General features: G+C 33.2%; 59 protein-coding genes, 2 tRNA genes, 22 pseudogenes and 2 riboswitches (1 of these 85 running past the window's edge). Of the genes and pseudogenes, 17 read left to right on the forward strand and 66 right to left on the reverse strand.

Annotation, left to right across the window (positions count from 1 at the left end):
• Positions 1 to 89: 89 nt before the first annotated feature.
• The 14 genes and pseudogenes from PL321_RS00005 to trmL all read right to left on the reverse strand — a co-directional run bounded on the left by PL321_RS00005 (position 90) and on the right by trmL (position 14,472).
• The gene (locus PL321_RS00005) at positions 90 to 1,025 is read right to left on the reverse strand and encodes an ABC transporter permease (protein WP_273963031.1); all 936 of its coding nucleotides are present in this window, start codon (positions 1,023 to 1,025) and stop codon (positions 90 to 92) included.
• Positions 1,018 to 2,102: pseudogene (locus PL321_RS00010) on the reverse strand (ABC transporter permease). Before PL321_RS00010 ends, PL321_RS00005 begins: the two are co-directional and overlap by 8 nt.
• A 12-nt stretch (positions 2,103 to 2,114) precedes the next feature.
• Complete coding sequence (locus PL321_RS00015) at positions 2,115 to 3,635, reverse strand: ABC transporter ATP-binding protein (RefSeq protein WP_273963032.1); 1,521 nt, start codon at positions 3,633 to 3,635, stop codon at positions 2,115 to 2,117.
• Positions 3,636 to 3,697: 62 nt separating this feature from the next.
• Positions 3,698 to 4,758: pseudogene (locus tag PL321_RS00020) on the reverse strand (BMP family lipoprotein).
• A 376-nt stretch (positions 4,759 to 5,134) separates the two neighbouring features.
• Positions 5,135 to 6,303, reverse strand: a pseudogene (gene grdD / locus PL321_RS00025) (glycine/sarcosine/betaine reductase complex component C subunit alpha).
• Positions 6,296 to 7,827 (reverse strand): annotated as a pseudogene (grdC, locus tag PL321_RS00030) (glycine/sarcosine/betaine reductase complex component C subunit beta). The pseudogenes grdD and grdC overlap by 8 nt, the downstream one beginning before the upstream one ends.
• Before the next feature lie 73 nt (positions 7,828 to 7,900).
• A pseudogene (grdB, locus tag PL321_RS00035) lies at positions 7,901 to 9,198 on the reverse strand (glycine reductase complex selenoprotein B).
• Between the two features lie 20 nt (positions 9,199 to 9,218).
• Positions 9,219 to 9,692, reverse strand: coding sequence for a glycine/sarcosine/betaine reductase complex selenoprotein A (gene grdA, locus PL321_RS00040; RefSeq protein WP_084106493.1), 474 nt, complete (start codon positions 9,690 to 9,692; stop codon positions 9,219 to 9,221).
• 12 nt (positions 9,693 to 9,704) lie between these two features.
• Positions 9,705 to 10,988: pseudogene (locus PL321_RS00045) on the reverse strand (glycine/sarcosine/betaine reductase component B subunit).
• A 71-nt stretch (positions 10,989 to 11,059) separates the two neighbouring features.
• A complete protein-coding gene (gene trxA, locus PL321_RS00050; protein WP_273963033.1) occupies positions 11,060 to 11,389 on the reverse strand; it encodes a thioredoxin TrxA in 330 nt (109 codons plus the stop codon).
• 13 nt (positions 11,390 to 11,402) lie between these two features.
• Positions 11,403 to 12,328, reverse strand: a pseudogene (gene trxB / locus PL321_RS00055) (thioredoxin-disulfide reductase).
• Positions 12,329 to 12,377: 49 nt separating this feature from the next.
• Positions 12,378 to 12,722, reverse strand: coding sequence for a GrdX family protein (locus tag PL321_RS00060; RefSeq protein WP_273963034.1), 345 nt, complete (start codon positions 12,720 to 12,722; stop codon positions 12,378 to 12,380).
• A gap of 127 nt (positions 12,723 to 12,849) precedes the next feature.
• Positions 12,850 to 12,946, reverse strand: a riboswitch (glycine riboswitch).
• Between the two features lie 205 nt (positions 12,947 to 13,151).
• Positions 13,152 to 13,996: pseudogene (locus tag PL321_RS00065) on the reverse strand (DegV family protein).
• 9 nt (positions 13,997 to 14,005) lie between these two features.
• Positions 14,006 to 14,472, reverse strand: a pseudogene (gene trmL, locus PL321_RS00075) (tRNA (uridine(34)/cytosine(34)/5-carboxymethylaminomethyluridine(34)-2'-O)-methyltransferase TrmL).
• 359 nt (positions 14,473 to 14,831) lie between these two features.
• Between trmL and PL321_RS00080 the strand changes: the two are divergent.
• Positions 14,832 to 16,088, forward strand: coding sequence for a radical SAM protein (locus PL321_RS00080; RefSeq protein ID WP_273963036.1), 1,257 nt, complete (start codon positions 14,832 to 14,834; stop codon positions 16,086 to 16,088).
• 41 nt (positions 16,089 to 16,129) lie between these two features.
• On the opposite strand, the gene PL321_RS00085 is transcribed toward PL321_RS00080, so the two are convergent.
• Both PL321_RS00085 and PL321_RS00090 read right to left on the reverse strand, forming a co-directional pair.
• The gene (locus PL321_RS00085; protein ID WP_273963037.1) at positions 16,130 to 16,540 is read right to left on the reverse strand and encodes a 4Fe-4S binding protein; all 411 of its coding nucleotides are present in this window, start codon (positions 16,538 to 16,540) and stop codon (positions 16,130 to 16,132) included.
• Positions 16,541 to 16,584: 44 nt separating this feature from the next.
• On the reverse strand, positions 16,585 to 17,271 hold the full coding sequence (locus tag PL321_RS00090) for a DUF362 domain-containing protein (RefSeq protein WP_273963038.1): 687 nt from the start codon (positions 17,269 to 17,271) through the stop codon (positions 16,585 to 16,587).
• Between the two features lie 269 nt (positions 17,272 to 17,540).
• Between PL321_RS00090 and PL321_RS20585 the strand changes: the two are divergent.
• Positions 17,541 to 18,100 (forward strand): annotated as a pseudogene (locus PL321_RS20585) (radical SAM protein).
• Positions 18,097 to 18,354, forward strand: a complete 258-nt coding sequence (locus PL321_RS00100) for a spore photoproduct lyase family protein (protein WP_337961010.1) — start codon at positions 18,097 to 18,099, stop codon at positions 18,352 to 18,354. Before PL321_RS20585 ends, PL321_RS00100 begins: the two are co-directional and overlap by 4 nt.
• Positions 18,355 to 18,428: 74 nt before the next feature.
• Here PL321_RS00100 and PL321_RS00105 read toward each other — a convergent pair.
• Positions 18,429 to 18,519 (reverse strand) — tRNA-Ser (locus PL321_RS00105).
• A 9-nt stretch (positions 18,520 to 18,528) separates the two neighbouring features.
• A tRNA-Glu gene (locus PL321_RS00110) sits at positions 18,529 to 18,602 on the reverse strand.
• A 409-nt stretch (positions 18,603 to 19,011) separates the two neighbouring features.
• On the opposite strand from PL321_RS00110, the gene PL321_RS00115 reads away from it, so the two are divergent.
• Genes PL321_RS00115 through PL321_RS00130 form a run of 4 tightly spaced genes read left to right on the forward strand, consistent with a single transcriptional unit; the run spans position 19,012 to position 20,286 of the window.
• Positions 19,012 to 19,185, forward strand: a complete 174-nt coding sequence (locus PL321_RS00115; RefSeq protein ID WP_273964308.1) for a metallophosphoesterase — start codon at positions 19,012 to 19,014, stop codon at positions 19,183 to 19,185.
• A 53-nt stretch (positions 19,186 to 19,238) separates the two neighbouring features.
• Complete coding sequence (locus PL321_RS00120) at positions 19,239 to 19,448, forward strand: hypothetical protein (protein ID WP_273963041.1); 210 nt, start codon at positions 19,239 to 19,241, stop codon at positions 19,446 to 19,448.
• Positions 19,449 to 19,462: 14 nt separating this feature from the next.
• Positions 19,463 to 19,738, forward strand: a complete 276-nt coding sequence (locus PL321_RS00125; protein ID WP_273963042.1) for a hypothetical protein — start codon at positions 19,463 to 19,465, stop codon at positions 19,736 to 19,738.
• Positions 19,739 to 19,770: 32 nt separating this feature from the next.
• Positions 19,771 to 20,286, forward strand: a complete 516-nt coding sequence (locus tag PL321_RS00130) for a hypothetical protein (RefSeq protein WP_273963043.1) — start codon at positions 19,771 to 19,773, stop codon at positions 20,284 to 20,286.
• Between the two features lie 178 nt (positions 20,287 to 20,464).
• On the opposite strand, the gene PL321_RS00135 is transcribed toward PL321_RS00130, so the two are convergent.
• The 12 genes and pseudogenes from PL321_RS00135 to PL321_RS00190 form a co-directional block, all read right to left on the reverse strand.
• A complete protein-coding gene (locus PL321_RS00135) occupies positions 20,465 to 21,298 on the reverse strand; it encodes a Cof-type HAD-IIB family hydrolase (protein ID WP_273963044.1) in 834 nt (277 codons plus the stop codon).
• 358 nt (positions 21,299 to 21,656) lie between these two features.
• Entirely contained in the window at positions 21,657 to 22,295 is a 639-nt protein-coding gene (locus PL321_RS00140) for a DUF4430 domain-containing protein (protein ID WP_273964309.1), read from the reverse strand.
• Positions 22,204 to 23,103, reverse strand: a complete 900-nt coding sequence (locus PL321_RS00145) for an LPXTG cell wall anchor domain-containing protein (protein WP_273963045.1) — start codon at positions 23,101 to 23,103, stop codon at positions 22,204 to 22,206. Before PL321_RS00145 ends, PL321_RS00140 begins: the two co-directional genes overlap by 92 nt.
• Positions 23,104 to 23,671: 568 nt before the next feature.
• Complete coding sequence (locus PL321_RS00150; protein ID WP_273963046.1) at positions 23,672 to 24,835, reverse strand: DUF4430 domain-containing protein; 1,164 nt, start codon at positions 24,833 to 24,835, stop codon at positions 23,672 to 23,674.
• Positions 24,836 to 24,897: 62 nt separating this feature from the next.
• Positions 24,898 to 25,227 (reverse strand): ECF transporter S component, encoded by a 330-nt coding sequence (locus PL321_RS00155; RefSeq protein WP_273963047.1) that lies wholly within the window; start codon positions 25,225 to 25,227, stop codon positions 24,898 to 24,900.
• A 73-nt stretch (positions 25,228 to 25,300) separates the two neighbouring features.
• Entirely contained in the window at positions 25,301 to 25,507 is a 207-nt protein-coding gene (locus PL321_RS00160; protein WP_273963048.1) for a hypothetical protein, read from the reverse strand.
• Positions 25,508 to 25,546: 39 nt separating this feature from the next.
• A pseudogene (locus tag PL321_RS00165) lies at positions 25,547 to 25,645 on the reverse strand (ABC transporter ATP-binding protein); the annotation flags it as partial.
• Positions 25,646 to 25,704: 59 nt separating this feature from the next.
• Entirely contained in the window at positions 25,705 to 26,073 is a 369-nt protein-coding gene (locus PL321_RS00170; RefSeq protein ID WP_337961011.1) for an ATP-binding cassette domain-containing protein, read from the reverse strand.
• 46 nt (positions 26,074 to 26,119) lie between these two features.
• Positions 26,120 to 26,335: a hypothetical protein gene (locus PL321_RS00175; protein ID WP_273963049.1), complete on the reverse strand. Its 216-nt coding sequence runs from the start codon at positions 26,333 to 26,335 to the stop codon at positions 26,120 to 26,122.
• A gap of 11 nt (positions 26,336 to 26,346) precedes the next feature.
• Positions 26,347 to 26,544, reverse strand: a complete 198-nt coding sequence (locus PL321_RS00180) for an ATP-binding cassette domain-containing protein (protein ID WP_337961012.1) — start codon at positions 26,542 to 26,544, stop codon at positions 26,347 to 26,349.
• Positions 26,514 to 26,909 carry an ATP-binding cassette domain-containing protein gene (locus PL321_RS00185; RefSeq protein WP_273963050.1) on the reverse strand — a complete coding sequence of 132 codons (396 nt, stop codon included), beginning with the start codon at positions 26,907 to 26,909 and terminating at the stop codon, positions 26,514 to 26,516. The genes PL321_RS00180 and PL321_RS00185 overlap by 31 nt, the downstream gene beginning before the upstream one ends.
• A complete protein-coding gene (locus tag PL321_RS00190; protein ID WP_273963051.1) occupies positions 26,899 to 27,264 on the reverse strand; it encodes a hypothetical protein in 366 nt (121 codons plus the stop codon). The genes PL321_RS00185 and PL321_RS00190 overlap by 11 nt, the downstream gene beginning before the upstream one ends.
• Positions 27,265 to 27,871: 607 nt before the next feature.
• Positions 27,872 to 28,045: riboswitch (cobalamin riboswitch) on the reverse strand.
• 191 nt (positions 28,046 to 28,236) lie between these two features.
• Between PL321_RS00190 and PL321_RS20590 the strand changes: the two are divergent.
• Together PL321_RS20590 and PL321_RS00195 are read left to right on the forward strand one after the other, a co-directional pair.
• Positions 28,237 to 28,365: pseudogene (locus tag PL321_RS20590) on the forward strand (Csac_0668 family 2Fe-2S cluster-binding (seleno)protein); the annotation flags it as partial.
• A 72-nt stretch (positions 28,366 to 28,437) separates the two neighbouring features.
• Positions 28,438 to 28,638 carry a hypothetical protein gene (locus PL321_RS00195; RefSeq protein WP_273963052.1) on the forward strand — a complete coding sequence of 67 codons (201 nt, stop codon included), beginning with the start codon at positions 28,438 to 28,440 and terminating at the stop codon, positions 28,636 to 28,638.
• 160 nt (positions 28,639 to 28,798) lie between these two features.
• Here the strand turns inward: PL321_RS00195 and PL321_RS00200 are convergent, their stop codons facing one another.
• The 14 genes and pseudogenes from PL321_RS00200 to PL321_RS00255 form a co-directional block, all read right to left on the reverse strand.
• Positions 28,799 to 29,575: a putative manganese transporter gene (locus PL321_RS00200; RefSeq protein ID WP_273963053.1), complete on the reverse strand. Its 777-nt coding sequence runs from the start codon at positions 29,573 to 29,575 to the stop codon at positions 28,799 to 28,801.
• Positions 29,576 to 29,770: 195 nt separating this feature from the next.
• Positions 29,771 to 30,511, reverse strand: coding sequence for an SLC13 family permease (locus PL321_RS19270; RefSeq protein ID WP_337960900.1), 741 nt, complete (start codon positions 30,509 to 30,511; stop codon positions 29,771 to 29,773).
• 2 nt (positions 30,512 to 30,513) lie between these two features.
• Entirely contained in the window at positions 30,514 to 30,825 is a 312-nt protein-coding gene (locus tag PL321_RS19275; RefSeq protein ID WP_337960901.1) for an SLC13 family permease, read from the reverse strand.
• 8 nt (positions 30,826 to 30,833) lie between these two features.
• Positions 30,834 to 31,037: a hypothetical protein gene (locus tag PL321_RS19280; protein ID WP_337960902.1), complete on the reverse strand. Its 204-nt coding sequence runs from the start codon at positions 31,035 to 31,037 to the stop codon at positions 30,834 to 30,836.
• A gap of 12 nt (positions 31,038 to 31,049) precedes the next feature.
• On the reverse strand, positions 31,050 to 31,214 hold the full coding sequence (locus PL321_RS00210) for a hypothetical protein (RefSeq protein ID WP_273963054.1): 165 nt from the start codon (positions 31,212 to 31,214) through the stop codon (positions 31,050 to 31,052).
• 95 nt (positions 31,215 to 31,309) lie between these two features.
• On the reverse strand, positions 31,310 to 31,624 hold the full coding sequence (locus PL321_RS00215; protein WP_273963055.1) for a TRM11 family SAM-dependent methyltransferase: 315 nt from the start codon (positions 31,622 to 31,624) through the stop codon (positions 31,310 to 31,312).
• 86 nt (positions 31,625 to 31,710) lie between these two features.
• Entirely contained in the window at positions 31,711 to 31,974 is a 264-nt protein-coding gene (locus PL321_RS00220) for a hypothetical protein (protein WP_273963056.1), read from the reverse strand.
• Between the two features lie 43 nt (positions 31,975 to 32,017).
• A complete protein-coding gene (locus PL321_RS00225; protein WP_273963057.1) occupies positions 32,018 to 32,527 on the reverse strand; it encodes a GNAT family N-acetyltransferase in 510 nt (169 codons plus the stop codon).
• 157 nt (positions 32,528 to 32,684) lie between these two features.
• Positions 32,685 to 33,071, reverse strand: a complete 387-nt coding sequence (locus tag PL321_RS00230) for a hypothetical protein (RefSeq protein ID WP_273963058.1) — start codon at positions 33,069 to 33,071, stop codon at positions 32,685 to 32,687.
• A complete protein-coding gene (locus PL321_RS00235) occupies positions 33,020 to 33,898 on the reverse strand; it encodes a LysM peptidoglycan-binding domain-containing protein (RefSeq protein ID WP_273963059.1) in 879 nt (292 codons plus the stop codon). The genes PL321_RS00230 and PL321_RS00235 overlap by 52 nt, the downstream gene beginning before the upstream one ends.
• A gap of 41 nt (positions 33,899 to 33,939) precedes the next feature.
• On the reverse strand, positions 33,940 to 34,095 hold the full coding sequence (locus tag PL321_RS00240) for a hypothetical protein (protein WP_273963060.1): 156 nt from the start codon (positions 34,093 to 34,095) through the stop codon (positions 33,940 to 33,942).
• Positions 34,096 to 34,452: 357 nt separating this feature from the next.
• On the reverse strand, positions 34,453 to 35,151 hold the full coding sequence (gene deoD, locus PL321_RS00245; RefSeq protein ID WP_273963061.1) for a purine-nucleoside phosphorylase: 699 nt from the start codon (positions 35,149 to 35,151) through the stop codon (positions 34,453 to 34,455).
• 168 nt (positions 35,152 to 35,319) lie between these two features.
• Positions 35,320 to 35,550: a heavy-metal-associated domain-containing protein gene (locus tag PL321_RS00250; RefSeq protein WP_273963062.1), complete on the reverse strand. Its 231-nt coding sequence runs from the start codon at positions 35,548 to 35,550 to the stop codon at positions 35,320 to 35,322.
• 37 nt (positions 35,551 to 35,587) lie between these two features.
• Positions 35,588 to 36,269, reverse strand: a pseudogene (locus PL321_RS00255) (metallophosphoesterase).
• 316 nt (positions 36,270 to 36,585) lie between these two features.
• On the opposite strand from PL321_RS00255, the gene PL321_RS00260 reads away from it, so the two are divergent.
• The 5 genes and pseudogenes from PL321_RS00260 to PL321_RS00280 all read left to right on the forward strand — a co-directional run bounded on the left by PL321_RS00260 (position 36,586) and on the right by PL321_RS00280 (position 39,503).
• Positions 36,586 to 36,810: a hypothetical protein gene (locus PL321_RS00260; RefSeq protein ID WP_273963063.1), complete on the forward strand. Its 225-nt coding sequence runs from the start codon at positions 36,586 to 36,588 to the stop codon at positions 36,808 to 36,810.
• Positions 36,811 to 36,895: 85 nt separating this feature from the next.
• Positions 36,896 to 37,504, forward strand: coding sequence for a flagellar hook-length control protein FliK (gene fliK, locus PL321_RS00265; protein WP_273963064.1), 609 nt, complete (start codon positions 36,896 to 36,898; stop codon positions 37,502 to 37,504).
• On the forward strand, positions 37,501 to 37,767 hold the full coding sequence (locus tag PL321_RS00270) for an EscU/YscU/HrcU family type III secretion system export apparatus switch protein (RefSeq protein ID WP_273963065.1): 267 nt from the start codon (positions 37,501 to 37,503) through the stop codon (positions 37,765 to 37,767). Before fliK ends, PL321_RS00270 begins: the two co-directional genes overlap by 4 nt.
• A 142-nt stretch (positions 37,768 to 37,909) precedes the next feature.
• Positions 37,910 to 38,544 (forward strand): annotated as a pseudogene (locus PL321_RS00275) (DUF2225 domain-containing protein).
• A gap of 140 nt (positions 38,545 to 38,684) precedes the next feature.
• Positions 38,685 to 39,503 (forward strand): annotated as a pseudogene (locus PL321_RS00280) (RMD1 family protein).
• Positions 39,504 to 39,549: 46 nt separating this feature from the next.
• Here the strand turns inward: PL321_RS00280 and PL321_RS00285 are convergent.
• Positions 39,550 to 39,828, reverse strand: a complete 279-nt coding sequence (locus PL321_RS00285; protein WP_273963067.1) for a DUF4190 domain-containing protein — start codon at positions 39,826 to 39,828, stop codon at positions 39,550 to 39,552.
• A 129-nt stretch (positions 39,829 to 39,957) separates the two neighbouring features.
• Positions 39,958 to 42,409 (reverse strand): annotated as a pseudogene (locus PL321_RS00290) (FAD-dependent oxidoreductase).
• Positions 42,410 to 42,588: 179 nt separating this feature from the next.
• Here PL321_RS00290 and PL321_RS00295 point away from each other — a divergent pair.
• The 3 genes from PL321_RS00295 to PL321_RS19290 all read left to right on the forward strand — a co-directional run bounded on the left by PL321_RS00295 (position 42,589) and on the right by PL321_RS19290 (position 43,866).
• Positions 42,589 to 42,738 (forward strand): hypothetical protein, encoded by a 150-nt coding sequence (locus PL321_RS00295; RefSeq protein WP_273963068.1) that lies wholly within the window; start codon positions 42,589 to 42,591, stop codon positions 42,736 to 42,738.
• A 424-nt stretch (positions 42,739 to 43,162) separates the two neighbouring features.
• Positions 43,163 to 43,507, forward strand: coding sequence for an HAD family hydrolase (locus PL321_RS19285; RefSeq protein ID WP_337960903.1), 345 nt, complete (start codon positions 43,163 to 43,165; stop codon positions 43,505 to 43,507).
• Between the two features lie 23 nt (positions 43,508 to 43,530).
• Positions 43,531 to 43,866: an HAD family hydrolase gene (locus PL321_RS19290; RefSeq protein WP_337961013.1), complete on the forward strand. Its 336-nt coding sequence runs from the start codon at positions 43,531 to 43,533 to the stop codon at positions 43,864 to 43,866.
• A gap of 81 nt (positions 43,867 to 43,947) precedes the next feature.
• On the opposite strand, the pseudogene PL321_RS00310 reads toward PL321_RS19290, so the two are convergent.
• From PL321_RS00310 to PL321_RS00405, 20 genes and pseudogenes are all read right to left on the reverse strand, one after another.
• Positions 43,948 to 44,276 (reverse strand): annotated as a pseudogene (locus PL321_RS00310) (DUF1904 domain-containing protein).
• Positions 44,277 to 44,286: 10 nt separating this feature from the next.
• Positions 44,287 to 45,441, reverse strand: coding sequence for a class I SAM-dependent methyltransferase (locus tag PL321_RS00315; protein ID WP_273963070.1), 1,155 nt, complete (start codon positions 45,439 to 45,441; stop codon positions 44,287 to 44,289).
• 63 nt (positions 45,442 to 45,504) lie between these two features.
• The gene (locus tag PL321_RS00320; protein WP_273963071.1) at positions 45,505 to 45,855 is read right to left on the reverse strand and encodes a twitching motility protein PilT; all 351 of its coding nucleotides are present in this window, start codon (positions 45,853 to 45,855) and stop codon (positions 45,505 to 45,507) included.
• A gap of 247 nt (positions 45,856 to 46,102) precedes the next feature.
• Positions 46,103 to 46,489 (reverse strand): universal stress protein UspA, encoded by a 387-nt coding sequence (locus PL321_RS00325; RefSeq protein ID WP_273963072.1) that lies wholly within the window; start codon positions 46,487 to 46,489, stop codon positions 46,103 to 46,105.
• A 93-nt stretch (positions 46,490 to 46,582) separates the two neighbouring features.
• The gene (locus PL321_RS00330; RefSeq protein ID WP_273964313.1) at positions 46,583 to 46,786 is read right to left on the reverse strand and encodes a L,D-transpeptidase; all 204 of its coding nucleotides are present in this window, start codon (positions 46,784 to 46,786) and stop codon (positions 46,583 to 46,585) included.
• A gap of 26 nt (positions 46,787 to 46,812) precedes the next feature.
• Positions 46,813 to 46,968: a L,D-transpeptidase gene (locus PL321_RS00335; protein WP_273963073.1), complete on the reverse strand. Its 156-nt coding sequence runs from the start codon at positions 46,966 to 46,968 to the stop codon at positions 46,813 to 46,815.
• 113 nt (positions 46,969 to 47,081) lie between these two features.
• Positions 47,082 to 47,435: a hypothetical protein gene (locus tag PL321_RS00340; protein WP_273963074.1), complete on the reverse strand. Its 354-nt coding sequence runs from the start codon at positions 47,433 to 47,435 to the stop codon at positions 47,082 to 47,084.
• Positions 47,436 to 47,515: 80 nt separating this feature from the next.
• Complete coding sequence (locus PL321_RS00345; protein ID WP_273963075.1) at positions 47,516 to 47,746, reverse strand: hypothetical protein; 231 nt, start codon at positions 47,744 to 47,746, stop codon at positions 47,516 to 47,518.
• Positions 47,747 to 48,303: 557 nt separating this feature from the next.
• Entirely contained in the window at positions 48,304 to 48,678 is a 375-nt protein-coding gene (locus PL321_RS00350) for a thiolase C-terminal domain-containing protein (RefSeq protein ID WP_443110708.1), read from the reverse strand.
• Positions 48,679 to 48,680: 2 nt separating this feature from the next.
• Positions 48,681 to 49,493 (reverse strand): beta-ketoacyl synthase N-terminal-like domain-containing protein, encoded by an 813-nt coding sequence (locus PL321_RS00355; RefSeq protein ID WP_273963077.1) that lies wholly within the window; start codon positions 49,491 to 49,493, stop codon positions 48,681 to 48,683.
• A 90-nt stretch (positions 49,494 to 49,583) separates the two neighbouring features.
• Positions 49,584 to 50,324, reverse strand: coding sequence for a 3-oxoacyl-[acyl-carrier-protein] reductase (gene fabG / locus PL321_RS00360; RefSeq protein WP_273963078.1), 741 nt, complete (start codon positions 50,322 to 50,324; stop codon positions 49,584 to 49,586).
• Positions 50,325 to 50,388: 64 nt separating this feature from the next.
• Positions 50,389 to 51,767 (reverse strand): annotated as a pseudogene (locus PL321_RS00365) (GntP family permease).
• Between the two features lie 17 nt (positions 51,768 to 51,784).
• Positions 51,785 to 53,331 (reverse strand): annotated as a pseudogene (locus PL321_RS00370) (acyl CoA:acetate/3-ketoacid CoA transferase).
• Between the two features lie 229 nt (positions 53,332 to 53,560).
• Positions 53,561 to 53,740, reverse strand: a complete 180-nt coding sequence (locus tag PL321_RS00375; protein WP_273963079.1) for a helix-turn-helix domain-containing protein — start codon at positions 53,738 to 53,740, stop codon at positions 53,561 to 53,563.
• Positions 53,741 to 53,809: 69 nt separating this feature from the next.
• Positions 53,810 to 53,962, reverse strand: a pseudogene (locus PL321_RS20595) (two-component system response regulator); the annotation flags it as partial.
• A pseudogene (locus PL321_RS20600) lies at positions 53,935 to 54,458 on the reverse strand (sigma 54-interacting transcriptional regulator). The pseudogenes PL321_RS20595 and PL321_RS20600, both read right to left, overlap by 28 nt.
• A 65-nt stretch (positions 54,459 to 54,523) precedes the next feature.
• Positions 54,524 to 55,303 (reverse strand): CBS domain-containing protein, encoded by a 780-nt coding sequence (locus PL321_RS00390; protein ID WP_273963082.1) that lies wholly within the window; start codon positions 55,301 to 55,303, stop codon positions 54,524 to 54,526.
• A 170-nt stretch (positions 55,304 to 55,473) separates the two neighbouring features.
• Positions 55,474 to 55,890 (reverse strand): MaoC family dehydratase, encoded by a 417-nt coding sequence (locus PL321_RS00395; protein ID WP_273963083.1) that lies wholly within the window; start codon positions 55,888 to 55,890, stop codon positions 55,474 to 55,476.
• 52 nt (positions 55,891 to 55,942) lie between these two features.
• A pseudogene (locus PL321_RS00400) lies at positions 55,943 to 56,949 on the reverse strand (electron transfer flavoprotein subunit alpha/FixB family protein).
• A 12-nt stretch (positions 56,950 to 56,961) separates the two neighbouring features.
• Positions 56,962 to 57,671: the 3' portion of an electron transfer flavoprotein subunit beta/FixA family protein gene (locus tag PL321_RS00405; protein WP_273963084.1), read on the reverse strand. It continues 70 nt past the right edge of the window; the window shows 710 of its 780 coding nt (coding positions 71–780); its start codon lies off the right edge, out of view; its stop codon occupies positions 56,962 to 56,964.

A 57,671-nucleotide genomic window follows, 5' to 3' on the forward strand; every position in this document is an offset into this window, starting at 1 on the left:
CATTATATTAAGAATTATATAAATATTATAACACATTTTATTAGATAGATTAAATAATAAAAATAAAAAAGAGGCAGAACGCCTCCTTTTTATCTTTCTCCCTTGTTGTATGGAACTCCATCTGCTGCTGGTGGAGTTGTTTTTCCAACAAATCCTGCAAGTGCAAGCATAGTTAAGATGTATGGGAAAGCAAGGTATGCTTCTGTTGGAAGTGCCCAACCAAACTTCTGTGCAAGTATTTCAAAGGCTTGAGCAAAAGCAAATAAGAAAGAAGCCCCCATTGCACCAAATGGTTTCCAGTTACCAAATATCATAGCAGCAAGTGCTATGAAACCTCTACCACTTACCATACCTTCTCTGAATAAGTTCATAACACCTATTGATAATGTTGCACCACCAAGACCTGCAAATACACCTGACATAATAACACATAGATATCTTATTTTATAAACATTTATACCCAATGTGTCTGCTGCCTTTGGATGTTCTCCAACCGCTCTTATTCTAAGTCCAAGTGGTGTATAGTATAGTACATAATGTACAACAAATACAAGTATTATAGCCATAAACACAAACCAGTTAAGCTCTGATAGGAATGGTCCAATAACTGGTATTTTAGCCATCGCTTCCGTTGGATATGGAAGAGCTGCAACACCATCTGTTTGACCTTGTCTTCCAAATAATTTAAAGATTAAAAAGCTTGTCAATGCACCTGCAAATAGGTTAATTGCAACACCAGATACAGTTTGGTCTGCCTTAAGATTTATACTTAAAACTGCGTGGATAGCTGCAACAAGTGCACCTGATACTACTGCAAACAGTAGTCCTACCCAAGGATTTCCTGTTAAACTTGAACCATAAACTGCAAAGAATGCACCAACTATCATTATACCTTCAAGACCTATATTAACAACACCTGAGCGTTCTGAAATAACACCACCTAATGCTGCAAAGATAAGAGGCGTCGCAAGACGGAATGTAGCAGCAAGTAGTGCTACAACAACTGGTATGCTTCCATTAGCCATTTATCATCGCCTCCTTCTTTCTCTTTTCTCCAATCCATTTGTAGATGTAATCTGCTGCAACGAATATTATAATTATAGCTTGTATTAGGTACACTATATCCTTTGGAATATTTGCAAGCTGTAGATTTAGTGAACTACTATTAAGTGCACCAAATAGTGTAGCTGAAAGAAGTACGCCTACTGGATGACTCTTTCCAAGTAGTGCAACTGCTATACCATCAAAACCAAATCCAGTAAAGCCAAATAGCTGTATTGCTTGATATTGAATACCTGCAACGTGAACTGCACCACCCAGTCCTGCTATTGCACCTGAAATTGCCATTGCAAGAATTATATTCTTTTTAATATCTATACCACCATATTCTGCAGCGTGTGGATTTAATCCAACTGCTCTTAGTTCGTATCCAATTGTAGTCTTCCATAATAAAACATAAACTAATGCAACTAAAAGAATTCCTATAAATAACCCAATATTAATTCTATTTGTTTCCCTAAAAATCTCCATAGTTTTGCTGAATCTTGAATAAGTGGAGTAGTTGCCTTTCCTGGAGCATTTAAAGGTCCCATAATCATATAGTTTACAAAGAACATAGCAATAAAGTTCATCATAATTGTATTTATAACTTCGTTAGTTCCAACCTTTGCCTTTAGGAAACCAGGTATTGCTGCCCATAAAGCACCAGCAAGCATTCCACCGATTAAAACTAATGGAACGTGAATTATTGCTGGTAAACCTGGTATTAACCCTATCGCAGCTGCCGCAAATATTCCCATTATGAACTGTCCCTCAACACCTATATTGAAAAGACCTGTCTTAAAGGCAACTGCATTTGCAAGACCTGTAAATAATAATGGTGTTACGAAAACTAATGTCTCTACAATACTAAAGCTTGTTCCGAAGCTACCTTCCCATATTGCTTGGAAAAGTGTTGCTGTTGCTACAAAGAAATTTTCTCCTTCTGCCCACATTACAAAGAAAACTGCAATAAACATAGCTATTATTATTGATATTATTGGGAAAATAAGTGTACTCAAAGCTGCCTTTAGCTTGTTAGAGGTCGTATTCTTATTTGCCATTTTTATACCTCCTTACGCCTGCTTCTTAAGAGTGCCGCCTGCCATTAGTATTCCAAGCTCGTGTTCTGTTGCACTCTTAGCATCTAATATATCAACTATTTGTCCATCGTATATTACAGCTATTCTGTCGGATAATGCTAATATTTCATCAAGTTCAAGTGATACAAGTAGGATTGCTCTTCCCTTATCTCTTTCCTCTACAAGCCTCTTGTGTATATATTCAATCGCACCAACGTCGATGCCACGTGTTGGCTGAGCTGCAATAATAAGTTCTGGATCTTTGTTTATTTCTCTTGCAGCAATAAACTTTTGTTGGTTACCACCTGATAGAGCTGATGCAAAAACCTCTTCATTTGGAGTTCTAACATCAAACTCGTCAATTAATTTTCTTGCATATTCCTTTATTTTGTTGTAATTCATCATTATTCCCTTTGCAAAAGGAAGTTTATAATGATTTCCTAAAACTGCATTTTCATATAATGAGTACTTTAATACAAGACCACGTTTGTGTCTATCTTCAGGAATATGTCCAACTCCTGCTTCTATTACATCCCTTGGAGTCTTTCCTGTTACATCTTTGTCATTTATATAAACCCTGCCATCGGTTGGTTTTCTAAGACCAGTTATTACCTCAATAAGTTCAGTTTGACCATTTCCATCTACACCGGCTATACCTACTATTTCTCCAGCTCTAACCTCTAAATTAACCCCTTTAACTGCTGGAAGTCTTCTGTGATCAAGGGCTGAAACATTTTCAAGCTTTAATACTACCTTACCAGGTTTAGCTTCACTCTTTTCAACAACAAGATTAACTTTTCTACCTACCATCATTTCTGCAAGTTCATCTATGTTAGTATCCTTTGTATATACTGTATCTATAACCTTTCCCCTTCTTACGATTGTAACCCTATCGCTCATAGCCATAACTTCTTTTAATTTGTGTGTAATTAATATTATTGATTTACCCTCTTTAACCAAGTTCTTTAAAATAACCCCCAGCTCTTCTATTTCTTGAGGTGTTAAAACTGCTGTTGGCTCATCAAGTATAAGAATATCAGCACCTCTATATAAAGCTTTTAAAATTTCAACCTTTTGTTGTTGTCCAACTGTAATATCCTCTATAACTGCATTAGGATCTATTTTAAATCCATATCTCTTTGCTATCTCTTCAGTATCCTTTATTGCTTTTTGCATATCTATTTTTATACCCTTTTTAGGTTCTGCTCCAAGCACAATGTTTTCAGCAACTGTAAAGTTGTGTACAAGCATAAAGTGCTGATGCACCATTCCTATTCCAAGCTTTATAGCATCCCCTGGACTTTTTATATTTACCTTTTGTCCATTTACAAATATCTCTCCAGCATCTGGTTGATAAAGTCCGTATAGGATATTCATTAAAGTTGTCTTTCCAGCTCCATTTTCGCCAAGCAAAACGTGTATTTCTACCTTAAGTAGCTCAAAGTTTACATCATCATTTGCTCTAACACCTGGGAAAACCTTTGTAATCCCCTTCATTTCAACAACTTTTTGCATTTATTTTCCTCCCTTCTTTTGGTTAAAAAGCTAGATGCGGCGGCATCTAGCTTTATATTTAATTACTCAACTGCTGGAGCTGTAAAATTCTTAACGTCTTCTAATTTTTCTGGAACTGTTATCTTTCCATCCTTAATAGCTTGTGCATACTTGTCAACTAATGCTATAACGTCTGCTGGTGTGTTGTTCTTAGTTGTTGGTGCATATCCTACACCATCTTCCTTAAGTCCAAGAACCATATGTCCAGCCTTGAAGTTTCCTTCAATTAGGTTCTTTGAAGCAGTGTAAGTACCAACGTCAACTCTCTTTATCATTGATGAAAGAATTACATCCTTAAAGTCTGGTGCTGTTTCAGCTTGGTCTTGGTCAACACCAATTGCCCACTTCTTCATTTCCTTTGCTGCCTTAAATAGTCCAAGTCCAACTGCACCTGATGCGTGGTAAACAACGTCACATCCATCATTGTAAAGAGCCTTTGCTAATTCATATCCTTTATTTGAATCTGTAAAGCTACCAGCATACTTAACTGTAGTTCTGTTCATTAAGCCTTCTGCAGCTTGTGGATTTACCGCCTTAACTCCTGCTACAAAACCAGCTTCAAACTTTTGGATAAGTGGCATATCTATACCACCGATGAAACCAACCTTATTAGTCTTTGTCATCTTACCAGCAATTACACCCATTAGGAATGAACCTTCTTCTTCTTTAAATGTTATTGACATTACGTTTGGTAGATCAACAACTGCGTCAATTATAGCAAACTTCTTATCTGGCATTTTTGAGCAACATTCTTTAATGAACCTTCCATTAAGAAACCAATTGCAAATGTTAAATCATCTCTTTGTCCAAGTTGAGTTAAGTTTGGTTCATAGTTTTCTTGTTGTTTTGATTGAAGAACATCAGGCTTTACTCCAAAGTCCTTTTCAATTCTCTTAAGACCTTCATAAGTTGAGTCATTGAAGGACTTGTCACCAAGACCTCCTTGGTCTGTAACCATACCTATCTTTACATTTGACTTTGGTTGTGTTCCTTGTTCTCCTCCTTCCTTCTTTGCACAGCCAGCAAATACACCAGCTATTAATGATGCTGAAAGAACAAGGGCAAGTGCTTTTTTCATTTTCATATTTTTTCCCCTTCTTTTTTGGTGTTTATATTTTTAATATTCCTAAAAGGATACAATTTTATAACGAACCCATTATGTAAAAGATTAATTAAATTAAATATTTACCAATTATTTTTTTCAGAAAATTATTTTAAATTGTCACATTTTCTATCTCTTCCAATTCTAAGTCGTATTGTGCTATACTATTTAAAAGTTGCAAAAATATATTTTATCATAATTTTATTTAACTTTATCACATTACCCTGCATATAATAATATACGATAACTTTTGTATAATTTCAATATGTTATTTAAATTTTTTCAAAAAATAATAATTTAAAACTTTAACGAATGTCGCAAATTGTCGAATTTTAATATTTAAGGGGCAATTGCCCCTTTATATTAAGTTACATTTCTTTAAAATATAACACGCCCTATCTAAATCATCGTCTGCTACCATAACCACAGGCCCTGTACAACCCATACCACTTTCTGCATAAATTCCTTCTTTCCAGAGGCTTTTCACTGCATCTTCAAGTTGTAAAATATCTACTCCTGGTATGGTTGATGTTACCACCTTTTTAGCAGGACACTCTACATCTTCATAGTTTTTTTCATTCACCTTTTTAAATTTTGCAAAAATATCATTTAAATTTATAGATTTTAACCCTTTAAACTCTTCTTCTGCTATTTTAAAAATTTCATTTTTAGCACAGGTTGCACAATACCTTAAAGCCTCACAAATAACAGGTGCACCTGATGCTCTTGAGATTATATTTATCAATCTTTTATAGCCTTCACCCACTCCTGGTCCATAGCCATAGCCTAATGCTTCATATTCTCCACCTGTCGTATATGCTGAAAATATTTTCATTAGTACATTTCCTGTAAGAGAATCTGTTACAATAACATCTGCAGAACCAGCTAAAATATCATTACCTCTTAATATAAAGCCTCCATCACTTCGAATGGATGAACAAAAATCAATATTAAACCCCTATTTTTAAATTCAAGTAAAATCTTTTCTACCTGTTTTGCACCTTCAATATTTAGTATCCCAAGCTTTGGTCTTTTTATGCCACAGGCCTTTGCTGCTATTATTCCATAAATTGCATTTTTAACCATAGCTTCAACTCTATCAACAGCTGATGTACCAGTAGTTGTTGCAATAAATACTTCCTTGCCCTTAGATGGTGTTATTATTCTTCCTACAGTTGAAACACCAACTGGAAAATTGTAATGAAGTGTTACACATCCCTTTATAATTCCTTCATCTAAAAGTTTTTCCATTATTTTATGACTCTCATCTTCAGTATCTGCCCTAAAGCAGGTAAATCCTTCAACTTCATTTGGACCTATTAAAACTACTTCAAAGTCACTATATTTATTTTTAGCAAGCTGTGCTGCCTTAATAATTTCCTCTTCGCCAAGTTCACTTCCTAATGTAGTTAATCCTATTTTTATCTTATTTTCATAGGAGCCCTTTTCTAAAATATCTGCTATATCATTAAATACTTCAGCTACTATTTTTTTACATTTTGAGTCATATAACCACCCCTTATTCATCAAGTAAGTGGGAAGCAAAATCCTTAAGAGCCTCTGCTACCATCTTTTAACTTCATCCTTAGTGATTTCCTCCCTTTTATCCTCTTTATATCCTGGATTTTTTCAATTAAATATGATAATCCATCAAAGAGGTTTGTCATTCTGGCAAGGAATAAACTTCCCTTTCCAACCAGCATAACCCTATTCATTTCTCCCTTTAACATCTTCTCCCTTGCAAATCCAAGTATAGGAACTCCTGAAGGAACGTGTCCCTGTGTTGGTGCATATCCAACATATCCGTGTTTTTTAACAAAATCATTTATTTGACTTCTTTCAAGCTGTCCCTTTTAACAGCAAGTGCCGCAATCATTTTATAATTCTGAGTTGGAACATCTCCAGCACCAGCAGGTTCAGTAACTTCAGGATTTTGCATCTCAGGTGCATATTTATCAACATCAGTAAATTTTAAATTAAGTTTTTCAAGAGGCATAGCAACTATAGCCTCAATTACAGCCTGAGGTGAAGCACCAGCACCTATTGAGTGTTTTCCAACTGAATCTGTCCTGATCACTGGATTTATTCCATCATTTTCAGAAACTAAAATAGCAAAACCTCCTAAAACATCCTCCATTATAGGCATTCCCTTTTAACGTGGTCGCGTCCATTCATTCCAAGCTTTGCAGTAGCACCACCTGCAACAACAAGAACATTTTTAAACACCTTAGATTGAACAAGAGTTGAGGCATATAACAATGCGTGGGCAGGACCTGCACAAAAACCTCTCACATCACAACCTGTTGCATTTTTCAAACCTGCAATTTCCCCTATTGCCTTTGCAAAGTTTCCTCCGCCTCTTTGATTCATATCTCCACAGGCTTCCTCTGAACACTCGATTATATAATCTATTTCCTCTCTATTTATATTTGCCTTTTCCATAATATGAAGTGCTGCTAAAACACCTGAGGCCTTAACTGCTAAATTTTCTGTTATTACGTGGGCAGAAAGATTTATATCATATTCGTGGGCCCTTTTAACACAGCCTACCAATTTATCATTTAAATATAAACCTTCTGCAACTCCATCTTCAACTAATTTATCAATTTCATCCTTTTCATAGCCTTCTTTAAGTCTTTTAGACAGTTCAACTAAGTACTTATTATTTTCAAACTTTATCTTTAATTCTTGTGTAAAGTTCTTCTCTAATTTTACTAAATCAAAAACATCACAAACCTTCATAAGTCCATAAAACTCATCTTCAGGCATTATTTCTCCAAATCTTCCATATCTACTTGCCTCTTCAACTTTTTTATTAAACCAGGGTCTTTCAAGATTTGCTAATTCTTCTGGTTCTATATTTCCTATGTAGGTTTGATTAACTGGATATGCAACTACATCATCGTAGCTTCTTAAATGATTTCTAATAACCTTTAAATATTCCGAATCGGGGTTTGTCTCCCTTTCAAGTATTTGTGTAGTACCATTGTGTAAAACCATATCAGGAGTATGAACTAAAACATAACTAACTCCCCTTATAACAGGATACATAAAATTACCTCCCATAAATTAAATTGCTTTTTAATAAGTTCCGTTTAGGATAAACCTAAACGGAACTTATTTTTTATTCAAAAACTGTTTGTTCTTCAATTGGAGTTTGTAGTGCCTTCAATGCCTTTTCTACAAGTTTTCTCCTTAATGCCTTTTCATCTTCATAGGATAGATTTGGATTTCCAAGTGGGTGAGGTATTGCGACTGTTGGAACTATTCTATTTGCACCTACAGTTTTTGAAATTGGAACAATTGTACACATATGAACTACAGGCAATCCTGCCCTTTCAATTTCCTTTACCATCGTTGCACCGCAACGAGTACAAGTACCTCAAGTAGAGGTTAAAATTACAGCCTGCACACCATCCTTTATAAGCTCCTCTGCAATTTTTGACCAAACTTTTTAGCATTTGCAACAGCTGTTCCATTTCCTACTGTTGAATAATAATATCTGTGGAGCGAACCTATTTTTCCCTCTTTTTCTAATTCCCTTAATACATCTACAGGTAAAACCCTGTCTGCATCTTTATTAGCATATACTGGGTCATATCCTCCGTGAGCTGTTTCATAGGTTTCATTTGTTAAATCATATACACCTTCAATATCGTATTTTCCAAATTTTGATGCACTTGAAGATTCGATCTTATCAGGGTTTCCCTTTGGAACAATACCACCAGATGTTACAAGAGCTATCTTTGCATTTTCGATATCAACTATTGGAGGATTTGGAGCTACTCTATCAAAATCAGGCATTTTAAACTCTGTATCAAATTTCTCTCCCTTTATCTTTTTATGAGCATATCAACAGCTCTTTTTGAACCTCTCTCTGCTGCAAAATAGTTTATTCTGATTCCTCTTTCTATATATCCTTCCTTTTCAGGGCTTCCTATTTCTTCCTTATTTATAAGTTTTAATGCAAGAGAAGCCATCTTCGGTATGGCATCCCTCATACCTACTGCACTATCCTTTGTGGAAATTATATAAATATCCCTTTTATAAAGATCAACACCTGGGTTTTCTATATACATACCAGTTAAAACAGGTATGTTTAAATTTTCTTTAACATATTTACAGATGCTTCCACAAGCATTTCCATATCTTCCTGCATTAAAGGCTGGACCAGCTATGAATAAGTCTGGCTCATATTTTTTTATCATCTCAAGAATAGTATTTTTGCCTTTTCCTCATTTTCAGCATAGTAGGAATCACCACATATTATTGTTGCTACTATCTGTGCCTGTCCTTTAAAAGCCGCATTAAGTGCCATCCCTGGTCCTACAAATCCTTCCTTCACAAAGGGTTCAATATGGGCCTTATCTTCTCCACCTATCTGTCCAAAAACTGATTTAAATAGTGAACAACCTTAATCATCTACTCCCACCTCCCCAGTGTCAATCTTTATATTGACTGTACATTTCTCTCATAGAACGTACTTCATTAGAAATTGCCTCAACATCAAGAACCATTTCCATCATTCCACACTGTTCATCATAAACAGTTGGATCACATTCATTTTTAATCTCTTCCTCAAGAATGTGATATACTCTAAGTCCTAATGGTACACCAGCTAATGGTCCTGCATAGGTTGGGTCTCCTGCTGTAACTGTTTCTGCAGATAAGCCAGCTGCCTCAGCCTCTGCACCACCAAGTAGTACAACAACATTTTCAGCACCATATTTTTCAGTTAAATCCTTAACTCTTTGTTGGATCTCCAGATCCATTGCACCTGCAGCAGTTCAAACAAAGCATTCTGTAGAAGCAAAAACAACTTCTGCCCCTGCACTCTTTGCACATTCTTCAATTGCAGGTCCTGGAATACCATCTCTATCTCCTATTGCTATAACCTTTCTTCCCTTTAATATCATAGTATTACCCCTTTAAAATCCTTTTGCTGATAAATAACCAAATCCAACTTCACTGGTTGCACCAGTAATAACCTGAATTTCTGCCTCTATTGAACCATCTTCTTTTAGTGAGCCTGCATATCCACCAGCTATAATATTTGCAGCCTCTGGGTGTCCAATAATCTTTTCATAGGTGGAAGTAGAATAACTTCATTAGCATTTCCCGCAGTTACAACTGCATCTCCCTTTGGAGTTGAATCTGCAAGGGATTGTGAAGCTCCATCTCTTCCTGCATATTCATCAGTTACAAGTACCGTTTTAATTCCCTTTTCTTCAATCTTATTACAGTTCATTACAAGGTCTGCATCAGGATTTCCAAATCCTTCTTCTGAAATTATTGCTGCATCTGCACCTATGAATTCAACAAGTTTAGCTGTGTAATTGGATGACCTTTCCTTGTCTGCAAGATAAACATTTTCATTTGTTATTATGCAACCTATAAAATTAATATCTTTTCCGTGTCTTTCATATAAGTCTTCTATAATTGGGTTGTTCATATGAACATAGGTTGGATTTTGTCACAGGCAGAAACACAGTTTCCACTTACAATTGCACCATCAAATACCTCTGTAGGATAAATAAATGTTGGAATAATCTTCTTTGCATCAACCCCATATACATAGGTGTCGTGTAAAAGTCCCTGGCTTTGAAGCATATAAACATAAACAACCTTTGGTAGACTTGGATACATCTTTACTTGTTCAAGAAGAGGAAGCGTTTCATAAACCTTAATTTCATCTGGTTCTACATCTTTACCAGCCCTTCCAAGATAGCAGGCAGCCTTAAAACCTACCATCCTAACAGCCTCTTCATGTTCGTGCTGTGGAAGATTGTCAACTGGTTCACATACCAAAACAACATTATTTGTTTTAGAAAATGGAGTATATTTTGCACCTTCGCCTGTCATATCTATTATACCTTCTTGGAAACCAACTATTTTTCCAGTTGTTACTACTGCTGCTCCTTTTAATATGTGAGTTCTACCTGAGCCTACTGTATCAACCTTTGAAATAAATCCTGGGAAAATACCTCCTTTTCCCTCAACCTTTACTCTTGGTTCAATTACATCCTTTACAGGGATGATTCTTATCTCTTCACCAGGTCTTGCAATTTCTACATCTATGCTTTTAATCTCTCATCCCCTGATACTTCCTTAAGAAGTTCTTCTTTGTTGATGTACAAAACACCCTTTTCAACCTTTGTCACATCTGAAAACTGAACATCCTTGATAAATATTTTTCCAAGCTCAAGTCGCAATACCTTCACCCCCTATAGTTTGTACTTTAATGAATATTTTTCATTTTTTATTTAAATAAGGAGACCTTGTCTCACTTATTCACAGAACTTTTAATCATATTTTCAATATCTTCAACTGTGTTGATTTTATCTGGTGTTAGAGTTTCTGCCTTTTCCCCATTAACATACATAATCATTGTTGGAAGTCCTAATACCTTCTGAGCTATTGCAAGTCTTCTATTTTGACTTGTATTTAAGCTGCAGAACTTAATCTTATCTCCATATTTTTCTTCAAGCTTGTGAACATCTGGCATAAGTTCAATGCATTTTTGGCACTTATCTCCCCAGTAATCAACAAAAACTGGCTTTTCAGTGTAATTTAAAACTTCAACTTCAAAATTGTCCTTATTAACCTCTAACATACTTTCCCTCCTATTAATTAAATTTTTCATTGATATATTCCTCTGCAGCAACAGCAGCAACTGCTCCATCGGCTGCTGCAGTTATAACCTGTCTTAGTGATTTTTGAACTACATCACCTGCTGCAAATACACCTTCAACATTTGTCTTCATATTTCTATCTGTTAATATATAGCCTCTATCATCCATTTCAACTTTACCCTTAAAAAGCTCACTTTTGGGTTCAAGTCCAACAAAAACAAAAACTCCATTAACAGCAAGTTCACTAATCTCTCCTGTCTTTACATTTCTTAATACAAGGCTCTCTAATATTTCATCTCCCTTTGCTTCCTCTACTACTGTATCCCAAATAAACTTTATCTTTGGATTGTTAAAGGCCTTTTCCTGTAGTGATTTAGCAGCCCTTAAAGAATCTCTTCTATGAATAATAGTTACTGTTTCGGCAAACTTTGTTAAGTAAAGTGCCTCAGTTATTGCACTATCTCCACCACCTATAACTGCAACATCTAAACCTTCAAAGAAATCTGCATCACAGGTAGCACAGTAGGAAACCCCTCTACCTCTAAGTTCAATTTCATTTTTAAATCCTGCCAGCCTGTATTCGGCACCTGTTGCTATGATAACAGCCTTTGATCTGTATTCTTCCTTTCTTCCCTTTAATATTTTGATATCATCAAAAAATCCACCTCTACTATTTCATACTTTGCAAAGGTTGTACCAAACTCCTCTGCCTGTTTTCTCATCCTTTCAACTAAAGCTGGACCTGTACAATTTTCAATTGAACCTGGGTAGTTTTCAAGTTCTGCAGTTGTTGCAGCCTGACCACCAAACTTTTCTTTTTCAATTACTAATACGTCAAGTTTTGCTCTTGATGCATAAAGTCCTGCTGATAAGCCTGCTGGCCCTCCTCCTATTATTACAATGTCATAAATATGACTCATCCTATCACTCCCTTTCAATTTAATGCATTTTTTATTAAATCAAAATCAATTAGACTAAAATCCTCAAGAACTCTGTGATTATAAATAGGTGTTTTTTGCTTTTAATAAGCTGTTCTGCCTTTAAAATACTATCTTCTATTATGTTAAGGCTCATTAAATCTATCTCATCAAAGCACTGCCTTGATACTGCGACAGATTTATAGGGCGTCTGGTTTGGTTTTATACTTCCCATCAAAGGGTGGGTTAATAGTCTGTGGCCTTTGTGAACATAATCTCTTACTGTTATTAAAATATCTAACAAAGATGCATCTGGGTTAAATATTACTTCATATTTAGTTTCTAAACTTGCTTTAGTTAAGGGATTATTAGTTACTATAACTGGTTTTAGTTTCAAATCCTCCACCTCTTTTAATTCATAGGAATTGACTTTACGTAATGCTAAAGTGTTTATATAGATATAAAAGCTATTATAAAAATAAAAAAGGATGTAGTTGCCTACATCCTCTGCCTTCACAGAGTTCTGTCCACAAATAGTACTTTTGCCTGAGAGTATCATAAAACTTGGCAAGCTTTACTTACCCCTTCGGCGCCCTTTTGGGTCTCTCCTATTTGCTTCATCCAGAATATTTACTTCCTATTTTCATTATACCTAAATTATAGCAATTTTGCTATTTATTTTTGAATAGTTTGAATTATAAAAACAAATAACACCCCTATTGGGGTGTTATGGCTGTTGAAAAAGTCAATATAAGATAAGCCCCTTGAAGGATTTCCTTGGCATTCCTTCAAGGGGCAATTTCATAACCATAGCCGTGTTATCATATTATTTTTTATAAAACCATATTCCAATAACTCCTGGGCCTGAGTATGTTGCAACTACTGTTCCAACCTCTGCAAGAAGATACTCATCAACACCAAGCTCACTTCTAACCATATTTTCAAATTCAGCTAAATTTTCAAAGTCTCTTACAGTTCCTACTGCAAATAGTTCATCCTTTTCAAAGCCTTCCTCTTGAACATATTTTATCATTCTTGTTAAGGCCTTCTTCATTCCTCTTGTTTTATCTAATATTTCAAGTCTTCCTTCAGTAATATAAATTATAGGCTTAATGTTTAAAAGTGTACCAATAGCTGCTTGAGCACCTGATAGTCTTCCACCCTTTTTAAGGTATTCTAACTTATCCAATGCAAATGCTACCCTTGATTTTGGTGCAAGTTCATTTAGTGTATTGTAGATTTCTTCTATATCTTTTCCTTCTTCTACCATTTTTGCTGCCTTTAAAGCAAGCATACCTGTACCAAAGCTTACTGTTCTTGAATCCACAACATATACATCCTCTGTTTCAAGCATATCCTTTGCAATAAGGGCTGATTGATAAGTACCACTTAAGTTTGATGATATATGAATTGAAATTATTTTGTATCCTTCATCAAGAAGTTTTTGTATTCATCACTAAATCTTGCAGGATTAACTTGAGAAGTCTTTGGAAGTTCCTCTCCTTCGTCAAGCATCTTAAGTAGATCATCTATTTTTAGATCTACACCATCATAGTAGGTTCTGTCTTTATAAGATACCGTTAAAGGAATAACTCTGATATTATACTTTTTCACAAGCTCCTTTGGAATATCTGCAGTACTATCTACAACTATAGCTATTTTATTCATCATACCCCTCCATTATTTCATATTAGGAAATCCTATTTGTCGTAACGCTTCATACGCAACAATAGATACTGTATTAGATAAATTTAGTGATCTTTCTGTTGTTTCTACCATAGGTATTCTTATTAAAGTATCTTTAAACTTCTCTCTAACGCTATCTGGAACCCCGAAGACTCTCTACCAAACATTATAAAATCACCCTGTTTGTATTGAACCTCCGTATACAGCTTATCTGCTTTAGTTGTTGACAAAAATATTCTTGCACCCTTATTAACTTCTAAAAAATGTTCAAAACTTTCATAGTAAACAACATCGACAAGCTTCCAATAGTCCATTCCTGCTCTTTTTAAATGCTTATCATCAATTAAAAAACCAAGTGGCTTGATAAGATGTAGTCTTGAATTTGTTAAAACGCAAGTTCTTCCTATGTTTCCTGTATTATAGGGTATTTCTGGCTGATATAAAACTATATTAAGATTCAATGCTATCCCTCCAAAACTACATATATACTTTTTATTATACCAAGAGTCTAAAAAAAAGTAAATAAAATTTAACTTAAAACAGACTGTTTAAGAATATTTTTGAGTAAAATTAATTTTAGTGACCAGTCAGTATAATTTTTATGTTAATTTAACTGCTAAATTAAACCATTTATAATATTAAGTGATATAATAATGGTTATAGAAGTTATAATTCTTAATTTTATTTAATATATATTGAATAGTAAAAAGTGGGAGGGTTTAAATGAATTTAGCAAGAACAAGACTGGGTGAAGCTGCAATAAAAGAAGCTGTTAAGTACATTTTGAAGGAACCAGAAAAAATATACCAAAGATTATTAGGTGGGGAGAAAAAATAGCAATAAGAGAACAGGACAAAAATATATAGCTAACATTAAAAAGTATTTAGATGACCCCAACAGCAACTGGTATAAATACACCTATAAGCTATTAACAGAAATACACCCTAATGTTAGAGAAAAAGTTGGAATAAATTACTTTTTAAATGCAACAATGTTTGGTATTCCTGTTCAGCTTGAAAATGAAAAGAAATATGACTGCAATATACCTTGGGCAATACTTATAGATCCAACATCTGCCTGCAATCTTAAGTGTAAAGGATGCTGGGCTGGTGAGTACAAGCCCTGGAATCTTTCCTTTGAAGATTTAGATAGGGTGGTAACTGAAGGAAAAGAGCTTGGAATATATATGTATATCTTCTCAGGTGGAGAACCACTTATGAGAAAAGATGATATTATAAAACTTTGTGAAAAACACAACGAATGTGCCTTCTTATCCTTTACAAATGGAACATTAGTAGATGAAGACTTTGCAAAGGAAATGCAAAGGGTTGGAAACTTTGCACTTGCATTTAGCGTTGAAGGATTCAGAGAAGAAACTGATATGAGACGTGGTGAAGGTTGTTTTGATGCTGTTATGAGGGCTATGGACATTTTAAGAGACCACGGTTGTATATTTGGTTTTTCAACCTGCTATCATAGATATAACACAGAAGTTGTTGCTTCAAAGGAATATATAGATTTAATGGTACAGAAGGGATGTAGATTTGGCTGGTACTTTACCTACGTTCCTGTTGGAAGTGACAGCGATGTAAACTTTATGGCAACAATTGAACAAAGAGAATATATGTATAGAAGAATAAACGAGATTAGAGCAACTGAGCCTATATTCGTTCTTGACTTTTGGAATGATGGAGAATTTTCCAATGGATGTATTGCTGGAGGAAGAAGATATTTCCATATTAATGCAAATGGAGATTGTGAACCCTGTGCCTTCATACACTACTCTAATATGAATATAAAGGATCACAGCCTATTAGAAGTTTTACAATCACCATTGTTTATGGCGTACAGAAGAAATCAACCATTTAATGATAATCTTCTAAGACCTTGCCCAATGATAGATAACCCAGATGCATTAAGAAAAATGGTAAAAGAATCTGGTGCCTTCTCTACTCAGGTAAACGATGATGAAACAGTGGATGAACTTGCAGACAAGCTTCAAGAATATGCAAAGGCTTGGGGAGAAAAGGCAGATGAAATTATGATGGCAAAGAAAAATATGTCAAAGGGTGCATAACATAAATAAAAAGTGCTATGGATATAAATCCACAGCACTTTTTATTTAAATATCCTACTTAAAATCCAAGGTCTTTTTATATTTATTGCCTTCTTAGGACAAAGCTCGTGACAGCAGAAACACCTTATACACTTTTTATAATCAATAGTTGGAATACTATCTCCCATCTTTAAAGCCTTAGGTGGACAACTTTCAATGCACACACCACACTTTACACAAATATCCTTTGAAAATTCAGGTCTTGGTGATAAATAGAAGGTTAGAAAATCTTCTACTCTCTTTGGTACTCTTCCTCTAAAGAAGTTTACACTTCTAATCTTTGGTACTTTAAAATTAGAAACATATTTATTTATATCTTCGCCTATTATATCAATTGTTTCTATTCCACCCTTTATAATTCCTCTCTCTAAACTTCTTTTAATTGTTGGAACATCATCTACCTTAAGTCCCATAAGGTGAGCACCACACACATCTAATTCATAGGGATTTTCTGATGCTAAAAGAAGTCCAACATTCTTAGGAACACCTGCAGTAGGGCCATCCCCTCCATTGCAACAATACCGTCTATTATAGAAAAAGAAGGTTTTACTGTTTCACAAATATCAACAAGAAGATTTGAAAAATCATATATCTCAGGCATTTTAAAGTGGTATTCAACCTTTAAAACCCCAGGTATCATTCCAAACAACACCTTAACTGCACCTGTATAAACCGCCATACTGTGGGTCTTAAGTTTTGAAATAGTGATTATCTTATCACATTTAAAGGGTGGGTTAATCATCGTTAAAACTTTAGAAACACAGCCTTGTGGAGTCTTATAATCACTATATGTACAATCATAGTTTAATTCAGCCCCACTATTTTTAGCAGCCTCCTCTATACCACACACCTTATAAAAACCTCTAAGTACCTTTTCGTTGTAGGGTCCACCTGGGCTATCTCCAATTATTACTCTACAACCATTTTCAACAAGCCTTTTGCTAACCGCTTCTATAACCATAGGATGTGTTGTTGCTGCCTCATCTGGATGCTTTTTTATAACCAAATTAATTTTTAAAAATACTGTCTCACCCTTTTTTGCTATATTATCAATACCACCATATAACTTAATCATCTCATCAACTGCCCTATAAACATTTTCCCTCTGGTAATCATCACATTTTACCGCAAATACTCTACTCATTTAATTCACCTCTTTGATACATAATTTTATTATTTTTATTTATTCTAAATATAAAGGAGGTAATTTCAATGCTTTTTATCCTAAACGTGCCTTTTTGAGCCTAAAACCCTTGATTATCCTACTGGAAAATATATCTATAATAAACTTAAAGAACTCAATATACCTGTTTTTGTGGAAAATAAATCAGTAAGTTTTGAAAAGGATTTTAACGACATAAAGGAGTATTATGCCTATGCTAAAAGTTCCCTGGTAGTTTCAATTAAAAAAGTATGAAGCTTGATAGCTGTAGACCTTCTGCCGATTACCAATTCCCGCTTGTAACAGGATGCCCTGCAAGCTGTCAGTACTGCTATTTACAGTCTAACCCAAATATAAAACCCTTTGCAAGAGTATATGCAAATGTTGAAGAAATTTTACAAAACAACGAAAAATACATAAACCAAAACAAACCTAAAATTACATCCTTTGAACTTGCCAGCACCAGCGATCCCTTATCAGTTGAGCACTTAACTGGCTCAGTAAAGAAGGCAATTGAGTTTTTGCAAATCAAGAATATGGACGATTAAGGCTTGTAACAAAATTTGCCTATATAGATACTCTACTTAATATAGAACATAAAAAACATACAAAAATACGATTTAGCATTAACTCAAAATATGTAATAGATAAATTTGAATTTAATGTAAGCCCCTTAAAGGACAGGCTTGAGGCTGCACAAAAGATTTATGATGCAGGATATCCCTTAGGGTTTATAATAGCACCTATATACTATTATGAAAACTACAAAAAGGAATATGCTGAACTACTTGATATGCTTAGGGAAAAATAAAGAACCCAGACGATGCAGAAATAACATTTGAACTTATTCAACATAGGTTTACAACAAAGGCAATGGATACGATATTAGCACGTTTTCCAAACACAGAAATAGATTTTTCTATGGAAAACAGACAACAAAAATGGGGACCCTATGGAGTATATAAATATGTTTATAAAAAGGATATATCTACAGATATGAAGGAATTTATGATATCTGAGATAAAGCGAAGGTTTCCAAAGGCAGAAGTAGAATACTTTACATAACTAAAGTGCCACCCAGGTGAAAAGTGAATCTGGAAAAGAATGGTTCATTTCACATTTCACCTGGGTGGCACTTTTGGCGGAGAGGGTGGGATTCGAACCCACGGTGGAGTTACCCCCACGCCGGTTTTCAAGACCGGTGCCTTAAACCAACTCGACCACCTCTCCATATTAAATTGGTGACCCCTAGGGATTCGAACCCCTGTTACCACCGTGAAAGGGTGGTGTCTTAACCACTTGACCAAGGGGCCATATCTCTGGCACAAGAAATAATATATCATCATATTAGACAAAAGTCAACATATTTTTTAATTTTTTTGTTCACTTTTTGTGTAGTTTTTTAAATGTGATATTTTTATAAAAGCTTTTGTTGTGTTTATAAACATTAAACATAAAATCTTTAAATTTCTTAATTATTTTTAAGTTGAATTACTATTCTTAAGGTTATAAAATCTAATTATAATTTTATATAAGTTTTAGGATATCTAAAGCAGGTGTTAAAATGAAACAGTTCATAAATGTCCTGTATTTTTTATCAGGGAAAATTTATGTTCCAACCAATCTTTTAGATAGGAAAAATATTATCCTACATATTAGCGATACACCATCTAATATATATCCTTCAATTATTAAATTAGTTAAAAAATATCTCCAAAATATATAGTACATACTGGGGATATTGTGGATAATATAAAATTGGAGTTATATCCTAATAAATTAAATGAATATTCAAGGTATGCCTGTAATTTTGTTAATGAATTAACCAAGTATACAAATAAATCTCTATTTATAATTCCAGGAAATCACGACAACATAGAAACTCTAAAAATTTAAACCAAATTGAAATTATTAAAGAGGGGGAATCTCTTAATATTGATGGACTTTGTATGGGGTTATCCCACAAAATACAAAACCTACCTAAAAACAAATGTGATTTTTATTTATATGGACACGATAAAAGCAAAGGAACTGAAAATCATCTAAATGGAATCTACTCAATAAACATAATTGATATTGAGACACGCGATGTTTTCCATCTTAAATATCCATTTGGAACAGATAATTATAGATTACTTAGAACAAAGATAGGAATTTAATTGGGGGAAATTTTATGCTTTCACTTTTTAGATTAGGTCCAAAGATGGTAGTAGTAGGAAGTCAAAATCCTATTGAACTTTTAGATGAAATAACAAATAATTTTGATGCAGTAAAAACTGATGTTATAGATGCCCTTAATTCATCCTTTGAAAATTCAACCATTGTATTTATTACAGAACCAAATAAAAAAATTGCACATATTAAAGACATTTTAGCAACAATCTACGTAAACATACATTCTGATGAATTCTATAACAATGTAATAAACAAAGGAATATATAAAAAATAAGCGACATCAGAACAGCACCTGGAATTATAGTTATGAGAACTCAAGGAGATAAAGATAAGATAATAAGTTCTGTTGCTTATGAATATCAAGCAAAAATGCTCTCTATATTTGACAGTTTAGATATAGGAGAATCAAATCAAACCATAATCCTTTTTACAGATAAACCACTAAACAGTAAACTTACTCTAAATTCCTTTAATTCAACTACTCTACTTATTTCTGAAAATGTTAATACTGTATTTTCTAAACTCAGAACTCAAGCATTAAGGTTCTTAAATGAAGGTTTAATTGATAAACCTTGGTATGAATTAAGCATCCGTATTTATGACAGATACAGTAAATATGATTTACATTATAAAAGACTTGCAATTGCCCTTGATAACTTAGATATTGGATTTATATTAGGAGAAATGTGGACAAAAGATACTCCAAGGTTTCTTTTAACAGTATTGGTTTATCAAATTAAACTTTTTACCCTTTTACCGCCAACTGAAATAAAAAGATATTACTTGGGCTGGAATATACTGATGATGGTACAAGAATTGTAGATTTTGATTTGATCTATAAAAACAAAAGTAGATTGGACAGAGGTTTCTGTCAATAATTTAGAGCGAAAAAATCTCGGGCTTATGTTTAGGCAGGAAATCTTAAAGAGTTTGCCTGAAGAACAAAAGCAAAAACTAATAAATCTTGAAAATATAATTTTAAATACAAGGGAGTAGTTGCCTACTCCCTTAAAATTAACTCCTCTATTGCCTTTGCTACTCCATCATTATCATTTGTATCCGTCACATAGGCGGCTATTTCCTTCAGCTCCTCCTCTGCATTGCCCATTGCAATAGGAAGTCCTGCAAACTCAAACATTGTTCTATCATTTTCATTATCTCCAAAACACACTATCTCTTCTCTTTTTATATTAAAAAATTCAGCCAGTCTACTCAATGCCTTACCCTTTGATACTTCTTTATCCATTACCTCAAAATTATTCATATAGGATGAGAATATTGAAACCTCCATATTATCTCTTATATATTTCTTTAGCCTTTGCAGCTTTTCTATTTCATCCTCAAGAGCCATAACAACAACCTTTAAGAAATTCTCTCCCTCTTTTTCAACTACATCCTCAAGGCTATCAACAATCTGTATGTTTATTCTTTCATCCTCTGGAACTGTTTCATTCCATTTTGAATAGTTAAGTGATGAGTGTATAAGCTTTTCTGAATAAATAGTATCTGTTGTGTATATATGTGGATAAAATCCCCATTCTCTTGTTAGCTTTATTATATTCATCAATGTGTCTTTATTTATGTACTTTTCATATATAACTTCATTTCTATCCTTTTCACGTATATATGCTCCATTTGATGCTATAATAGGTGCCTTAGTACCTATTATTCTTGCATAGGATTTTGCAGAGGTGAAAATCCTACCTGTACAAATCACAAGTTTAATTCCCTTTTCTGAAGCCCTTCTTAATACATCCTTAGTATATTCACTAACCTGTTTTTGGCTATTTAAAAGTGTCCCATCCATATCCATTGCTATTAATTTGTATTTCAACCCAATCATCCTTTCTTAAATATTCCCTTTAAGATTATACTATAAAACGGTTAAATATAAAACAACCTCAGATTGCTGACAAACATAAAAGATACTCTAATTACAAATCTGCCCCTTGAAAGGATTTCAAATTGGCATATTTCATAAGCTTTAACAAGTGCAGTTTTAGACTTTGAAAAAGTCCTAAATTCAGCACACGATGTGCCGAACCGAGCAGCCCTCAAGGATTAGGCATCGCGAGGGTAGGGCTTTTTCAAACAAAGAAAAGCTTACACTTGGTTAGCGAAATGAAGGAATGCCAAGGAAATACTTCAAGGGGCCAAACATATTATAGCTTTTTCAACAATCTGAGGACGGGCTATTTTAGCCCGTCCTCAAGATACTTCCACTCTAAAACATCCCCATCCTTTAAGATATATGACCCTGCACCGACAGAAGGTTTTACACCATTTACATAATAGCACCATCCACTATTTGCACCATAATCCCTTTCCTTCAATCCAGCGATTGATGAAAAATATATGCTTCCACCTGTACCCTTTGCTCTATAGGATATCTTGTTATCAATCAATACCTTAAGCGTAACATCTCCTGCTGTTTTTGAGTTAATATCAACATAGCCCTTATATATAACCCTATTATTTACCGTATCGATTATATAAAAGTTTGGTTTTTGTGGGGTGGTTTTATTATTTTTTGAATCATTATTTGTATTTTGAGATTTACTCTCCTTATCTTCCCTTTTAGTAGATTCACTCTTTTTGTCAACTACATCTTTATTTTCACTTACCTTTTTCTCTTCTTTGTTATCTACTACATTGATTCCCTTTTCTTGTATATTTTCCTTTTTGTCACTTTCATCCTGCTTAATTTCATTCTTTTTCTCTTCTTTGATTTCATTTTTATCACTTACTATTGTATTTTCTAACTGAGATTGTTGAAGCCTGTTTTGTAAACTGCCTGCAAAGGTTATTGCTGTAACTGATAAAACAAGCATTACTACAATTAGCAGTAACTTTTTCCTCATAACGCTGCCTCCTAAGCTCTTTTTGCCTCTTAATCAATACTACACCAACTATTATCATTACCACTGCCAATGCTACAGCTACATTTGCATCAAACATAGCACCTGTCTTTGGAAGCAACTTATTTGCTTCTTCTTCACCTTCATAGTCATATGCCTTTAGCTTACTTGTATCTACATTATTTTCAAAGAAGTTATATCTTCCTGTCTTTTTAAATTCTCTTATTGCAATAAGTGCCCTTAAGGCTTGTTCTGTTGCCATATAATCTGCCTTCTTATTTAATTCGTGAGCAAACTGACCATCCTGAGCCCTAAAGCTTAAAAGGGCAGAATACAGGTCCCCATTTATTTTTGTAAACTTAACTCCCTCTGGATTTTCTCCAACTGCAGTAAGTCCTAATATTACAAATGAAATTGTTTCACTAAATGCACCAAAGCTATCTGGTATATATCCAGAATCAAGCTGCATTTTTGACAGACTGTCCACTGCCTTTTCTACCGCCTGCTTTACGTTATTATCTGACATATAAGGTGAAAGTGCCGCTAAAGCTACACCTGTAATATCTGGATTAATTCCCATTTCAGTATTTAATGTCCATCCATATAGTTCTTTTCCATTTTTATTTACCGTAACTGCCTTGTCTAATATAAACTCAACAAGCTTTTCCCTTGTTGTTTTATAATTTGCCTTATCTGCTGTATAATCTAATGCAAGCAGTGCAAATACCGCATCGTTTATAAGGAATTTATCAAGACTTCTTTTGTTATATAGTTCATCCATTAAATTGTATCCCGCAAAGTTGTATGGACTATAGCCTGCTGCTGTTAATGTAAGTATTAATTTTTCAATATCTGTATTTGTATATTCATCTATTCCATAGGATTTAAGTTCCTTTGCTGCTTCTTCAATTAACTTCTCATCTACCTTTTTCCCATCTTAGAAAGGCTTAAAAATGCCCACATATCTAATTGATTGTTTTCAATATAGCTTAAGGTTTTATTTAAATCCTTTTCTATATCCTTAATTATAAGTTTATTATCCTTTGAAACAACCTCAGAATATGCACTATCTCTATAATCTAAACTTGGGCTGTTAACTCCATCTATATTAAATACACCCTCATCCTTAACAACTGTTGGAGGTTTATTCGCATTATAGCCACTTATTCTATAGCTGTGTTCTCCCTTTTCTAATCCATCTACACTTATTTCACCCTTATCATCTGTGATGTAATTTTGACTATCTATCGTTACTATTGCACCAACAATTGGAGTTGTTACATCCTTATTTTGATAATAATCATAATATGTGTAGGCAAACTGAATCTTAAAAGGTTTATTAGGTTCTACTATCTCTGAGTAAATCTTATAGTATTTGCATAGGTTGTTGTAAAGTCTCCATAGAAAACAACTATCTCATCACCATTATCTGGAATATATGAGTCTATTCCCACCATTGGAGTTTCTATTTTATTTTTATTTTTTATATAATACATCCATCCGTCATATCCACCAAATTTTCCAGCCTTAAGCCCATTTATTTCTTCAACATATTTACCCCATTGACTTTCTGCAACCTTATATGAAATACCGTTATCATTAAGTACTTTTTCTAATCCTAAAAGTGCATTTAATTCTTCTACTTCTCCTCTTACTATTGTATCCAGCAATCCTTCAACCCTTACTGTAAACTTTGGCTTTTTTATTTCAAATTTAATTGTATCTGCAACTATATTAGGTATGCCGCTTCCCTCTTTAAAATCATAAAACTTAAGTTCGTGAACTCCTTCCTTAAGTCCCTGTGGAAGTTCTATTTTGTTTTCTACAACTTGTACGCTTTTACCATCTATCTCTGCATTAAATCCTTGGATTTTAGTTACTGAATTATCCCAGCCAATATTATTAAAGGTTATAACTAATGCCTTGTTAGGACTTAAAGTTGAAAACTTAATGTCGTTTGCCAAGTATGGCTTTGGATAACATCCAAAATAAACTAAAAGTCTATCTCCATTTTTAAGTTCTGTTGCGTCGATTGAAGTCCAAGGTATATCATACTGTCCATCCCTTTGGATTGCATACATCCAACCAGAAGAATCACCTAAATCTTTTTCCTTAAGACCATTAATTTCTGAAATATACTTGCCGTAGCTACTGTCTTTAACTACATAACTTATTCCCTTTGACTTTAGAATTTCATCTAAGGCCTCAAGGGCGTTAGTCTTATTTGTCTGTCCCTCTGCAATTATACCTTGATTGCTTTGAACTACTACATACGAACCATTAGTGTTTGCTAATGTCTTCTTAGGTAGTATTGATAGGAATTGTAATAAGATAAACACAGAAAGAATAACTTTTGAAACTATCTTTTCATAGGTCGCCCCCACTTCTTTAATATATGTTACCTCAAGCCTATTCTTAAATCGTTTTAGTATTTTATACATTTCATCGTAGAATAGAATAGAAAAAATAAAGTTTGAACTTGAATGAAGTACATCAAATACTAATCCTGACAAATAGGCTAAGGCAATAGTTTTTATATTTATAGGCCTAATAAAGCCTATAACGTGCCAAAGATTCATAATCCAATCAAACAGAAAACCATAAAGAAAACAAATGATTGAAAAATACTCAATCTTAATCTTTTTCTAATACATCCTGAAATCATTCCAACCAATCCCCAAGCAAACATCTGCCATATTGTCCAGGGACCGTGGCCTAAAAATATATTTGAAACAAAGGCAGCTACATTTCCCACTAAAAAACCCACAAAGGGACCAAACACATTACCAGAAACTGCAACTATAAAGGTTGTTGGCTGTACATTTGGAATTGCTCCAAAGGGGATTCTAAATACACCTGCAATTGCACCTAAAGTTGCTATAACTCCTATCTCCTTTGTGCCCATTTTGCTCCCTTCAAAATATAAAAGGAAGCAAACAAAATTACTATTAAAGATATATTTATTAAAAGTTCAATATTCACTTATTTCCCTCCAAAGCCTCTATAAACTGTTTAAAGGTAAAAATTCCACCCTTAAAATCACGAGTTAATTTGTTTATTTCTGTTGTATAAAAGATACAATCCTCTAAAACTTTATTATCTCCTATCTCAGCTATTTCACCATTAAACATTAAAATAAATTTATCCGCCACATCTGCTGCAAATTCAATATCGTGGGTAATCAATATTATTGATACTTCTTCCTCTGCAAGTCTTCTTAATATCTCTGCTATTTCTGCTTTAATGTTATTATCAATCCCTCTTGTTGGTTCATCTAAAAGAAGAACCTTAGGCCTTAATATAAGTGTATTTGCCAGTGCAAGTCTTTGCTTTTCTCCTCCACTTAAATCCCGCGGATTTTTATCTTTATGTTTATATAAATCTAATTTTTTAGTATTTCATCTATTATTTCTTTATTACCTATGTTGAAGTTGTTTAATGTAAACAAAAGCTCATCATATACTGTATCCTTTGTAATATAGTCATTAGGGTTCTGAGAAAGATATCCTATATACTGTGCCCTATTTTTAACATTCAATTTATTTATTGTTTTCCCATCTAAAAACACATTTCCCTTATAATCTAAAAGCCCCATTATAGCCTTTAAAAGTGTTGATTTTCCTGCACCATTAGGCCCTATAAGAGCTGCTATTTCACCCTTTTTAATGCTAAATCCAACATTTTTTACAGCTATAATACCAGCATATTTAACTGTGACATCCTTTACATTTAGTCTCTCCTCTGGTCTAATTTCTTTTTATCAGGGCTCCTTAAGCTTATTTCCTCTAACCTATCTTTTATGACTCTACTATCTGCAGGATATTGATTAACTCCAATCTTTTTGCAACCTTAAGCCTTGAAGGTAAAAACTGACTAACTAAACTATTATCTGTGCTATATGCCTCTTCCTTTGTACCTACAAACTCCAACCTTCCATCCCTCATAACAACAAGCTTATCTATACTGTCAAACCACCTTGAAACCCTCTGTTCTATTACAATTACATTTATCATAAGCTCTCTATTTATTTTTTTACAATATTTAAAACCTCATCTGCACTTACTGGGTCAAGCTGTGAGGTAGGTTCATCCAAAATTATACACTTAGGCAAGAAGGAAAGTGCTGAAGCTATTGCAACCTTTTGTTTTTGTCCACCTGATAAAGTAGATATATCCCTATCATATAAATCTGTTATTCCACAAAACTCAAGGGACTCCCATATTCTTTTTTAATTGTTCCTTCATCTAATGCTATGTTCTCAAGCCCAAAGGCTATCTCTCTATATACCTTATTCATTAATAGCTGCCTTTCAGGGTCTTGAAATACCATAGTAATAAGTCCTGCTCGTCTTCTGTCTTCTATATTCAATATTTCTTCATCATCTAAAAGTACTTTACCTCCTATTTTACCTCCATAAAAATTTGGAACTGCCCCTGTTATACACTTTGCAAGAGTTGATTTTCCAGAGCCTGAATATCCAGCAACTAAGACAAACTCGCCATCATTTATTTCTAAATTAATACTATCTAATGCTTTTTGCTTCGAATTTGGATAATAGTAGCTTAAATTTTGTATTTTAATCTGCATAACAATTCTCCTTGTAGTAGTAATTGATTATAAAGTTTAAAATAAATACTAAAATACAAACAGAAAAAGTAATAATATTTATTGGCAATCTATAATCATCGTAAACATTGTAGTCGGTCAATTTTTTAAAAAGTATAAAATATAAGATTGTCAATATACTTATTATAGAAACTACATAATCAATATTTTTAAATTTACTTTTGTTAAATACAGTTCTTTTACCAGATAAAAAACCTCTTATGTAGGCCGATTCTGATATATCAAAGGAAGCCTCAAGGGACTCCTCTATCAAAACTGTAATAAGGGGAATTTGTGCCTTTATTCTTTGAAATCTACTTTTACTGTTTAATTCCACTCCCTGACTTGATAAATATCCCTTAGATCCCTTAATTTCTTTTTCATTGTAGGTACTAATTTAAAACAAACCATAAAAAGCAATGTCGTTTTTGGCATCTTTGATGAAAAAATGATACTGCAGAATCTGAATCAATAAATATTTCAATTATATAAAACAAATAAATAATAATTAAAAGCTTTACTGCAAATAAAATACTGTAGATTAAATTTTCAAGGGTAATATACTTGTTAAAAATCTTAAAAAGTACTACTACTCCAGCATTTACAAAGAAGGAATTTATAAGTACTGTTAAAATTAAAAGTGGCAAAAAGCTTTTATAGTTGAAACTATAAGTTCTTTTTATTTAAATACAAAAACACAGCTACTTCACAAATTAAAATACTCATCAATATAAAAGGGTTTATGGTTAAAAAGAAATAGAAAGCATCATTAGTACATATAAAACTAAAGAAAAAATATGTAAAGAATCTTTATTCATTTTATCCACTCCAAAACTATTTAAATCTGTCACATTTATAATTCCCTATTCATCATAAAAAAAGGCCCTAAAAGGGCCTTAAAATACCATAGTTCAATATTTTAAGTCTCCCTTCCCTCCGAAGGTAACTTTCTCCCTTTACAGGCAGGTTTCCTGGCTTGTGGTTCATCATCTACCTAACCTTCCCAACAAGGTGGTATAAATAGGCTTCGTCACCACTCACAGTAGCGGGGCTGCAACGGATTTTAACCGTTTTCCCTTTTAACCATATATAATGGCACCTGTAAATATATTTACTTTTCAAGTATAATATATAACATTCTATAACATTTATCAATGCTTTTTTAAAATTTTCTTTATATTTATATTTTTATACTATATCTATTTACTTCATTATAAATTTATTATAAACTAAATAAAAATAATATTCGGAGGGATGGTATGCAAAATTTTTGTCCAATGTGTAAAAATGAAGGAATCTTGGTTCAAAAATTACAGTTGAAAATCTTGTTTGCGACCACTTTAAAAAACATTTAAAATCAAGTGAATATGGGCTTTGTAAAAACCCTGATTGTGATATAGTTTATTTTAATAATGAAACTTCAGAAATATATTTTCAAAGGGATGTAAAGGTACCAGTTTGGTTCAAAAATCAAGAAAATCCTATTGTATGCTACTGTGCAAATGTTACCTTGAAGGATGTATTAGAACTTATAGTTGAAAAACAAGAAGTTAAAACATTCCAAGAGTTAGTAGAAGCAACGGGTGCTATGAAGAGCTGTAGATGTAAAACCCAAAACCCATCCGGTAAATGCTGTAAAGAAGTTCTTGAAGATGCCTTTAATTATGCAGTAGGTCTACTTAGTGATTCAAGTGATAAAAATATTTTATAAAAATAAAGTTATTATGATAGATTAACCTCTTGAAGGATTTATTTAACATTTATTCCCTTCAAGAGGCCTATTAACAATTAAAGCTACAAACTTCTAAACAGTACCACCACACACCTTTAAAAGTTACAACGCATTTCGTAAAATATGTTAAAAAGTATAATTATATAATAAAATGAAGGACAACACCTGTTAAAGCACTTATAACATAGAGAAGTCCTATAATTTTTACTGCTTCAATCTTATTTTTAGATTCCTTAACTAAATATATTAAACCTAATCCTGCATTAGCAGAAAGCCCTGCAATAGCACTTGAAAAACTAATTACCCCTAAAACAAAGGATTGAATTATTCCAACTGAAATTGCACAGTTTGGAATAAGACCAACTAATGAAACAAATACAGGCTGTATAAAGGATGTTTTACCTAAAATTCCTACACTTTTATTAATTTCAAAGGTTTCAACTAAATATCCAAGTGCTAAATTGATTAAGAACATATATAAAAATATCTTTAAACTCTTTTTGATTGAATGGTACAAAACCTCTTTAAAGTTAAAGTGGTCAGTTAAACACTCATCTGTAATTGCAAGTTCTGCTCCAGTATCTTGGACTTCGTTAACTTTAGATTTTAATACAAAGTCGACCAAATATCCCCAAACAACAGCAATGCTGAACTTTATAAGAATAAAAGGAAGTACATTATTAATAGCTTCTGTATTTGAAATTAATACAGGAAGTGCTTCATCTGAGGTTGCTAAAAATATTGCAAGCAGTGTTCCTAATGTTATATACCCTTGAAAATAAAACATAACTCCAAGAATTGAGAACCCGCACTGTGGTACAATCCCAAGGGCTGCACCAATTATAGGCCCAAACTTTCCTGCACTTTTTATTTTATAATCATATTTCTTACCTATCCTATGTTCTGATAAACTCAATAAAAACAAAGGCTACAATAAGTATTGGTAGTGCTATTATCGTATCGTGTAATGCCTCGTGCAGAAATTCCATATTAACCCTCCTCTATTTGCAAATAATTTGCATTATCTATTATAATATTATTCCCAGTTAATTTCAAGATATGCATATTTTTTACAAAAATATGTGGGGAGGTATTTTAAATACCTCCCACTCTACATCCATATAATCCAAGTAATGATATATCCAGTAACTACTGCAGAAAGTGTAAAGGGAACGCTTAATTTCATAAAATCCTTAGCCTTAACTTCATATCCCTCGTTTTTCAAAATACCTAAAGTGGTTATATTAGCTGATGCACCAATTGGAGTAATGTTTCCACCCAACGTTGCTCCAACCAAAAGTCCATAGTATAAAACAAAGGGCTCAATTCCCATACCAACTGCTACCTTTGCTGCAACTGGAAGCATTGTCGCTGTATATGGTATATTATCAATAAAGGCTGAAACTAACACAGAAAACCAAACAAATAAAGAATAAACAGTAAATAAGCCTCCACTTCCGAGCTTTAAAAACAATGTACTTATATCGTTGATAACTCCAACTTCAGTTATTCCTCCTATTATTATAAAAAGAGACATTAAAATTAGTATTGTCTGATAATCTATTTGTAGCAATGTAACATTTAATGCGTTTTTATTTTTGTTGATTAAAAGTTCCTTTACTAACCCTATTTGTAGTAAAACAACGCATATTAAACCATTTGTTATAGCTGGTTTATTAGGTATAAAGGAAGCTAAAATTAAAAGTACAACCATTGATATAATAAGATATGTTGGAAACATATCCTCAACCTTTTCCTTTTCTTCAAGATGAATAGGTTGATTATATTTTCTAAAAAACACCACAAGAACAAGTGCTGACACTATTGCACCAATTTGAACTATAAAAAACAATCCTATTCTTCCTTTAAAAAGAAGAAATCTAAAAAATCCATATTAGCAAACCCACCAAGAAGCAGAGATGTTGTATCCCCCACCAATGTTGCTGCTCCCTGTAGATTTGAAGAAATTGATATTGCTATAAGCATATATACAGGAGAAATATTTATTCTTCTTGCCAAATTTAAAGCAACAGGTGCTATTATAAGAACGGTTGCAACATTATCTATAAAGGCTGAAACAACACCAGCAAATAAGGATAAAGAAATAATAACCCATTTTACAGAACCTACCTTATCTACTATAAAATCAGCCATTGCTGCGGGCATCTTTGATTCTATAAAAGAGAAACTATACCCATTGTTCCTGTAATCATTAAAATAACATTCCAGTCGATTGTACTAAAAACCTTGTTATAAGGAAGAATTCCTAATAATACAAACAAAAATGCTACAACAACTGCCACCTGAGTTCTATATTTTGGCATAAAAATTAAAAGTAAATATGTTAATAAAAATAATATTAATGCTAATGTCTTCATCTTCTGTCCCCCTTATTTCAACGTACATTTAAAAATAAACCTTTTAAAATGCTTTTTAGGTACTATTGCATAATCTACTGCTTTAAATCCTGCAATATCCAAATCCTTTCTAATATCACTTACAGCAGCAATCACAGCCTCTTTTGTTATTTTAGATGCCGCCTTTAATATTTGCATAATCTCTTCCTCGGAGGTTATTGATAAAATACCGTAGGGTAAATCAATTATAGCTAAGTCATATTCTTTATCTACCTCAGCTATGTCTTTATTCTCTACCTTAACATCGTATCCAAAAACTCAATATTTTTTATTGCATTTTCAACAACCTTGTCATTTATATCATAGCCCTCTATATCTACCCCAAGTGCCGAAGCCTCAAGAAGAACCGTTCCAACACCACAGCAGGGATCAACAACTTTTTTATCAAGACTATCCCCAAGTCCTATGTTTAACATACTTCTTGCAATTCTAACAGGAAGTGCATTACAATAATAAACGGGTTTATGTTCGTGCTTATGCCATTCTCCACTATTTTTTATGTATTTACCAAAAACCCAAGTTCCTTCAACTAAAGTTATTGCATACATAACCTTTGGATTATATACGTCAACTTCTCCTTCTATTTTCTCTCCAATTATTCCCTCAAGCCTATGTTTTTCATTAAACTCAACCCTTACCTTTTCATCAACATCAAAATACTTAACTTTATATTTTTCCTGCGAAATATTAAGTTCTTCAACCTTTTAACTAACTCTTCAAAACTATTAGAGCTTGCTAAAATATCAATCTTATACTTTATAAAAACACTTCTATCTATATCAAAGTTCTTTTCACTGAAAAAATATTTTTGGCTTAAGTTTTTATTGAAAATAGCCCTCATCTCTAACTTACAAATTTCCTCTTCATCTGATCTGTAATTAATAAAATACAAAAACATACTATCACCTCAAAATTTAAGGCTGCATAACGCAGCCTAATTATCAATGTTCTATATTATCCCATACATAGGCTATTTTTGCAACCTTTCTTCCTTCAATATCAACTACAACTTCCCTATATATTTTTCCTCCCATTTTCTCATAAAACCTTCTATTTTTATTATCCTTGTAGGTCCAAACAATTAAATTTTTAACATTTTCTTCAAGCAGTTTTTCTACTGCTGCATTAAAAAGCATCTTTCCTATCCCTTGACGCTGATAGTCACTATACACATAGATTGACTTAATAACACCCTGATAATTATCTAAACCTTCTGTTGAGAATACAATAAACCCAACTAATTCTCCATCTTCATTCTCTGCAACATACATATATTCTTTTGTTTCAGGGTCTTCAAACAATCTGTCAAGCCAAGTATCCTCAAGTTCATCATAGGTCCTATGTTCTAAAACTTCACTTGGTATTATTCCCTCATAAGTATCCTTCCAGACATCTATGTGTATCTTGGCGACAGACGGGACATCACTTGGAATAGCTTCTCTAACCAACATTACAACTCCTCCAAAATATAATCTTATTATATTTATATAAAATCTACGAATTTATTTTACATTTTTATTCAATAAAAGTAAAGAAAACTTAGAGGGAATAATGCTGTATATTTATTATTTTTAGGCTAAATATGGTCATTATTTTTATTTATTTAAATTATAATCCTGCTGCTGTGTTTATATTCCTATAATGTGCTTCAACATATTGATTGGATGTATCTTGGCTGTGAGGAATGCTATTTTTCAAATATAAGTCAAAATGACCTGTTACTCCATTATTAGTAATTGTTTGAGCACTGTGGGGCATACCTGATAGTGAAGCTGCAATATTCATACCATCTTTAAATACTACAACTGCTCTTGGATTCCACTGCCAAGTACCAAATAAACTTCTCATTGTTTCTGTATCCTGTGCAGTTAGTGGCTCTACATCACTATGGTTGTATCCTCCCATCATCTTTACCTTAAACTGTTTACCCGTTTGAACATCTACTATCGTAAATACGTCTCCCCTTTTAATATATACTGTCCTTCTAAAAACCAATCCACAATCTTTCCCCTTGTTGAAGGCGAAGTCGCTTCACCAGGTGTAACAGTATATACTCTTGGTGCATATCCTGATATGGCTATTTTATCTCCAGCATCCAGCCAATCATCAGGCGACATATAGTTATATCTTAATATATTGTCAACTGTTGTATTAAACTTTTTAGCAACAGAATAAACAGTATCACCAGGCTGTACAATATATGTAACAGCAGGCCAGTCATATACAGGTGTTGGAATTACTGTTGGCGGTTTTACTTCCTCTACGTTTCTGTCAGGAATAAAAAGCCTTTGGCCAACGTTTATTATATCTGATGTTAAATTGTTTAGTCTCTTTATTTCATCTACTGTAGCTTTAAAGCTCTGGGATATCTTCCAAAGTGTATCCCCTGAATTTACCGTATAATAGCTGCCATAAACTACATTTTCTTTTACCCTCAAGGTCTGACCTGGATATATTGTATCAGTGGTCATATTATTTAATGTTTTAAGCTGAGATACTGATATACCAAAGGTTTGAGCTATTTTCCAAAGGCTGTCTCCCGCCTTTACAGTATAGGTATCGTAATAAGTTAATGATTCCTTTATCTCTTCCCTTAATCTTAATGTTTGACCAACATATATAGTGTCGCTCTTTAAATTATTTAAACTTCTTATTTTATCTATAGATACACCAAAAGTTGTTGATATTTTCCATAGAGTGTCTCCTGATTTTACTGTATAAAACTCAGGAATTTGTTGTTGTGAGGTAATAGATGCCTTAGCCCTTGTTCCTAATGCATCAATTCCAAGAGGTACAGTTGCAAGAAGCATAGTACCAAGCATTATTTTAGCAGATGATATTTTTATATTTGGAAATTTATCGTCTATAATTTTTGAACATATTCCTTTAAATCCTGTGAATTTTTCTTTATAATTTCTCCAAGTTCACTTGAGAGCTCAACTGAATTTGTGTTTACATAAAGTATAAGTACATAATCATCTCTATGTCTTTCCAAATTATATCCACGGAAAATTGACATAATAACACCTCCCTCCATTTATTTTTTCCAAATACAATTAGATATATTTATTGAAAAACATTTTTTATACAGCTTATTTATAAAGATAAAAGCACTTGAAAGGATTAAGATTGGCTTATATTAACTTTAGCAACAGCATTTTTAACTTTGAAAAAGTCTATAATTAGACACACGATGAGCCGAGCGGCCCTCAAGGATTATTGCATTGAAAGGGTAGGACTTTTTAAACAAAGAAAAGCTTAGACTTGCTTAAGCCGTAGAAGGAATGCCAAAGAAATCCTTCAAGGGGCCAAGCATATTATAGCTTTTTCAACAGCCTCAATAAAAAAATCCGCCATAGGCGGATTTGGCGGATTTTTATACAATATTTAATGCTATTTCCATCATCTTTGTAAATGTAGTTTGTCTTTCTTGTGCTGTTGTTTCTTCACCTGTAATTACGTGGTCAGAAACTGTTAATATAGTTAATGCATTAACTCCATATTTTGCAGCAAGGGTATATAATGCAGTTGTTTCCATTTCAACTGCTAAAACACCATACTTTGACCAAATCTTATAGAATTCTCTATCATCGTGGTAGAAGGAATCTTCTGTTAATATATTTCCTACCTTAACATCTATACCATTATTTTTAGCATATTCATAAGCCTTGTATAGTAGTTCAAAGCTTGCTGCTGGAGCATAATCTAATCCATTAAAGTTAATTCTATTTATATTTGAAGTTGTACAGGATGTCATCGCTAAGATAACGTCTCTAACCTTAATATTTTCATTTATTGCACCACAAGTTCCTATTCTTATTAGATTCTTTACTCCATATGAGTTAATTAATTCGTTTACATATATTGATATTGAAGGAACTCCCATACCTGTTCCTTGTACTGAAACTCTTTTGCCTTTATAATATCCAGTAAAGCCATACATACCTCTTACTTCATTATAGCATTCAACATTTTCTAAGAAGTTTTCTGCTATAAATTTTGCTCTTAGAGGATCCCCTGGGAGTAGAACTGTTTCTGCTATTTGACCTTCCCTTGCACCAATATGTACGCTCATATTATTCCTCCTATCTTTATAAATAGTTTTAGTTTAATTGTCAAAATATTTAGTAAAATTTGTTTGAGAGAGTCTATTTTTAATATTATCACAAGTCCCCTATTAACTCAATAGTTTTTTCTAATAATTCAAAATTTACTGGTAAAAAATAGTTATAAACCACGTCACCTATAAGCGACGTGGTAAATAATTAATCATCAATTTTAAATCCTTTTTCTCAACTGTATATTTTATTTTATCCTTTACAACTTGATTTTCATCATAGTAAACATTAACTGTTCCCTCTTGGTAGTCAACATCTACATCTTGTATTCCTCTAATTCCTGTAATTATACTTGCAATCTCTTTAGCAGAGGTCTCATTGTGCATAGATGGTATCTTAAAAGAATACTCCTTCATTATACGCACCTCCTATTATTATTTTCCCCAAAAAGAGCTATAAAATCCTCACAGGATTAAAATCTATTATATCGCAGGAAGTGCATATATACTCTATTCCGTCTACAACCCCATTTTCACAAATATACCTTGCATCATAGTGTATGTGACCATATACAACCTTTTCAACACGATATTCCCTTAATACATCTACAAACTCTTGATTTACAGCAATTTTTGTAAAGGGTGGATAATGCATCATAACTATAAATTTTTCATATCCAGCACTTCGTGCACTATCAAGGGACATCCTAAGTCTAAGAAGTTCTCTTTATGCACCTTAATATCGTGCTCATCGTCTGTATTCTCTAAGTTTATCCAGCCTCTTGTTCCACATATCCCATAGTCATTATAGGCATAATGAGTGTTTTGTATAAAATACATATCATCAAATAAAGAGTTTATTTTGGTTATTGAACTCCACCAATAGTCGTGATTGCCTTTTATAAATACCTTTTTACCGTTTAAACTATGTATAAACTCAAGGTCTTTATAGGCCTCCTCAAGTTTCATTGCCCAAGATATATCTCCTGCAATTAAAACAACGTCATCTTCTTTTATTTTTGCTGCCAATTTTCCTTTATTTTTAAATGATGATCTCTCCAGAGCTCTCCAAATACATCCATAGGTTTATCAGTAGATAAGGATAAATGTAAATCTGATATCGCATATAGTGCCAAATTATCACTTCCCAATTTATTTTTTATATTTATATTTAATTTTATGAAATTATTCCGATAACTTAGTAGGTGATTTTTATGAAGATAGAAGCTTTAGAAAAAATTTTAAACAGCTACTCAAATAATAACAAAAACTATATGAAGGTTCAACAATTAATGCAAAAATAATTGCACTTGAAGAAAACAAGGGTGCAATAAAACTTTATGATGGTACTGTTATTCCTGCCATATTTGTTTCTGAAGATATTGAAAGGGGAATAAATTTTTAAAGTTTAAAATTGAAAAAATAGAAGATAACCAAGTAATTTTAAGGTTAATGGAAGACCCTAAAGAAAAGTCCTCATATTCTAATTTAAAGGCAATTTCTGATAATTTATCAATCCCCTTCAATAAGGCTGAAGAAATAGTAAATTCTCTGATTAAATTCAACCTACCTGCCACAGATGAAAATGTACTAATGCTATTTAATTCTTTAAAGTCCTTAGAAGCACTTAAAACATTAAAGGATGAAGATATAAAAACATATTTAAAAACCTTTTAAACTTTGAAATATCAGAAGAAGACCTCTCCTATGTAAAAATCAACTTGAGCATCTTGAGGACATAGATATAGATTTTTTAACTTTTTTGCTCCAAAACAAAATTGATATTTCTATTAAAAATCTTGTTAATACAAAACAGTTTATAAATGAAAATGTTTTTATTAATTTTATAATACAGAAATTTACTAAAAATAATACGCTAAATAAAATATATACCTTAGAAAGCATAACAAAGGAAATTATAAAAAATCCTGAAATTTTTAAAAGCAATGATGATTTTATCGAAAAATTTGATATAATTAAATCGTTAAATAAAAATTACAATTTTTATTTCTTCAACACAAGTGTAAACAACCATATATATAAAAATAGTATCATAATTAAAAATAAATATAAATCAAAAAAGGTAATAGACATAAACGACGTTAAGTTCTATATAAAAGTTGATACTGAAAACATAGGAACAGTAGAAAACTATATACACAAGTACAACGATAACATTATTATAAACATAAAATGTGATAAAAATTATATAGATTATATTAAATCAAACTTAAAAATTTTAAAAGAATCACTTAATGACATAGGACTTAACCTGATAAATGCATCGGTTGAAGAAATAAAACCCCCTCATAAAGAAATAATTAACTTCTTTAACGATTTTATAATAAATGAACTGGATGTGAAGGTATGAAAAGGAAAAAGGCAGTTGCACTTAAATACAAAAAAGATTATAAGGCACCTGTTGTAACGGCCGTTGGATTTGGTGAGATTGCAGAACGAATTTTAAACAAGGCAAAGGAAAACGACATACCAATTATAGAGGATGCTGTGTTGGTTGATAAGTTGAGCAGAATTGAACCTTCTACACCTATACCGGAAGAACTTTATGAGGCAGTTGCAAGAATCATAGCATTTATATACAGCTTAGACGAAAAACATAAAATGAAGGAGTGATTAATGTGTCAGATATCTTCTCAGGTCTTGAAGGATTAGGATTTAAAAACGTAAAACTCAATATTTTTGAAAAGGAAGAGGAAAATAAAAAGATGTTGAAGTAAAAAATAAAACTGTTGATTCATTTTTATATGAGAAAACAATGCTCTGCCCTGTATGTAATACTGAATTTAAATCAAAGGCATTAAAGAATGGTAAAACAAGGCGTGTCGGTAGTGACACTGACCTAATGCCAATTTATCAAGGTCCTAATCCACTCTTTTATGATGTTCATATATGTCCAAGTTGTGGATACAGTGCTCTAAATCAATTTTTGAAAAATTAAAGCAGGACCAGGCCCTTTTAATTAAAGCTACCATAACTCCAAAGTTCAGACCTAAAAACTATCCTGAAGTATATGATGAAAATATTGCTATAGAAAGATATAAACTTGCTCTTTTAAATGCAGTTGTGAAAAAGGCTAAAGCCAGCGAAAAGGCCTTTATATGTTTAAAACTTGCTTGGATGTACAGGCTATTACAAAATAGTAGTGAAGAAAGGAAGTTTTTAGAACAGGCCTATATAGGTTTTAAAGAGGCCTTTGAGAAGGAGCCTTTCCCAATTTGTGGTATGGATAACTATACTCTGTCATATTTAATTGGAGAATTGGCAAGAAGGCTTGAAAATAATGAAGAAGCACTACTCTGGTTTAGTAAAGTTATTGTAACTCCTGGAGTTAATCCAAGATTAAAGGAAATGGCAAGGGATCAGAAGGATTTAATAAAGGAAAATAAATAAAGTATATTTATTCCATATTTGCACATAAAATCTGAATAAATGGTAATAATATTAATTAATAAGGCAGAAGTATAAATTCCCGCTAATACTTTTACTTATAATATGAACCAAAACTCACAAATAAAATAGGGGTTAATACTATGAGTTACGAGTTTAAAGCAAGTTTTATAAGCAATGAAATAAACCTATATAAAATTGCCAGTCATTTTGGAATAAATAAAAAGTTTAAATGGGAGGAACCCTTAATATTAGATGATAGAAATCTAAAGGGTATTATTCCACATCCTAACAACAAATATGTTTATATATTTCACTTTGGAAGTATTGTATCGGCAAACCTTGCCTTCCACGAACTTAAGGATGTAATTGAATATTTAAAACGCATCGATACTACTCTAAAAAACAATACTCCCTTTAACTATATAGAAGACTTTAAACTTATACTCGATAACAGAATAAAAGAAATTGAACTTAACTATGACTCTGTAAAGGTAAACTATTTTAAACCCTACTATATGGAAATTATCGCAACTGTCCTTGCTAAATCTGTTGCACTCAAAAAATAGAGGTAGACATAGACTATCTACTTGATGAAATTGAGAAACATAATAGAATACTTAAATTACGGTAAGCTGCACTTAAGTGATAATCAACTTGCCAAGATGTCTTCAAAGGTACTTCGTTTTAAATACAACACTATATCCTATATAATGCTTTTAGACAAACCAGATATTGCTTGGAAACTTGAAGATGCAGAAGCGTTTTTTATAAACCTTTCAGAGCTCTTTGAACTTAAGGATAGATACGAAAAAATAAGACATAAAACAGAAGTTTTGCTTGATATAACTGAAGTATTTACAAGTCTAACCCACGCTAAAAGAGGCACAAAGCTTGAATGGATGGTTATTATATTATTTATAGTTGAAATTGTAATGTCTATATTAGAAAAAATATTTTAAAATGTCACCAAAAGAATATCTCCTGGTGACATTTTTATTTCAATAATCAAAGCGAAGACATAGTACCTATTAAAGCACCACAGGCAACCATTCCCAAAACTATTAATGCTAATGCAACTATGTTCATAATTACTCCTGCACTTGCCATACCCATTCCACCAAGTTCCTGTGGGTTAGCTTTAATTCTGTTCTTAGCATTAATTCCAAGAATTAGTCCAACAATAGCTGTTGCAATCCCTAACCAGCCTATAAAAGGTATAAATAACATAACAAGTGATATTATGCCAAGAACCATAGATGCAACTGCAAATCCATCATTTTTCATACTAAAATCCCCTTTAAAAATACGATATATTTTATATGTATTCTATACAATTAATTAATATCCTTATCTTTTTAATAAAAATTTTTCAATACAAAAAAATCCCTGAAACGTATGTTTCAGGAATTTTAATTATATAAATAGATTTACATTTGACTGTTCTGCTTCACCAAGGTATGCTGCAACTCCGCCTATTTCAACACCATCTATTAGCTCTTCCTTCTTAATTCCCATAACATCCATTGACATTGAGCAAGCAACAAGCTTTACACCATTTGCCTTTGCTTGTTCAATTAGTTCCTCAAGGGATGATATGTTCTTCTTCTTCATTATTCCACGAATCATCTTTGCACCAATTCCACCCATATTCATCTTAGATAGTGCAAGCTTTTGCTTCCTCTTGGCATCATCTTTGCAAACATCTTTTCAATAAAGGTCTTATTAACCTTAACTGCTGTTTCTTTTCTTAAGATGTTTAGTCCCCAGAAGGTAAAGAACATAGTAACAGGTCTTCCCATTGCTGCTGCACCATTTGCTATTATAAAGGATGCAATAGCCTTATCAAGGTCTCCACTGAATACTACCATTGTCTTACCCTGTGGAAGTTCAACATTTACTGGCTGTGCCTTACCTTCTTCCTTTTTCCCCTTCATAACATAGGCAACATAATCACAGCAAGTCTTTTCAACTCCAATTAAAGTGTTTCCTGTTCTTTCACACCAAGCCTTTATATCTGTTGTAAATCCTGAATCTGTTACGTGTATTTCAAGAACGTCACCTTCATTGATTCTTTCTATTTCCTTTTTACCCTCATTATTGGCCCTGGACATTGAAGCCCACAGGCATCAACCTTTATTGTATTGCCAGTTGGTTTTACTTCCTTCTTTTCCTCCATTGGTTCAAATCTTGTCATTTCATCATTTAATTTTAATCCTTCACCGTATTTCATATTATAGGCAAGAACTAAGTCATATCCACCACTTAGGTTATATACATCATATCCCTTTTGAGTCAGTATTCTGTATGCAACATATCCTCTAAGTCCAATCTTACAATATACAATTATCTTTTTATCCTTTGGAATTTCATTTATTCTCTTTCTTAATTCATCAACTGGAATATTAACTGCACCTTCTAAATGTCCACCTTCAAACTCAACATCTGTTCTAACGTCAACTATAAAGTATTCATCTTTATTTATATTCTTAAGCTCATCAGCGTGTATAATCTTCATATCTCCCTTTAATATGTTTGCTGCTGTAAATCCTGCCATATTTACAGGGTCCTTTGCTGATGAATATGGTGGTGCATAGGCAAGTTCAAGTTCTTCTAAATCGTATACTGTCATTCCAGCTCTTATTGCAGTTGCAATTACATCTATTCTCTTATCAACACCATCTCTACCTACAATTTGTGCTCCAAGTATCTTACCATCCTCTGGAGAGAATAGTATCTTTATTGTCATAACGAAGGCTCCTGGATAATATCCAGCGTGGGAACCTGAGTGGGTATATGATTTAACATAAGGAATACCTTGTCTTTTTAATACTTTTTCATTATTTCCTGTTGAGGCTGCTGTTAAATCAAACACCTTTATTATTGATGTTCCCTGTGTTCCCTTATATACGCTTTCTCTACCGCATATATTATCTGCTGCTATTCTTCCTTGCTTGTTTGCTGGACCTGCAAGTGGAATCAATGTATTTACCCCATTTATGAAGTCTTCAACTTCTATTGCGTCTCCAACAGCATATATATATGGGTCTGAAGTTCTCATATGTGCATCAACTTTAATTCCGCCACGTTCACCTATCTCAAGACCTGCTTCCTTTGCAAGCTTAGTCTCAGGTCTTACCCCTATTGCCATTACAACCATATCAGCATTTAGCTTTTTACCACTCTTTAAAGTAAGTTCTAAGTCATTTTTCTTCTCAAACTTTTCAACAGCATCTCCAACAATTAATTTTACGCCGTTGTCTATCATATGCTTTTCTATCATCTTTGCCATTTCAAAGTCAAGTGGTCCCATAACTTGGTCAGCTGCTTCAACTAAAGTTACATCAACGCCGATGTGCTTTAGATTTTCTGCCATTTCTATACCAACATATCCGCCACCAATTACAACAGCCTTATTTGGCTTATTCTTTGTAACGTGTTCCTTTATTCTATCTACATCTTCCATATTTCTTAAAGTATAAATTCCATCTAAGTTTACACCTTCAATTGGTGGTACAAATGGTGCTGCCCCTGGTGAAAGTATTAGGTAATCGTATTTTTCTCTATAAGTCTTACCATTTGATACAACTTCAACTTCCTTAGTATCTCTAAATATCTTTGTAACTTCACTGTGGGTTCTTACATCGATATTAAATCTTTGTTCCATCCCCTCTTCTGTTTGAACAAGAAGGTTTTGTCTTTCCTTTATAGTTTCACCAATATAGTAAGGAAGACCACAGTTAGCAAAGGATATATATCCTCCTCTTTCAAACATTATTATCTCTATATTTTCGTCAAGTCTTCTAAGTCTTGCTGCAGCACTTGCTCCTCCTGCAACTCCTCCAACTATAAGAACTCTCTTTGACATAATATTCACTCCTTAACTTTGTTATAAAGTTGACTAAATTAATCATTATATTGCAATACTGTAATTTTATAATATAATAATTTTCGTCAAATGTCAATATACCCTATAAGGGTAACAAAAATTTTATATTTATATTATTTGCAACTTTTGAAAAAATAATTATAAGGAGGTGTTTTAGGATGACCAAAATTGCCGTTGACAGCAACCTCAAAAATATAAAGGATGCTCTTTACAAAAACGGTATTAACTTCACAGTTATACCAAATAAAAATGCAGGTCAAATAAAACCCTCTGACTTTGATATTCTGATTTTGTCTGAAGATAATTAGAACTTAATAAGAAGGTGCCGTTAAGTAATTTGCTTTAACGGCACCTTCTTATTAGTGAGGCTGTTGAAAAAACTATAATATGCTTAACCTCTTGAAGGATTTCCTTAGCATTCCTTCTGCGGCTTAAGCAAGTCTAAGCTTAAGAAATAGGGAAACAAACTTCCTTTCAAGGGACAATTTCATAAGCAGAACATTTTATATTTCTAAATAATTAAATTTTTATTATAATAAATAAGAAGTCTTCTTTTGATTAATAAAGGTGCAGAAATTAATGTTATAAAAAGTAATCAAGCAGCTACTCTACATTTTCAGTTTTGAAAATTAGTTGCTTGGTTTAAGGAAGGGAGTGACAGATATACCGTTAGCTCACGGTATGGCACTGTAGAGGTGTGCCATTATGTACACTGCGTAAGGTTTTTAGTGTATGAGTAAAACCTATGTATTTTATAGGTTTTACAGAGCACACTTTATGCTAAAGGACATAAAGGCAGTAATTTTTGATATGGATGGAACTATAATAGACTCTATGTGGGTTTGGAGGGAAGTTGATGTAGAATTTTTAAAGCGAAGAAACATTGAACTTCCAGAAGACCTTCAAAGAGCAATAGAAGGTCTAAGCTTTACCGAAACTGCCGTATACTTTAAAGAAAGATTCAATTTAGAAGAAAGTATTGAAGAAATAATGCAGGAATGGCTGGAGATGGTTGACCACTACTACAGAAATGTAATACAGGCTAAAAGGGAGTACATAAGTTTCTTACTTATCTAAAGGAAAACGGATATTTGATTGGAATGGCAACCAGCAACAACCGCCAGCTTGTGGAGGCTGTTTTATCAAGAAACGATATACTTCACTACTTTGATGAGATAGTTACAACCTGTGAAGTACCAAGGGATAAATCCTTCCCTGATGTATTTTTAGAAACAGCAAAGAGGCTGAAGGTTGAGCCTCAGGAATGCATTGTTTTTGAGGATACTGTTCCTGCTGTTCGAGGTGCCCGTGCTGCAGGTATGAAGGTTGTAGGTGTATATGATGAAAATGGAACCTGTACACCAGATGAGCTTAAGGAAATAACAGACCACTTAATAGAGGACTTTGAGAATATTTTAGAAAAATTAAATAAATAATCTCCTTAAGTATAAATAAAATTTAGTTAAAAACCCCAATAGGATTAACTTACAGCCATCCTTATTGGGGGTAAACTAATTTTAAAAATGTTCTCCGTTTTCGTAGTATCTCTTTTCTTTATACTTAACAAAAACAACATCCACAGTTTCTGCACCTGTTGCTTCCTTTATCTTTTCTGTTATCTTTTTGCTACTTTATCTTGTATTTCGCTTCCTCTGTCAAACCAAGCCACCTCTATAAATGGGTACATCTTTACTTCTTCTCCGTCAAATATAAAATCGGAGTTTACAACCTCTAATACAAAATAGTCTCTTGGACATCCTATAATCTCCTGAAGATTATCAACTAATTCCCTGCTTATTGTTTTAACTGTTTCCTTTTCTACTCCCTTAAATCTTAAATGTGGCATAGAATCCCTCCTAAATATGTATGTATCTTTCAAGGTATGGAGTTATATTGAATTTTTCTTTAAGTGCCTTATATTCATTTATTGCCCTATTATTTTTATCTGAAACCTTTACTGCTCTTATTAATAAATTCTTTGGTGTTTCAAGAGGAGAAATATACTCTACAACTGAAACCTTGTATCCCTGTGTTTCAAGTAAAAGTGCCCTTATGCCGTCTGTCAGCATATCTGAAAATCTTGCTCTAAACACACCGTGCTTAATTATTGGATTAAACTCATCAAATCTGTACTGCTCAAGCAACTCTCTATGACAGCAGGGAACACACATTATAGCCCTTGCATTTACATTTATTGCTGTACCAAGGGCCATATCTGTTGCAATGTCGCAGGCGTGGAGGCTAATTACTATATCTATCCTTCTATCTGGAATATACTCATTTAAATCCATACATAAAAACTGCATATTCTTATAGTTTAATCTCTTTGCTATTTCCTTTGAGGCATTTATAACATTTTCTGACCTATCTATTCCTATAAAGTAGCAGTTTTTCTTTTTAACTTCCTTTATATAATAATTTAATACAAAGGTTAGGTAGGACTTACCACAAGCACAGTCTAAAACGTTTATAGTATCCACATCACCAAGCTCTTTTATCATAGAATCTATAAGTTCTACAAAGTGGTCTATTTGATTATATTTTCTGATCATATCATTCTTTACTTTTCCGTCTTTTGTAAGTATTCCTATCTCCTTTAAAAGCTCATCCGCCTCTCCAACCCTTATTAGATAATTTCTATTTAAAAGAGTAGATTTTGTAAATGCGTGCTCATCTGCCCTGTCCTCTTTAGTATCCACCTGTTTCGTTTTTACATTTTTATTGTCTGCATTTAATATAAACCTCTTGCCTCTTTCGTTTATAACAAACTCAAGTTCATCGTATTTTTGTGATTGTTCTGCTATGTAATTTGGTATGTCGTCTATTGTAAGCTTTTCATCTCTGCCGTTAAAATTAACCTTTTCCTCCTCTATATCTATTATCCCTATGTAGTCCTTTGTACCTGACTTAAATTTAAAGGTAACTTCTTTTATAAAATCCTTGTTGTCCTTTAGTCTTGATGTCATTCCCCAAAGCATAAATTTAATTTTATCGCATATTCCTTTGTTCATCCTTCTTCCTCCCTTTTGTTTTGCATCCTAATTATAGCAAAAAATAAAGGGAGAAAACTCCCCTTATACAGCCATATACTCAACCTTTAGGCCCTCCTGTGATACATTTTCACATTTTGCCCCAATAACAAACTTTACTGCATTATTTTCTGCAAACTTTTTGGCATCAGTAAAGAAGCGTACAATATCATCATTTGATATTATCGCGTTAAGATTGTCTATAAATATTGTTTCTATATCGTAATCTTCGGAAATCATACCATAGAGGAAGCCTATAAAGCTTTCATAAGAGGAAATGGGGAACTCTGAGATATTAACAAGGCGGATTTTTGAACTTAATTGATACATACCTTCAGAAGAGTTACTAACATAAACAATATGACCCTTTGCATCCTGAACAAGTTCATTAGCCATTGAGATTAATTTTTGGTCTTTCCGGCTCCTTTGTCACCGGTTAATACTTGAACCATTTTAATCACCCCATTTTTTTATTTACCCTTTAATATAAGGATACTATATTCTGAAAATTTTTGCAATTGAAATAAGTCTTTTTTAGCCTATTTTTATTCTTATCCAATATACATTTTTATACTATCAAACTTTTTTAAAGTAGAAAAAATAAGTTCCACTTTTATTAGTGGAACTTATTTTTTAATTATATTTACGATACTAAATAAAAGTCTACATCCTCCATACTTTTTCTAAGGCTGTCAACTACGCTGTCCTCTTCACATCCCTTTGGCGGCTCACCTAATACTATATGTCCAACACCATTTTCCACTGCAAATTTAGTTATTGCACCACAAACATCATTGGACCTTAAAACAGTCATATCAGCTCCAACAGATTTTGATATTCCATATAGATATTCTATTGCATCCGCCTGCTTGCTGTTGCCTAAGAAGTTTTCGTCCTCTCTTGCAACGTGTACTACGTGTAGCTCTCCATCTATTTTATCCCTTAATTCTTTTCCCTTCTTAATTAATCTTTCACAGGTTCTTTGTTGTGTAACACATACCATTATATTTTTATCTTTTTTCACATCCATTCCCCTTTCTGGGTATATTATTTCTACTAATATTATACAATATTTTTACTCACCACATCACTATTTTACCAAAGTTTAAAAATTTATTCAAAATTAATCTGTAATTATTACCTTAGTTCCAACTGGCACTAAAGGAAATAACCTTTCTATATCTTTATTATACATTCTAATACACCCATTTGTAACTGCATAACCTATTGAAGATGGATTATTTGTTCCGTGTATACCGTATCCCTTATAAAATCGCATCCACCTTGTACCAAATGCTCCTCCTGGATTTAAAACCTTATCAAGTATTTTAAACTGTCCCTTTGGTGTTGGTGTTAGCTTTTACCTATTGCAATTTTAAAGGAAAAAAACACCTTCTCATTTACAATTAGATAAAGTCTTCTCTGTTTTAATCTAATTAAAATATATTTATTCTGTGATACTTTTGCTATTCTCTTTTTATTGGATTTAAAAACATACCCATCCCCCAAAAAGTGCCACCCAGGTGAAATGTTACTTGAGCCATATTTTTCCTATTCTATTATATTATTTATCCATGTTCTTTTGTTACATATAAAATGTTTTCTAAAAAAGGACTCCTACTCTAATAGAAGTCCTTAAAATATCCCTTTGCATTTTCCTTTACAGCCCTAATGGTACAATTCAGATTTGTACAAACCTTGCAGGAATGACGCCTTTTAATCTTTTCAAGTTTTTCATCCACACCGTGTACATAAGTTAGAGATTTTGGTGGATGTACAGCATAGCCCTTTACTGTGTAAATGCTATGCGTTTTCCCTATATTTAGCCTATCGATTATATCTGACTGATATTCGATAGGTATTTCCCCGTCACCTGGTGCAACTCTGCAGGTTATTCCATAACCTAAATTATAAAAATAATTGAAAATATATTCATACATTTGGCTGTTGTACTCAAACAAAAGTGTACTTGCCATAACATCAAGTATTACAGCATCTACAAATTTATTTTCACTAAATAATTCATCTATCTTGTCGGTTATCTTTGCACCTAAGGTTATAAAACAGGGGGATATTTTACTGCATTCCTTAAAGGATTCAAAATCATACTCTTTTGGTTTCTCAAGTAGCTTAAAAATCCGACTGCTTCTGTACTATTATAGAGCATATCTACCAGACTGTCATAAATTTTTCCCCTGTCTTCGCCGCAAGATGGAAGATAGGTTTCTACAACCTCAAGAATGTGTTCTTTATCTAAATTCATTTCAAAATTTCTCAATATCTCCATTAAATCACCCCTTATTTTATTTATTATATTCAAAATACAAAATAAAAATCCTCTTGAATAATAGAGGATTTAGTACTCTTTATTTATTTTGAGATTCTGAATTTAAATTGTTATTGTTAATGCCCCTTAATGAAGGTAGAAGATATAAAAAATATTAAAACTAACATAACGGATAAAATAGTAACTATCTTTTCCATATTTCCAATCTTAAACAAAAACTTTCCACCGTACTTCTTCTTAAAGTTAATAATTCCTCTTAAAAGGAAAAATCTATACAAGCCCATCAATAGATAATAAAAAGTACTAAGGACATTAACTTTTCATCTATCATCAAAATCCTCCCTTCAATTCGTCTTAAAAATCCCTAAGTCATATTATTCTACATAAAATTACAATATCCTTCTATACTAATAAATTTTTAACAAAGTGTAAGAGAAAGGAGAAATATAAGTATATCAAACAAACGTATATGATAACTAAATAATAAACACCTACTTTGAATCCTCAAAGCAGGTGTTGTAAATTTTGGTAATTTCACATTTCACCTGGGTGGCACGTTACTTTATTCTTACAAGAACTGATGCAATGTTTGTTGCTCCACTTCCACCAATGTTTAGAGTTAATCCTGCCTTTGCACTTTCAACCTGAAGACCAATTGCTTCACCTAAAAGCTGTTTTGCTACTAAAACGTGCATTGAAACACCTGTTGCACCAACTGGGTGTCCCTTAGCCTTTAATCCTCCTGATGGGTTAACAGGCAGTCTTCCTCCAACATATACATCCCCGTTTTTAATAGCTTCAAAGCCTCTTCCTTCCTCTGTAAGTCCCATTGCTTCATAGATTAATAATTCTGTTATTGTAAAGCAATCGTGAACCTCTGCTACATTTATATCGTTTATTGTCATATTAGCATCCCTTAAGGCCCTTTGAATTGCTACCTTTGCAGCTTCAAGCTTGTAATTTGGTCTTTTCCCTCAACTATTGATAGATAGTCTGATGTATGTGAAAGGGATCTTATTTCAACTACCTTATCCTTCATAGAAAGAGCCCTTTCTGTAGTTGTCAAAACAACTGCAGCTGCACCATCTGATACAAGTGAACAGTCTGAAAGCTTAAGTGGGTCAGCTATTAGTGGATTCTTATCCTGTATTGTTCTTACATATTCCCTTTCATATTCAACGTGCATCTGAGCAAGTGGGTTTGCCATTGCATTTTTGTGTGCCTTAACTGTAATATAGGATAGCATATCCCAAAGCTCTTCCTTTGAGTAGCCATACTTTGCCATATATCCCTTTGCATATTCTGCATAAAGTCCTGGAAAGGAGTACCCCTTTCCGCCTTCTTCTGGATAGTAGGATGCCATAGCTAAAACTTCTGTAACTCCTGCGGTCTTAAGGGAAGTCATCTTTTCAACACCAATTACAAGTGCATTTTTTATCTTTCCTGACTCTATTGCAAACATTGCTTGTTCTATAGCTGTTGAACCTGATGCACAGGCATTTTCGACTCTTGTACAGGGCTTAAATCTTAAATCTGGATGAATTTCAACTACAAATGGAGCTATATGTTCCTGTTTATTAAATCCGCCTCCACTATAATTTCCAACAAATACTGCATCAATATCCTTAGGCTCAAGTCCTGAATCTTCAATTGCCCTTCTTCCTGCCTCTACAAGAAGGCTGTAAATTGTTTCATTTTCTAACTTTCCTACCTTTGAATGATAAAAACCAATCATTGATACTGCCATAATATACACCCCTTTGTTTAGAATTTGTCAATTTTTTATAAAACTATCAGAGGACAGTTAAACTGTCCTCTTAAAATCATATGAAATAGGTTATAGTACAATGCCACCATCTACACTTAAAACTGCACCTGTTATAAAGCTTGCCTCATCTGATGCTAAGAAGGCATAGGCATTAGCTATATCCTCTGGCATACCAAGTCTCTTTAGTGGAGCCTTATCCTTCATCATTTCCAATACCTTCTCTGGCATCTTTTCAGTCATAGGAGTTAGAATAAATCCTGGTGCAACAGCATTTACTCTAATACCCTTCTTTCCAAGTTCCTTTGCCCAAGTCTTTGTCATTCCTATAACTCCCCATTTAGTAGCAGCATAGTTTGTTTGTCCATAGTTTCCGTATATACCTACAACAGAAGTTGCGTTTAGTATAACTCCACTTCCTTGGTCTACCATAACCTTAGCCACAGCCTGACCACAGTTAAATACACCCTTTAAATTTATATCAATTACTCTATCCCATTCTGCTTCAGTCATTTTAAGTAGAGTATTATCTGCTGTTATACCTGCATTGTTAACAAGGCAGTCTATTTTACCAAACTTTTCAACAGTTAACCTAACCATTTCATCAACTTCTGCTCTGTTTGTGACATCAACCTTAACTCCTAAGACATTTTCACTTATAGCCTTTAATTCATTTACTGCTGTATCAACTTGTTCCTGATTAATGTCACAAATTACTACATTTGCTCCTTCCTTTAAAAACTTTTCAGCTGTAGCCTTACCTATCCCCCTTGCAGCTCCTGTAATGATTGCAACCTTTCCTTGTAATCTCATAAGTTTACCTCCATTTCAATTATTTTGATTATTTAAAAGCAAATATTGTGCCAATTTATCTAAATTATACTATTCCTAAACTTGCCAATATAAGAGCTACTACTAAAGCAATTAGAGGAATAAAAACGCTTACCACACCTATATCCTTATAGGACTCTTTATGTGTCATACCGCAAATTCCAAGTAAAGTTATAACTGCACCATTGTGTGGAAGTGAATCAAGTCCACCACAGGCAATTGTTGCAATTCTGTGTAGAGCTTCAGGATTGATACCATATTGTAAAGCCATTTCCATATATTGTTTTCCAAGTGCACCAAGTGCAATACTCATACCACCTGATGCTGAACCTGTAATACCTGCAAGTATATTAACTGAAATAGCTTCTGATATAAGTGGGTTGGTTGAAATTCCAAGTATTGCATTCTTTATTATTACAAAGGATGCAAGAGTTGCGATGACATTACCATAACCAACCTCTGATGCTGTATTTAATATTGGAAGGAATGAACCGAATATACCATTGTTTAAAGTCTTTAATATATTATCTATTCTCTTTCTGTGAATTACAAATGCAATTATAATAGCTATAACAAGAGCTATTATTAAACTCCAAATACCAGCTACACTCTTTATTGATGTCTTATATGGCTCTTGAGCTAAATAGTCTGCATTAATTCTTGGGAAGTAGTATTTTGATAGTATAAAGTTTATTACAAGAACTAAAATAATTGGAATTAATGCTATCCAGAAGCTTGGAAGTTTACTTTCATCAATTTCAGTAAAAGATTCATTTGGATGATGTCCATAATCTTCTCCTTGAGCCATTGCCTTTTTGCTCTTGATTGTAACCACCATATTCCAAGGCCTGCCATAATTAAAGCTGCTACTATACCAAGTATTGGTGCAGCATATGCATTTGTTCCAAAGAATGGCATTGGAATAGCATTTTGTATTTGAGGCGTACCTGGCAATGCTGTCATAGTAAATGTAAAGGAGCCTAATGCAATAGCACCTGGAATTAATCTCTTTGGAATACCTGCCTCTCTAAATAGGTGAGCTGCAACTGGATATACAGCAAAAGCAACAACGAAAAGTGATACTCCACCATATGTTAAAATAGCACAGGATAATACAACTGCTATTATAGCCTTCTCTTTTCCAAGTTTACTTGCTATATAATGTGCAATTGCCTTTGCACTTCCTGAGTCCTCCATAACCTTACCAAATAAAGCACCTAACATAAATACTGGAAAATATAATCTTACGTAGTTAGCTAAATTCTTCATATAAACTTCTGTATAAGTCGCCATAAGTGGTGTTCCACCTGTAAACAATGCAGCAAGCAAAGCCAAAAGTGGTGCAAGTACAAGAACTGTAATTCCTCTATACGCAAGATACATAAGTAGTGCAAGTGACAATATAATACCTATTACTCCTAACATAATTATCCCCCTTAAATTTATTTAATTTTTAATCCCATAACATCCTCTTTAAAAATTCTTTCATCCATTGTTTTTAAGTCTTCTGCAATGATAGGTTTAAATTCCATAAGATTTAAAACATCCTTTTCTAAGTCAATTCCTGGAGCTATTTCCTTTAATACCATTCCATCTTTAGTTAGTTCAAACACTGCTCTTTCTGTAATATAAAGCACCTTTTGCCCTACTTCTCTTGCGTACTCACCACTAAAGGTTATTTGTTCAACCTGCTTTAAAAATTTCTTAACTTTTCCTTCAGATTTTATAACTAATTTTCCATCATCTACTCCTATATCAAGACCTGATGCTGTAAAGGTACCACAATATACAACCTTTTAGCATTTTGTGTTATGTTTATAAATCCACCACAGCCTGCTATCTTTGGTCCAAACTTACTTACATTTACATTACCGTTTTCATCACATTGGGCAAGTCCTAAAAGGCAACATCTAATCCTCCACCATCATAGAAGTCAAACTGGCTATTTTGATCAACTATTGCATCTGGATTTATTGTAGCTCCAAAACTTAAGCCTCCTGCTGGAACACCTCCAATTCCACCAGCCTCAACAGTAAGTACCATATCATTTATTCCCTCTTCGCTTGCAACCATCGTAACACCCTCTGGCATACCTATTCCTAAATTAGTTACCGCATTTGGTATAAGTTCCATAGCTGCTCTTCTTGCAATTATCTTTCTTTCATCAAGAGGCATCTTTGGAATTTGTCCTACTGGAATTTTAATCTCACCTGTGTAACTTGGGTTATATTCTTCTGCAAAGGTCTGCATATGATTTTTAGCTTCTGCAACAACAATTGCATCAACAAGAATTCCTGGTATTTTAACAAGTTTTGGATCTAATGTACCGTGTTTAACCACCTTTTCTACTTGTAAAATAACAATTCCACCTGAATTCTTAGCAGCCTGTGCCATTGCAAGTGAATCAAGTGTAACAGCTTCCTTAACAAGTGTTGCATTACCAAATTCGTCTGCATAAGTCGCCCTGATTAATGCAACGTTAACAGGAAAAGCTTTATAGAAAAGATATTCAGAGCCGTGAATATTAATTAGTTCAACAATATCTTCCTTTGTAATTTCATTAATTTTTCCACCCTCTATTCGTGGATCAACAAAGGTCTTAAGTCCAACTCTGGTAATTGTACCTGGTTTTTGAGGCTATGTCTCTAAACAGATGACTTATAACTCCTTGTGGTAGGTTGTAGGCCTCAATTTTGTTTTCGATAGCAAGTTTTTGGAGCTTTGGAGCAAGTCCCCAATGTCCTCCTATAACTCTTTTTATTAGCCCTTCATAAGCAACGTGGTTTAAACCTCTTTCCTTTCCATCTCCTTGACCTGCAGCGTAAACTAAAGTTAAATTCCTGGGTTGTCCATCTTGTAAAAATCGTTTTTCAAGTGCAATTGTAAGCTCTTCAGGATGGCCATTACCAACGAATCCACCAGTTGCAACAACATCTCCATCCTTAATGAGCTTTACAGCTTCATAGGCTGTCATAATTTTATTCTTCATCGTTTCCCCTCCTCTTGATATGCTGTTTGCAACTTTAAAAGCAATCTTCATACCAAATCAAAACACAAAAATACAGCAAAGAAGGGGTATAATATCTGAATATTCTATAAATTTTGTTCAAAATTCTGTACACATTATTTGTTCCTACCTAAAATAGTGTCCTGAGTATAGGACACTATTTTTGAAGTTATTGTAACTATGTACAAAAATATACATAAAAATTTTTAAGCTAAAAATTCATATCATTATTTAAATTATATTTTTGTAACTTTTCATAAAAATTTGATCTACTCATTTTAAGTAATTTTGCTGCTTCACTCTTGTTTCCTTTTGTATATTTTAACGCATCTACTATTGCATTCTTTTCTGTATCTCTTAATATTTCATCTAAAGGTCTTACATATGTCATCCTACTTAATCCTGATATTTTTGTAGGCAGATGATATACATCAAGCTCATTTTCGTCCTCTATTATGTTAACTGCTCGCTCTATAACATTTATAAGCTCTCTTATATTCCCTGGCCAAGTGTATTCTATAAGTTTTTTAAGTGCATTCTTTGATATTCTATCAACCCTTTTATTGTACTTATTAGATAACTTATTTAAATAGTAATAAGCAATTTCAGTAATATCTTTTTTCTCTCCCTAAGCGGTGGAATGTTTAATGTAATTACATTTAATCTGTAAAACAAATCTTCTCTAAACTGGCCCTTTATTACAAGCTCCTCTAAATTTTTATTTGTAGCTGCAATTATTCTAACATCAATCCTTTTGGGGCTTGTCCCACCTATTCTTTCTATCTCCTTTTCTTGAATTACTCTTAGAAGTTTGGCCTGCATACTTAAAGGCATATCACCTATTTCATCTAAAAAATTGTCCCTCCATCTGCTATTTCAAATTTCCCTATTTTGCCACCCTTTTTAGCCCCTGTAAATGCACCATCTTCATATCCGAAAAGTTCTGCCTCAAGAAGTTCTGGAGGTATAGCTGCACAATTAACTTTAACAAAGGCAGAGTATCCTCTTTTGCTATTTCTATGTATTGCGTGGGCAAATAACTCCTTTCCTGTACCACTTTCTGCTATTATAAGTACATTAGAATCTGTTAAAGAGGCCTTCATTGCCATCTTTTTGGCCTCAGCTATTTTTGTACTGCTACCTATTATATCTTCAAAATTATATTGGGATTGATTTAGATTTTTAAGTTCCCCTTGTATTCTCTTAATTCGTTTTCGAATCCCCTTATTTTATTATGCAGATCCTCAAGTTCATCTAAATTTCTAAAGAGAACTTTACCAACAACACCAATTATTTTACCCTCCTTCATTATAGGTATTCTTGTTGCAACCATATAATTTCCGTTTATCTTTTGAATTTGGGCATATTCAGGTATTCCAGTCTTAGCAACAATATGCATTCTTGTATTTTCAATAACCTTTGTTACGTGCTTTCCTATTACTTCCTCTTCTTTGACTCCTAAAAATTTACAGTATGCTTTACTAATAAACTTTATGTACCCCTCAGAGTCTACTACAAGTATCCCATCATACACAGTCTCAAGGATTGTGTTTAATACAAATGAATAATCTATCTGTTTATCATATTCTTCAATTATGTTAATAAACTCGGAGTTTAACCTATTGTAATCTAACATTCCTATAAATCTATTCTTTTCATCAACTACAACGGTACTATAAATCTTTTGTAATATTTCCTTTATATTTGTGTTGGGTGTAACTTTAGTTATTTTTGAAAAATCATTATCAACACTATTGAAAAAGCGTTTATTTTTTATACATTGAAAGACATTCTTTTTCTCTATGTATCCAATAAGCTCATATACTTCATTTATAACAGGTAATATATCAAATCTGCTTTCTAAAAATTTTTCTATTACCTTTTCATTTAGGTCATTGTCTTTTAAATATGGTACATTTGAATCTATATAATTTTTTACTTTCAAATCACCCAAGTCTTTCCCCCAATTAATTTATTTAATTATATTTTATATTCTGAAAATTAAAAATAAAAGAGGGAAAGTTTAATTTTACAACACTATTATAATAAATTTATTTGGTATTTACTAAAAATAGAAAACCAGGTGATATATTAACACATTTCACATATCACCTGGGTGGCACTTTATCTTGGTGGCATAACTGTTGCTATCCCATCTATTACAACTTTGCCATCTTGATTTATACATTGTGTTCTTAACTTTATTCTATTCTTTTCATCTATCTTTTCTATTACTTCTGCCTCTGCCCTTATTGTATCTCCTATTCTAACTGGTGCTAAAAATTTAAGTTCCTGCCCCAAATATATTGTACCTGGGCCTGGAAGATACATACCAAGAACAGTTGATATTAAACCTGAAACTAATATCCCGTGGGCTATTCTTCCCTTAAACATTCCCTTTTCTGCCTCTAATTGATCAATATGTGCAGGATTTAGATCCCCTGTAATACCAGCAAATAAATATATATCTGTCTCTGATATTGTCTTTTCAAAGGATGCCCTATCACCTAAGTTTATCTCTTTTATAGTTTTGCCCTTCATAAGTTTACCCCTTTTTCTATATAAAGGTCAACTGCCAAAATGGTCAGCTGCCTTACATAACTTCACAGGACTGCCTATAGGCCCTAATTTCTTTAATAAGCTCTGGAACTACCTTAAATAAGTCTCCAACAATTGCAAGGTCTGCAACTGCCATAATTGGTGCATCAGAATCCTTGTTTATGGCAACTATATATTCACTCTCCTGCATTCCTGCAAGATGTTGGATTGCACCTGATATACCGCAGGCAATATATAACTTTGGTCTTACTGTCTTTCCTGTCTGCCCAACTTGTCTATCCTTTTCAATCCATCCAGAATCAACAGCTGCCCTTGAACCTGCAACTATTCCTCCAAGTATATCTGCAAGTTCCTTAAGTAGAGTAAATCCTTCTCTGCTTCCTACACCACGTCCACCTGAAACTATTATATCTGCCTCTGTTATATCTATCTTCTCCTTCATTGACTTTACTATCTCTTCAATCTTAACCTTTATGTCCTCTTCCTTTATATCAACATTAAATCTTTCAACTATTCCCTCTCTTTCATAGTCTGCACAAGGAACGCTAAATACCCCTGGCCTTACTGTTGACATTTGAGGTCTGTGGTTTGGACACTCAATTGTTGCCATAATGTTTCCTCCAAAGGCTGGACGAGTCATAAGAAGGTTCTTTGTTTCATCATCTACATCAAGCCCTGTACAGTCTGCTGTAAGTCCTGTCTTTAGCCTTGCGGCAACCCTTGGTCCTAAGTCGCGTCCTATATATGTTGCACCTATGAATATTATCTCTGGATTCTTTTCCTTTGCAACTTCACATATTGCCTTTGTATAGGCATCTGTTGTATAGTGCTTTAAGTTTATGTTATCTATTAATATTACTCTATCTGCACCGTGGTGTATTAGAGTATCTGTTAACTTTTCTACTTCATATCCAAGAAGAACTGCAACTACTTCTCCATCAAGCTTTTCTGCAATCTCCCTTGCCTTACCTAAAAGCTCAAGACTAACCTTTGAAGATTTCCATCTCTTTGTTCAGCAATAACCCAAACGCCCTTTTTCATACTACCGCCTCCTTATATAAGGTGCATACCCTTTAGTTTTTCAGTAATAATGTTTGCCGCCTCAAGGGCTGGAACATCATACTTTTCACCCTGAGCTTTAGGCCCCTTTGTAAAGGACTTTTTAACCTTAGTTGGTGAACCTATAAGACCTACCTCTTCCTTTTGTAGTTCTAAGTCTGAAAGACCCATAACCTTTATTTCCTTGCTGTAGCAAGTAAATATGTCATATATGTTCATATACCTTGGATTATTTAACTCCTTTATACAAGTTAAAAGGCAGGGAAGCTTAACACGTAGTGTTTCATATCCATCCTCTAAGGCACGTCTTACTCTAACTTCACCATCTAAAACTTCAACCTTTTCAACATATGTAACCTGAGGAAGGTTTAAATGCTCCGCAATCTCTGGCCCCACCTGTGCTGTATCTCCATCTATTGCCTGTCTTCCTGCAAAAATCAAATCATAGCCTAACTTCTCTGCTGCCTTTGCAAGAACAAGGGAAGTTGCCCAAGTATCTGCTCCCGCAAAGGCTCTATCTGTTAGTAAAACTGCCTCATCAACACCCATAGCAAGTGCTTCTCTTAGGGCCTTTTCTGCCTGTGGTGGTCCCATAGTTACAACAGTTACCTTAGCACCTTCCTCCTCCTTTATTCTAAGTGCCTCCTCTATTGCATTCATATCATCTGGATTTATTATGCTTGGAACACCTTCACGAATCAGCG

The sequence above is a fragment of the Caloramator sp. mosi_1 genome, assembly GCF_028622835.1.
GTDB lineage: Bacteria > Bacillota > Clostridia > Clostridiales > Caloramatoraceae > Thermobrachium.

What these genes read in the sequence shown, in the direction of transcription:
- PL321_RS00185 (WP_273963050.1), bottom strand. Translation starts at nt 26,909, where the DNA reads ATGCAGATTAAAATACAAAATTTAAGCTACTATTATCCAAATTCGAAG.
- PL321_RS00175 (WP_273963049.1), bottom strand. Translation starts at nt 26,335, where the DNA reads ATGATAAATGTAATTGTAATAGAACAGAGGGTTTCAAGGTGGTTTGAC.
- PL321_RS00270 (WP_273963065.1), top strand. Translation starts at nt 37,501, where the DNA reads ATGAAAAGGAAAAAGGCAGTTGCACTTAAATACAAAAAAGATTATAAG.
- PL321_RS00295 (WP_273963068.1), top strand. Translation starts at nt 42,589, where the DNA reads ATGACCAAAATTGCCGTTGACAGCAACCTCAAAAATATAAAGGATGCT.
- PL321_RS19280 (WP_337960902.1), bottom strand. Translation starts at nt 31,037, where the DNA reads ATGAAGACATTAGCATTAATATTATTTTTATTAACATATTTACTTTTA.
- fabG (WP_273963078.1), bottom strand. Translation starts at nt 50,324, where the DNA reads ATGAGATTACAAGGAAAGGTTGCAATCATTACAGGAGCTGCAAGGGGG.
- PL321_RS00005 (WP_273963031.1), bottom strand. Translation starts at nt 1,025, where the DNA reads ATGGCTAATGGAAGCATACCAGTTGTTGTAGCACTACTTGCTGCTACA.
- PL321_RS00340 (WP_273963074.1), bottom strand. Translation starts at nt 47,435, where the DNA reads ATGGCAAGTACACTTTTGTTTGAGTACAACAGCCAAATGTATGAATAT.
- PL321_RS00250 (WP_273963062.1), bottom strand. Translation starts at nt 35,550, where the DNA reads ATGAAGGAGTATTCTTTTAAGATACCATCTATGCACAATGAGACCTCT.
- PL321_RS00315 (WP_273963070.1), bottom strand. Translation starts at nt 45,441, where the DNA reads ATGAACAAAGGAATATGCGATAAAATTAAATTTATGCTTTGGGGAATG.
- PL321_RS00375 (WP_273963079.1), bottom strand. Translation starts at nt 53,740, where the DNA reads ATGACATATGTAAGACCTTTAGATGAAATATTAAGAGATACAGAAAAG.
- PL321_RS00085 (WP_273963037.1), bottom strand. Translation starts at nt 16,540, where the DNA reads ATGGGACTTAAGGTAGATGATGTTCCAACAATTAAAAGAAGTTTAGAG.
- PL321_RS00395 (WP_273963083.1), bottom strand. Translation starts at nt 55,890, where the DNA reads ATGAAGGGCAAAACTATAAAAGAGATAAACTTAGGTGATAGGGCATCC.
- PL321_RS19275 (WP_337960901.1), bottom strand. Translation starts at nt 30,825, where the DNA reads ATGCCCGCAGCAATGGCTGATTTTATAGTAGATAAGGTAGGTTCTGTA.
- PL321_RS00015 (WP_273963032.1), bottom strand. Translation starts at nt 3,635, where the DNA reads ATGCAAAAAGTTGTTGAAATGAAGGGGATTACAAAGGTTTTCCCAGGT.
- PL321_RS00345 (WP_273963075.1), bottom strand. Translation starts at nt 47,746, where the DNA reads ATGGAGATATTGAGAAATTTTGAAATGAATTTAGATAAAGAACACATT.
- PL321_RS00120 (WP_273963041.1), top strand. Translation starts at nt 19,239, where the DNA reads ATGGGGTTATCCCACAAAATACAAAACCTACCTAAAAACAAATGTGAT.
- PL321_RS19285 (WP_337960903.1), top strand. Translation starts at nt 43,163, where the DNA reads ATGAGTAAAACCTATGTATTTTATAGGTTTTACAGAGCACACTTTATG.
- PL321_RS00320 (WP_273963071.1), bottom strand. Translation starts at nt 45,855, where the DNA reads ATGGCTAATGAACTTGTTCAGGATGCAAAGGGTCATATTGTTTATGTT.
- PL321_RS00355 (WP_273963077.1), bottom strand. Translation starts at nt 49,493, where the DNA reads ATGGCAGTATCAATGATTGGTTTTTATCATTCAAAGGTAGGAAAGTTA.
- PL321_RS00155 (WP_273963047.1), bottom strand. Translation starts at nt 25,227, where the DNA reads ATGGGCACAAAGGAGATAGGAGTTATAGCAACTTTAGGTGCAATTGCA.
- PL321_RS00090 (WP_273963038.1), bottom strand. Translation starts at nt 17,271, where the DNA reads ATGAGTAGAGTATTTGCGGTAAAATGTGATGATTACCAGAGGGAAAAT.
- PL321_RS00260 (WP_273963063.1), top strand. Translation starts at nt 36,586, where the DNA reads ATGGAAGACCCTAAAGAAAAGTCCTCATATTCTAATTTAAAGGCAATT.
- PL321_RS00215 (WP_273963055.1), bottom strand. Translation starts at nt 31,624, where the DNA reads ATGTATGCAATAACTTTAGTTGAAGGAACTTGGGTTTTTGGTAAATAC.
- trxA (WP_273963033.1), bottom strand. Translation starts at nt 11,389, where the DNA reads ATGTTAGAGGTTAATAAGGACAATTTTGAAGTTGAAGTTTTAAATTAC.
- PL321_RS00140 (WP_273964309.1), bottom strand. Translation starts at nt 22,295, where the DNA reads ATGCTTGTTTTATCAGTTACAGCAATAACCTTTGCAGGCAGTTTACAA.
- PL321_RS00285 (WP_273963067.1), bottom strand. Translation starts at nt 39,828, where the DNA reads ATGAAAAATGATGGATTTGCAGTTGCATCTATGGTTCTTGGCATAATA.
- PL321_RS00235 (WP_273963059.1), bottom strand. Translation starts at nt 33,898, where the DNA reads ATGCTTGGTACTATGCTTCTTGCAACTGTACCTCTTGGAATTGATGCA.
- PL321_RS19290 (WP_337961013.1), top strand. Translation starts at nt 43,531, where the DNA reads ATGGCAACCAGCAACAACCGCCAGCTTGTGGAGGCTGTTTTATCAAGA.
- PL321_RS00210 (WP_273963054.1), bottom strand. Translation starts at nt 31,214, where the DNA reads ATGCAAATATTAAAGGCGGCATCTAAAATAACAAAAGAGGCTGTGATT.
- PL321_RS00125 (WP_273963042.1), top strand. Translation starts at nt 19,463, where the DNA reads ATGCTTTCACTTTTTAGATTAGGTCCAAAGATGGTAGTAGTAGGAAGT.
- PL321_RS00240 (WP_273963060.1), bottom strand. Translation starts at nt 34,095, where the DNA reads ATGTCAATTTTCCGTGGATATAATTTGGAAAGACATAGAGATGATTAT.
- PL321_RS00220 (WP_273963056.1), bottom strand. Translation starts at nt 31,974, where the DNA reads ATGTTTTTGTATTTTATTAATTACAGATCAGATGAAGAGGAAATTTGT.
- PL321_RS00130 (WP_273963043.1), top strand. Translation starts at nt 19,771, where the DNA reads ATGAGAACTCAAGGAGATAAAGATAAGATAATAAGTTCTGTTGCTTAT.
- PL321_RS00225 (WP_273963057.1), bottom strand. Translation starts at nt 32,527, where the DNA reads ATGTTGGTTAGAGAAGCTATTCCAAGTGATGTCCCGTCTGTCGCCAAG.
- PL321_RS00145 (WP_273963045.1), bottom strand. Translation starts at nt 23,103, where the DNA reads ATGGATGAACTATATAACAAAAGAAGTCTTGATAAATTCCTTATAAAC.
- PL321_RS00325 (WP_273963072.1), bottom strand. Translation starts at nt 46,489, where the DNA reads ATGGATGTGAAAAAAGATAAAAATATAATGGTATGTGTTACACAACAA.
- deoD (WP_273963061.1), bottom strand. Translation starts at nt 35,151, where the DNA reads ATGAGCGTACATATTGGTGCAAGGGAAGGTCAAATAGCAGAAACAGTT.